Origin of the sequence: Psittacicella hinzii, assembly GCF_003585885.1 — a bacterium.
Taxonomy (GTDB): Bacteria; Pseudomonadota; Gammaproteobacteria; order Enterobacterales; family Psittacicellaceae; genus Psittacicella.
The window spans coordinates 1-51,001 of sequence record NZ_NRHC01000073.1; the positions used below are offsets into that span (position 1 = coordinate 1).

Here is a 51,001-nt window from a genome sequence, read left to right on the forward strand (position 1 = left end):
GGTGTCTGATATCTAAGTTACCCCTTTGTTTCTGGTATCCAATGGGGTGTCTAATGGATCTAGTAATAAGTATTGGACCTCATGACAAAAAATATCAGATTTAATGACAAATTTGAGATCTCCTCACAAGTTTTAATCTAACTCTAAAATAACTCCAAGTAAGAGTTGCTCTTCTAACCGTTAAACCTAGTTAGATTAAGCTTGATCTAGTAGCAACAAGCTGTAGACCTTGCTACCTGCAGATCTAACTACAAGCTTGAACCTTTGCTACTAACTCTCATATATTAGTTTCTCAAGCAATCCTTTTCCCTTATCTAAGTTGCTTTAATCTCAAGTTATACTAAGCAACTACTTTAGTTAATCTTAAAAATTTTATGTCTAATCGCAAACGTATTATTGCCATTATTATCTTTTTGATTTTTGGTTTAACTGTCAAAAATCTCTTCTTTAGTGAAAGTAAACAAACAAGCACTTCTAACTTACAACAAACTAGTGCTAATAGTGAAAACACTAACTACCAAATGACTGGTAATGTTTTTGGGACTTCGTACCATATTACTTTTAGAGGTAGTGAGTTAGATGTTACTCCAGAACAAGTAGAAGCTGACTTAACTAAGTTCTTTGCACAATTTAATAGCGAGTTCTCTACTTACGATCAAGATTCTTTAATCTCTCGTTTTAACCGCTTTGACAAAGTAGACACTCCTTTCCCAGTGAGTGCAGACTTTGCAACAGTTATTGCTAGTGCTGATAAACTACGTACTTTAACTAACGGTTATGAAGAAATTACCGTTTACTCTCTAGTAAAAGCTTGGGGTTTTGGTCCAGGTAAAGCTGATGACAACATGACCCCAGAAAAAGTACAAGAGATGTTACAACATGTTGGTCCTAACAAATACAGCCTAATCGAAGAAGATGGCAAGTATGCTTTAGTAAAACATGACCCTAAAGTAGAAATTGACCTATCATCAATTGCTAAAGGTTACGCTGTTGATCTTGTTGCCCAATACTTTGCTAAACATGGTGGACAAAACTACCTAGTAGAAATTGGTGGGGAAATTGTTGCTCATGGAGTAAATCCAAATGGTAAAGTATGGCAAGTTGCAATTGAACAACCAAGAGAAGATGCGGTTAACTCTGTTAACACTATCATCGCTTTAAAAGACAAAGCTCTTGCAACTTCAGGTCACTACCGTAACTTTAGATACGTGGATGGTAAACGTATTACCCACGAGATTGATCCATTTACAGGTTACTCAATTACCCACAACACTGTAAGCTTAACTGTAATTGCAGATGACTGTATGACAGCTGACGGCTTATCTACCGGTCTTTATACTATGGGGGCTGACAAGGCTTTAGCTCTAGCTGAAGAACATAACCTTGCGATCTTTGTTATTCAGTACGAAGACGGTAAATTTATTACTCGTGAATCAAGTGCGTACCGCAAACTAGTTAGTGGTGAGTAATTTACTTCGAAAGTAGTAGAGTTTAGTGCTTCTCCAAAAGAAGTTTTTATACAATAAAACGACCAGGAAAACCTGGTCGTTTTATCGTATCTATTCCGCTTCTAAGCACCTAAGAAAATTAGGCACATTAACAAAGCATTTGCTGTACTAATCCTTTTCTTAAAGTACGAGTTAAGTCTAACTGATCTTTAAGTAAGTCTAGCATTCTATCCACTTTCGAAGTGAGCTCAGTAATTTTCTCTTGCTCTTCTGGAGTGGTTAAAGGAACCTCGAAGTTTTTAACTTGAGCTTTGATAACAGCATTAAAAGTCGTTCCTCGCCCTTCTCGTAATGCCTGTTCCCTAATAACAGGTATAAGGGTATAGATGTAGTAAGTGCTTACTTTATCTTCTTTAGGAATAAAGTTTTCGAAACTTTGAGTAGTTGTTGAGGCATTTGCAAGAATTGCAACCTTACCAACACTTGCTCTACTTGAGAAGAGAATGGTTCCTGCTGGAAGCATTTTTGCGGCACATGATTTGTATCCTGCTTCAGTTAACTTACGTTTACTTGAGTATACGTAAGTTCTATCTCCAATTTCGGTTGGTGTGAACCAATTTATATTCCCACCATAGTATTCTGCTACTTTCGTATTTGGAGTTCCTCCTGACACGACTTCTACTAGATCACTCAATTTATGCCAAGTCCATTCGTGAGTAAAACCTTTAAAGCGCATTAGAGGGAACTTCTCATGAACGCTTAGGTAATTAAATTTAGGAATAAGTCGCTGAAAAAGACCTAGTTTGATTTTTTCATAAAGTCGGATACGTTCTTCTAAAGCTCTAATTTGTTTATCTACATCTTCAAAAAGTTTGCTGATTTTTTGTTGTTCTTCAAATTCTTCAGGATAAGAGAACATTACTTTTGCCATACGATGTGCCATTAACTTAGGTTGAACGCCTACAGTTACATAAAGCTTTGTCATCTTATTAATAGATTCTGCTACACATGTATTACAATAGCCTTTGTCTGATAGTAACACTCCACATGTAGACATTGCGAAGAATTTATCTGGAATAAATTTTGTTACCCCAGCATATCCGGTATTAGTCCAAACAACGGCATTTTCAAATAGATGTTGGTTATAATACCCAACTATTCCGTAATTTTTAGTTTGAGATGAATAAGTAGGATAGCAATATTCATTGTCTGGTTTAGACTTAGTATCAGCGACAAGGATGTGTTTACCAGCAGTAATTTTATCAAACACATCTTCAACACGTGCAGTACACCAAGGTTTAGTAAATTCTGGAAATCTTACAGGTGGTCTTAACTCAGTTCTTTGTCTTAGCTCTTCTTTTTCTTTTAAAGTTAAACCTGTGTAATCTGGGAGAGTCATATATTTCTAAGTGCTCCTAATAGTTTTGATTTTAATTTAAACCGTTTCTCATTAATTTACATAACGCTACTATTATATAACGACTTACAGCAATCTTTACACAAAAACATATCTCAAAGCTCCCCTTATATGCTTTAAGCTTTGGTTTTTGAGTAAAAAGGAGAAAGCTAAGGTATAATATTATGATAGATATCAAAAATACTTTTCTGGATATCTAATTCTTTATCCTAACAATAAATTAAAGAGGTTCTCCCCATGCTTTTGACTTTTGCTTTAACTGTGGCTATCTTAGCCCTTGTTGTTCTTGGCGCCTCGATTGGAGTTTTATTTAAACGTAAACCTATTCAAGGTTCTTGTGGTGGTTTAGATGCTTTAGGTATTACTAAAGCTTGTTCATGCAAAACTCCATGTTCAGAAGCTTTAGAAGCTCAAGCTGCAAAAAACTTAGAAGCTGCTAAAGCTAAACAGCATCAAGACTATAGCGCAACACAAAGCGATTATGTGGCTGACCGTACAGGTGAGGGCACTTATTCGTCTAAGTAATTGGGTATTTTTAAGGGCAACTATCTAGTTGCCCTTAAACCTCTAAGAAAATTATACAAACTACATGACAGAAATTAATCAATTAATTGCTCATCTAAAATCCCAAGCTAAACCAGAAAATGCGCAAACCAAAGTTATCGTTGGTATGTCAGGTGGGGTAGACTCTTCAGTGTCTGCTTATATCCTGCAACTCCAAGGTTACCAAGTTGAAGGCGTTTTTATGAAAAACTGGGAAGAAGATGACGGTACTGAATACTGTACAGCAGCTGTCGATCTTGCTGACGCTCAAGCTGTAGCTGATCAACTTGGTATTAAGTTACACAAAATCAACTTTGCCGCTGAATACTGGGATAATGTTTTTGAAAACTTCCTAAGTGAGTACAAAGCTGGTCGTACACCAAACCCAGATATTCTTTGTAATAAAGAAATTAAATTCAAAGCATTTCTTGATTATGCACTAGAAGATTTAGACGCTGATTTAATTGCAACGGGTCACTATTGTCGTCGTGGTGCTAACCGTGACGGTAAAGCAACTTTATTACGTGGTTTAGATAGCAACAAGGATCAAAGCTACTTCCTTTACACTCTTTCGCAAGATGTATTAGCTAAAGTTCTTTTCCCTGTTGGTGAACTAGAAAAACCACAAGTACGTTTAATTGCCGAGCATTTAAATCTGCAAACAGCTAAGAAAAAAGATTCAACTGGGATTTGCTTTATCGGTGAACGTAAGTTTACTGATTTCCTTTCTACTTACCTTCCTGCTAAAAAAGGGGAAATTCGCAACCTTGCTAATGACCAAGTAATTGGTACTCATAGCGGAGCTATGTACTACACTATCGGTCAACGTAAAGGTCTAGGAATTGGTGGTATCAAAGGGCATCAAGACGCTGGTTGGTTTGTTGCTAAAAAAGACGTAAACCAAAACATTCTGTATGCTGTAGACTCTGATAAAGATCCAGCTCTTTATTCAGCAGGTTGTACAGTTACACAACTACACAGTACAAGTTTAACCTTCATGGATTTTATTGACCAAGAAACGGGTCGAGTAAAAGAGGGGATTACTTGTAAGGTGAGATATCGTTCACAAGACGTTATCTGTCACTTAGATTATCTTGATGACAATACTCTCAAGGTAACTTTTAATGAGCCACAATGGGCTATAACTCCAGGACAATCAGCAGTATTCTATTACGGCGAAAGATGTCTGGGAGGCGGAATCATTGATCAAATCATTGCTTAGGAACTTTCATTATGGAATTAATTATTATAAGCGGACGCTCTGGGGCAGGTAAATCAGTTGTACTTTCTGTCCTTGAAGACCAAGGTTACTATTGTATTGATAACATTCCGGTTAAACTGCTTACTGAAGTTGTAGATGCTTTAGACACTACTACCCAAAAAGTAGCGATTAGTCTCGACATCCGTAATTTAAGTAGTATTATCTCTACCGGAGATATTGAAGCGGAAATAATGACTTTACGTACTAAGTACAATACGAATGTAATCTTCTTAGATTGCTCAACTAATGTAATCGTTAGTCGTTACGCGGATACCCGTCGTAGTCACCCGCTCATGCAACTAGAAAACCTAAGTCTAGACGAAGCGATTGAACAAGAGTATAAACTGCTTGAAGTTGTTAAAGACAATGCTGATTTTCAGATTGACACTTCAACGCTAAATGTTCATGGTCTAGCTTCGCGTATAATTAAATTCCTTGAAATAACTAGTCAATCAAGTGAGTTCAAAATTATTTTTAATAGTTTTGGCTTTAAGAAAGGTCCTCCTCCAGCAAGTAACTTTGTCTTTGATGTGCGTCACTTACCAAATCCTTACTGGGACAAAAAACTAGCAGTACAAACTGGAGAAGATAAAGAAGTACAAGAGTTCTTTGCCCAATACCCAGAACCAGCTTTAGAGTTAAATCGTATTAAAGCTTACTTAGATGGTTGGTTAGAACTGGTGGATAAAAGCACTTCTCGTCGCTTTGTTACTATCTCTATTGGCTGTACTGGTGGGCAACACCGCAGTGTTTACATTGCTGATCAACTAGCACGCCACTATGCACAAATTGGTTTCCCAACGCAAGTGCACCACATTTCGCTCAATGTAACTCATACGCTCAAGCAAAGTAAAACAGTTATCTCTGATTTAGCTTTAGCAGAGCTTGAAGTAGAACAAGAGTAACAAAGTTAAGCAATTGAAACAAACATTAAATGCCTCGGAAAATCTTCCGAGGCATTTAACTTATTCTAATTACTTTTATTACGCTTCTTTACGTAACTCTTGTTTACGCGTTTACGTAATTTTAGTTTACACATTTACGCAATTCTTATTTACGGCTACGCAATTCCTATTTACGCACCACTTGTGCACTTGACGGATAGTCAATTTTAAAATCTTTTGCACTTAAAGGAGTAGCTTTGTAGTTAGTAAAAGTGTAAGTTGCTTTATTACCGTTAATTTCAGTATAACTGAACTCGGTTAAAGCTCCATTAACCACACAAGCCTGGATATTTTTGTAATAAGCTTGGAGTTTACTGTCACTTACTAAAAAGCAATTACCTTTTTTACTTACTTGAGCATTTGCCCATGCTTTACCTGTGTCGTTTAATAAGTAGATAAACGGCATAGGTTGGCTTTGATCTAACTGACTAATCGTTACTTGTTCCACAAATGGATCATAATAAACTACTTCATTGTTATACACAGAAACATAGTTTTCTGTAGGTGCAGTAGTGTGTAAGGCTAAGTTACTTGGTCTTTGACCTTTTAATGAACCACTTTGTTGGTTAATAACTTTACCTTTAGGATCTTTTGCTACTAAAGTAAAGTTAGCGGTAAAAGAAGTATTGTTTTGTAAATAAGATAGAAGTTCTTGTTTAGCATCAGCTAATGCTAAAGAAGAAAATAGCGTCGCTAAACTAACAACTGTTACTAATTTTTTTAACATTAGCTTAATCCTTAATTATTCTAATAGTAATTTGTAATTCTGGTAATAACTACTTTATCACTACTTAAGTACTTGATCACTTAAACGCTTAATTTCCTAATCGTTTACTTGATCACTTAAGCGCTTAAACGCTTAATTGCTAATTAATTGCTTGCTTTTAAGAAATCAGGTGCATAGCTAGGTAGTGATGGAGCTTTAGTCACTAGTGGACGAGGAGTTACACCATCAATACGTGCTTTAATTGCATCATATTCTGCTTGATATTCTAAGCCCATAACTTTGCTCGCTTTGTGCATAATTTCTAACGCAGGTTTTGCGTAATAAGAATCAGCAAAGTTAATTAGTACTACGTTTGCACGTTTGTACGCTGCTAGAGGGTTATCATATTTTAAGTAGAAAGCAGCAATGTCGTAGTTAGACTCAGCAATTTTATCTGCGTAGTAGTTAAATAACTCTTGCGCAAATTCACGATATTGTGAGTTAGGGTAGTAATCTAATAATGTACGTAAATCCGTTAAACCTGTTTGCATATCAGCTGTATCGTTATCAGCTTGGTTCATGTTAAACAGATTTTGGAAGAAACCACGGTTTGCGTTAAATGAAGAGATAGCATGCACTAATAGCATGTAGTCACCGTAAGGTACTCCTGCTTTTGACGGAGTAGTTTGGAAGTACTTGTCTACTTGAGCAATTGCTAGATCATAGTTTTTACGCACTAGATCATTGTATGCTTGTAATACTTGTACTTGAGTACGGTATTGACCAAATGGGTATTGGAGAGAAAGTTGAGTTAGAACTTGCTCTGCGGCAGTATTCTTGTTGTTCTGTAAGTCACTTACAGCTTTATCGTAAAGCATTTGCTCATTACCAGCAATATACACTACAGTTTGCTCTTTAGATGAACATGCTACTAGAGCAACAGCTAAACCTATAGCTGAGACTAATTTTAGTTTCTTCAAATCCATATTTTTTTGTGATCCACAAATTTAAGTTTATTCTGATGCTCTAAGAGCACTTTAATGTTTTACTTTTACTTAAATGACATTATAACATAAGCAAATTCTTCTTATAGAGTTATAAGCTTAACTCTGTAAAAATCAAGTTTTGCAACAAAAAATAAATCTCTCTTTGAGAGAGCTCCTTGAGTAACAAAAAAACCTCTCTAAGAGAACTTTTTGAGCAATACAAAATAAATCCTCTTTAGGGCAACCCCAAAGAGGATTTTATTAGTAACCTGTTATCTGTTCATAGACTAATCTAGTCTCTAAACGTTTAAGCTCTTGACTAAAACCGTCAGGCGATAAAGTTAAAATACGATATCCTGGAGCAATAGTGTCTAAAGTAAAATCTTCCTGTCTTGGTTTAAACTGTACACTTGTTGACGGAACTGAGAGTATTGCTGTCTTACCAGTGTTTAAAGTTAAATCCTGATGAATATGTCCATGCAGAACTAGCTCTAAATTCGGATAAGAAGCAACCTCTTGCCAAAACTCTTCAATCCCCGTAAACCTATGACTATCTAACCAAGCACTTGACGCAGGTAAAGGATTATGGTGCATTACTAAAGCAACCTTGGCTCTGGAATTTTGCTCAAGATAATGCGCTATGTATTTACTTTGCTCTGGGCTAATACTCCCACCTACGCGTTTGCAGGCTTTACTATTGACAAGAAGTAAATGCCAAGTTTGGTTTAGTACCACCGGAACCACTTCTTTCTCACTCACAATAACCTGCGGAGCGTTAAAGCGCATTTGCGCAAATAACTCTAGGTTATCATGATTTCCCGGTACGAGGTAAATAGGTGTATCTGGGAAATACTTGTTGATTAGCTCAACAAAGATTTGATAAGCTTTATCAAGAAATTGTGGATTGACATCGTGAACTATATCACCAGAACAGATTACTCCGTCAAATTTGTTTTCTAAGCTAGCCTTGTATGGCATCCTCCAAAACCGCAACCAAGTAGTCTTGAGGGAAGATCCCCGCAAAACGGTCGCGATCATCACCAAGTAAATGGTGATCTGAAAGATGTAATAGGCGTAGCTGTTTATCAGTATCCATAGGCATACCTAATAGATTAGATTTGGGCTAATAGTAAAATTCTAACCTAAACATATGTTTACTAACAAAGAGCTAGTTACGCTTCAACACTTGCATGCTTAAGGTTAGAATTTATGTGTGTTACCTTTGAGTTTCATCTCTAGTTAAAACTCAAAGAATTACAGGTAATCCTGATTTATTTCCACTATAACATAGGAAAAAAGCAACTAACTAAGTAAATCTCTAGATTTGTGGCAAGCCTCACACTTTTGTTTTCATTTTCTGCAAAATAATCACAAATTTTAACGTAAAAGGTAAAATCTAGAAAAAATTGAAGAAAAAGGGAAAACAAAAATTGATAAGCGAGAAGCTACACGAGAACTTTTGAAGTTAACTCTGCGGTTGCTCAGAAGTTACCTCTGAAGTTAAGCCTAAAGTTACCTTGTAGCCTCACCACATCCTCACCACAAATGCTAGAACCCCGAAAAATAAAAAAAGAACCAAAGTTGTTGCCTTGGTTCTTTTTTCGTTTTTTATTGAATAGTTTTAGCTCTTAGCAAAAGTTCTCTTAACTTCTTATAATCGATTACAACCAGTACAAGACGCTAATCTAGTATGAGAAAATACTAGCCAAGCTAAGCGAGTACAAGTAAGTACAAGCATGTACAGACTAGGACAAGCTACTAGTTGCTTTCTTTTTCTTTTAAGAAAACTTCTGGTGAAGCTTTGCGATTATGTTGCTCATAAGCAAGTTGTACCTGACGATAGTCACTTCTATGTTGATCTGAAGGACCATATTGGAACAAGAGTTTTACGTGCTCTTGAGTTACATAACCTTTATGTTTTTCAATGTTATAAACTGAGTATTCTGGGATTTTCGCCATAGACTTCATTAGTTCGTCACGATAGTTTTTTGCTAGAACAGAAGCTACGGAGATTTCTCGCACAAGAATATCACCTTTTATAACAGCCATTTGGGTAATTCCGTTTAGATTAGGAATTATTTGATTTCCATCTACTAGAACTACGATGTTAGATTTGATTTGTTCAAAATCTATTGCGTACATTTCACATCTTTGTGCAAGAAGTTGCAGTACTTTATGAACAGCTCTTGACATAGCCGCTAAAGAAGCGTGCAGGATATTCTTTTCTTGAATTTCCTTTACATCACCCTCTTCAATGGCAAACATTATGTTCCCATTATTACCTTGGGTAATAAAATCTTGGTACAGCGATTGGCGACGACGTTCTGATAAACGCTTTGAATCTTGAGCTTTAGAGAGATATGCAAGCATATCTTTTGAAGAAGTTATATCTAACTGTAATTGTAAAGCTCGATAAAAAACATTAGGAGGTGGTTGAAGCTTACCTTTTGCATTCAGGTTCCAACCTAATACAGAATCACTGCCTTCATTTTCAAAAGCTTTATTTACTAAAAGTTCGTGTTTTTGTTGGGTTGTTAGATCACCAAGCTCTTTTGCTTCACGTGCAAGTAAATCTTGGGAGTAACGTTGTTGACGTAATATCGCTGAAGCAATTCTCTTGGAAGAAGGTTCATTACGAACTTCATCTATCGCATTGTAATCGACAAAGCCAATTAACGCAGCTGAAGCCACTACAGGTCCAAACATACACCCACGTCCTGCTTCGTCAACTCCAATTAAAATTAGTCCGCGCTGTTCGTTCGTATATGCTGTGAGACTATCATCTAAAGAATTAGTTTCTGATCCCTTCTTACTAGCCTTAGTTTGTTTTCCAGGTTGTTTATCATATAACCCAGACTCTTCCCCTTGAGCTGTTCCTGCAGAATCTCTAGTTATTAATCTATGTAACTCTGCTTGAAACTTAGACTGATCTCTTTCCTCAACCATAAACTTACTTTGCGACGCCTTTCGTGATTTTTCTAGTAATTTTATATTAATATCAATATTGCGAGAAATCATCATAATAAGTTATAACTGGCGCTTCTAACTTTTATGCGATCGATCAATGATAACCTAAAATTTGAGAAAACTCAAATTTAAAAATTACATTTTTCGGGTACGGCTATGCAGTTTTAACCTATTACTAGGTTAAAACACATAGCTTGCATAAAAGCAATTTATTATAAATATGATTAAGAAAGTATTAATTACTCAAAGTACCTAAGATTACTCTCTAAAATCCTTACGCAAACCTTAGGGGAAACTCAAGTAAAAACTTGACTAAAGTTTTTATAAAGAAGGTACTTTAAGTAATTAAAAATACTTTTTTTCTCAATGAGCGTAGTAGTTGTTCAATAGACAAAGAAAAGTATCAATATGAAACATAACTAAGTTAGTTATATTATCTAAATTAAAAATTAACCAAAGCGAAAAAAAGAAACTTAACTTTGTTAATTATTAAACAAAAATAGCAACCCTAAAGGCTTCTACACTACCTTACTCTTTCATTTTGGCGAAAAAAGTCATTTATTGCAAATAATAATTTGATTATTTTAAAAAAGTGTCACCCCCTAACGACATTTTTCTAAAAAAGAATATTACGGAAAAAGTTGCAAAAATAACCTTTTCAAAGTAAAGAACTTTAACTTTTACCCATTCTGTCTGAATGTAGCCTAATAACAAAATAAGAAAATTAAAATTCAATAACTTATATAATGATATTATATTACTTTTTAGAAAAAATTACTTAGGTTTATCAAAAAAATCACTAATTTTGTTTTTGTAAGAAACTAAAATTTTTTATAACTTTTTTATTCATTTTTTGCAAACAAAAACACCTACATAAAGGTAAGGAAATAAAAATTGAGTTAACCTTGAAAAATGAGCGTAAATTTCTTATTTTTTGTGGAAAATTTTTGGTAATTACTTCTAATCTACAAATGCCATAACAAGGAAATTGTTAGAGTTCAAGTTTAGCTTCTAGTTAAAGTTTAGCTTCTAGTTAAAGTTTAGCTTCTAGTTAAAGTTTAGCTTCTAGTTAAAGTTTCGTGCTGTTTATCGTGAAAGCTAAATTGCTGTACCTGTTCAAGTTCAACTAAAACCAAGTTGCTGTTTCTGGTTAATTCACAGTTGCTAATTCTGGTGAAAGCACAGTTGCAGTTTCTGGTTAAAGTCTAGTTGCTAATTTTAGTTCAAGCACAGTAACTATTCTTGGTTCAAACAACTAGCTGACTGATAGGTATTGTTAGCCTTTACTATGCCCAGTTTACTCCGCGTATCTTTGACGCTAACTATTTTTAGGAAAATTATTAATTTAACCGAACTAAAACGATCTTCACTTGTCTAAGTTTTTAGCTAGATTTTACTTAGTTAATTTTAGAGTAACTGGAGTTTGAGTAAACTTACCTAAGTAAACTCTAATATAATATTAGTCCCATATTTATCTCCAATTAATCCCCTATATCCTTGCAATTTCTTGGTAAGAAAAATATCAACGCATTTTTCTTACCTAATTGACTTGTCTTATGAAAAGTTTAAATATCGCATATCTATGCAATCCCCAAGAATTTAGTCAATTATGCGCTTCTCTCATGTCATTACTTGACAATCGTAAAGAGACAACTTACAAAATTTACATTCTCAACCATGGCTTATCCCTTGAACATCAAGCTTGGCTAAAAAATCTTGTAAGCAATAAAAGTGATTTCACTTGTTCACTGCGCTTTATTGACCTTTCTTCTTACTTTAGTAAGTACCCTACAGTAGGCTATGCTGAGGCTATCTTACTTTTACCGCAAATTGTTGCAGACTTTAGAATTGAAGCGCAACGTTTAGTTTTTATCCACAATCATAGCTATGTGCTTGATGACCTTGCTTACTTAGCCCAAGTAGACTTACAAGACCGCTACTTTGGTGCAGTGTCAGATTTCTTTGTCCGTCAAAAGTATCTTTACCGTCTATGCGAAATTGAAGATCCAAGCATTGCTAACTTTATTAGCTCTATTGCTCAAGTAAAAAGCTTACCGTTACAAAGTGTGCTAGATTACTTTAGCACTACTATGGTGGTTTTTGCTTTTGATAAATTAATGGCTGATAAAGTTGATCCTGAAATCTTCATTAAGCTACTACCAACTTACCAAGAGTACACTCACCCTGCACAAGTAGTATTAAATGTCGCTGCTTACCAATTAGGTGGAGTTTATTTCTTACCTGGAAGCTACAACTTTATCTCTGATAGCACAGCACAAGTTAGACATTTCAACCCAAGCAGATACTCGCTGTATATTAAGGTAGATCAAAAGGCGGTACGTCAGGCTTGTGAAGAGGTTCCTCCTTACTTACAGTTTGTGCCTGAGGCACAAACTAAACAAGCATTTACTAAGGTAAATGAAGTTAGTGAAATTAGTGAAGTTAGCGAAATTAGTGAAGTTAGCGAAATTAGTGAAGTTAATCCAACTGTAAACAAAGATGATAAAGATAGTTCACAAGACCTTGAGCAGAACAACAAGGGATCATCTCTAACTGCAGAAGCTTCACCAACTTCAGAATCTGCTACTTTTGTAAGTAACCCAGAAGTAAATGCAAATGACGAACAGTGTTTACTCTCGCGTAAAACCATAGACACTGACTTCTTCTTAGCTGAATATAAATTTGTCGCTAGCAAGGAAGAGCAAAGTAATATTTCCGAAGTAAATAACCGCATTAAAGAGCAGATCAAAGAAAAACAACAAGCGCAAGCGCAAAAAGAGCGTAAACAAGCTTTACTAGCGCAAGCTGAAGTAACTAAAGAAGAACACGCTTCGCATTACTGGGATATCTTCCCATATGCGCATGCAAGCTGTTACTATCGTGCTCTTGCGGTTGACGACAAATTAGTAAAATACTTACTAACCGATAAAATTGAAACTGTAAAAATCCTCAATACTTGGGATAGTCACCATAACCTCGTGACTAAAGCTTTAAAGGATTTTTACCTTAAACAAGCAAACATTCCACTTGCTTTTATTCTATGAAAAAATTAGCTGTAGTTTTTACTTGTAACAACGAGTTCTTTCAACACCTCGCGGTAGTTGTTTACTCTTTGTTACATCATCGTAAAGATACTCATTATGAAATTATTGTCCTCGGACGTAACTTTAGTCGTGAACAAGTCCTCTGGTTAAAAAACTTTGTACGCGAAAAAAGTAATGGTACTTGCTTTATCAATATCTACGAAATGGGACATGAGCTCGCTGACTATAACTTAAAAAACGTCGTGCTTTCTGGCGTTTTCTCGGTAGACTGTTTCTCACGTCTCTTTATCCCACGTATTATTGATATGAACGCTTTACAAAATGACCGCGTTCTTTATCTTGATACCGATATGCTCGTACTTGACGATCTAGGGCACATGAACGATATTGACTTTGAAGGTAAGTTCTTTGCGGTATCTGCTGACTACGATATCCGTGAGCGTTACCTCCGCCTCTTACTCAACTGGTCAAACCAAGCTGTTGATGTTTTTAAAATGCACTTCCTGCATATTAAAAATCTAGGGTTAAACTCAATGCTTGATTACTTTAACTCGGGCATGATCCTCTTTAACTTAAAAGCAATCGACGAGTCTGGTGTAAGTAAAGAATTCCTTTACCAACAAATGCGTAAGCGTCAGTATTTAGTTTTTCCAGACCAAGATATTATGAACATCGAAGCGCAGCGTCATGGTGGAGTACAATATCTTGGTTATCACTACAATTGTCCGCAAGCAAAAACTTACGGTATTACTGATAGCTTTGACCCAGAAAATGATCGTCTTTACTTGCCGTTAAATCCTCTAGCTTATCGTCAAGGAACAGCACCAACTCCTCCTTACTTACAGTTCTTACGTCCCGAAGAACGTTCTCTAACTAGCGAAGAGTTATCTGATCTCAAACTTGCCGATATTGCTCGTAAAGAAAGCGAAGCTAATTTCTCTTTTACCCAAGCTGCAAGTTACTTTGAAGCTGACTATGAGCATAAAGATGAAATTAATGAGGATAAAGTTGACGTTAAGGATACTTACGAGGTAAGACTTACTAAAGAAGACTATCATCCACACCTCGATGAGCTTGCTGACATTTGTCGTAAAACCATTGAAAACTATTGTGTGGTAGTCAATAAAGACCTCGAAGAATTTGTTGACCAATCTCAAATTTCACGTGTAAAAGTACTTCACTTTATTGGGACTAAACCTTGGAAAGAAACCTATAACACTATTCCAAAACTGCTCTACAATCACTACCTCGAAGCTTGTGATATTCCAGCAGAGTTAATCCCATAAAAAATTACAATAACGAATTACAAAGCACAACTACAATTACTACAAAATCATCTTCACCAATTAGCGAAATTAACTAAACTATTAGTGAATTGTTGCCATGGGTCAGTTGTTGCCATGAGCCATTTGTAGCCATTGGTGAGTTAAAACCATTGATGAGTTGTAACCCTTAATGAGTTGTAAACTGCAATTGCAAGCTGTAGTTCAAACTGCAATTGTAAAAATAAGTTATAAAAAATTCTCTCTACTAGGTAAATCCCTTAACTCTCTAGCACGGGGATTTACCTTTTTCTTTTGTAAATTAGTCAAAATTATTCCTGCCTTTACCCTAAGCCCTGTCTTATTTTTTCCCTAAAAAAATTCTATTTTTATCTTCAACCCAACTCTCTGTAAGCAAAATTTTACTTAATAACCTACTAGTGTTTAAGGTTATATATTTATTTCTCTCCTAATATTCTCATCTTTTAAAAATTTGCCGGTGATACTTGAGAAGATACCGCGCTTATTTTGCTATAATGTTACAGGTATTCAAGATAGTTAAATATCTAAAACTTCTAAATATAAACTCTTTAAACTAACAGCTATATTGCGACGTAAAAGTTTGAGTTCTCTTCGTAAAAAACATAGGTTCTCTTCATAAAAAGTTGAGATATCTTCCTAAAAAAGTTGAGTTCTCTTAAAATTCATAGGTGTTTTTAGTACTTTAGTATGAACTTTTACTCTCAATATACTAAGCTAAGTATTAGAAAGGCCTGCGCCTTCCTAATACTTAGCTTTAAAGGTCAAGCAAAACCTTGTTAAGATACAGTAAAAAAGCACAGGTAAATTTTACTCTGAAGTTGAAGCTTTCGAGCTTTGTAACTTTGTCAATAAACCTACTTTTTCTCTTGTTCTCTTGCAAGGATTTAGCTGACTATACGCTTAGTTTAAAAGTAATATCACAACCAGGAAACTTCCATGTTAAATATTAGCGAAAATGATGTTTTATTAAATCAAACAGCAGCTAACAAAGAAGATGCAATCCGCATTGTTGCTAAGTTACTTGCTGACAATGGTCGTGTTGATCCAGGTTATGTTGATGGCATGTTAGAGCGTGAACAACAAACCTCAACTTACTTAGACAACGGTGTTGCTATTCCACACGGAACAACAAAAACGCGTGATTTAGTAAAAACTACCGGTGTGGCTGTAGTACAATTCCCACAAGGTGTGGTTTGGAATGAAGATGGCGACAAAACTTATGTAGCTTTCGGTATTGCTGCTAGCTCAAATGAACACTTACCAATTTTAAAAGCTATTACAAACATTATCGGTGAAGAAGAGGAAGCTCAAGCTTTAGCACAAGCTACTTCTAAAGCACAAATGTTAAAGCTAATTAAAGGTGAAGCTTCTACGGTTGAATTACCTTTCACGTCAACAAGTCTTTTTGACTTAAGTGCAAAAGCTACAGACTTAAATGGTTTACAAGCTTTAAACCTAGCTAGCTTACTAGCTCAAGGTTACATTGACCCTGAATATTTAAACAAATCTTTCAAAACTGCTCCAGTACACTTAGGTGCAGGTTTATGGTTAGCAAGTACTAACGCTAATGCAAAAACTACAGGTTTAGCTTTAGTTCGTCCAGCTACTCCATTTGCAGCTCAAGGTAAAGAAGTAAAAGCTTTAGTTAACCTAGCTCTTAAAGATCAAGATGAAGTAAAAGTTTTAGCAACTTTAGTTGAGCAAGCTGCAACTTTAGCAACTGGTGATTTAGCGCAAGTAGCTGCAGTATTTGGTTTAGAAGCTCCAGCAACAAGTGCTCCGCAAGCAACTGTTGCGATGGAAAAAGCTCCAGCTCAAGCTGCTCAAGCAACTCCTGCGCCAACAGCTTCTGCTGAAAAAGCAGCTCCAGCTGGTGATTCTTTAAGCGCTACTTTTGTAATCCACAATGAAAATGGTTTACACGCTCGTCCTTCAACAGAGTTAGTACGCGTATGTAAACAATTTAAATCAGAAATTACAGTAGAAAACCTAACTACAGGTTCAGCACCAGTTAAAGCTAAATCTATGGTGCGCGTAACTGGTTTAGGCGCAACTAAAGGTAGTGAATTACGCTTTGTAGCAACTGGTGAAGATGCACAACAAGCTCTTGACGCTATCGGTAAAGCAATCGCTGACGGTTTAGGTGAGTAATCTGGAGAGGAAAATGACAAAAGTAGCAACTATTACTTTAAACCCTGCACTTGATCTTGTAGGTTTAGTAAAAGAAATTGAAGTTGGTGAAGTAAACTCAGTAGAAACTTTAGGTTTATACCCAGCTGGTAAAGGAATTAACGTCGCTAAAGTATTAGCTGACTTAGGGGTAAAATCTACTGTTACTGGTTTTTTAGGGCAAGATAACAAAGGTGACTTTGAAGCAGATTTTGCTAAATACCAACTTGATGACCAATTTGCACGTGTAGAAGGTAAAACTCGTGTAAATATCAAAGTAACTCAAGAAGATGGTGAAGTTACTGACTTAAACTTCCAAGGTTTTGCCGTAGACCAAGCTAACTGGCAAGCATTTGTTGCAAAAACTTTAGAAGTATTAAAAGGTTACGACTATGTAGCTGTATGTGGTTCATTACCACGTGGCGTTGAACTAGAAGCTTTCAAAGCTTGGTTAGAACAACTTAGAGACCTTGGTTGTAAAGTAATTTTTGATAGTTCAAATAAAGCACTTGAAGTAGGTTTACAAGCTAACCCTTGGTTAATTAAACCTAACTGGCGTGAACTTGAAGTTCTTACCCAACAAAAATTTGAATCAATCGATCAAGTTCTTGTAGCTGCACGTAAATTAAATGAGCAAGGTATTGCAAACGTAGTAGTATCTATGGGCTCTAAAGGTTCTCTTTGGGTAACTAAAGACTTTGTTTACCAAGCACAACCTCCAAAAATTACTAATGTAGTTTCAACTGTAGGTGCTGGTGACTCTATGGTAGCAGGTTTTATTTACAGCTTAGTAAACGGTTTAAACCCAGAAGAAACTTTACGTTTTGCTTCAGCTATCTCAGCTTACGCAGTTACTCAAGGTAACGTAGGTGTTGATCACATTTCAACTTTAGATCCATATAAAGCTCAAGTTAAAGTAACTAAAGTTGCTTAATTCATTTTGTAAAGTTACTTAAACAACTGCCAATTACGAGAAAGCCCAGTCAATTGCTAGAAAAACCTATCAATTACCAAACAAAAGACTCCGTAATTGGCAGCACAAAAAACTCTGGTTACTTAAAACTGAAGGATAAATTATGAATATTTACTTAACTAAGTCTACTACTTTACCAGTAGCTTATGTTTTACTAGCGCAAGCAGTGCTAGAAAAAGCGGGACACAAATTAGTTGACCAAGCCGCTAACGCTGACTTACGTCTTAGCTTAGAAAAACAAGTAAGCGACCAAGCTACTCAAGGTCTTGAAGTTGCAGTTGTTAACTTACAAGAACTTGTTGATAACCCAAACCAAGCTTTAGCTAACGCTAAACCTACTTTAGTAGAAAAAGTTGAAGCACAAAGCAACAAAGCGAAAAACATCGTTGCAGTAACAGCTTGTCCTACAGGGGTAGCACATACTTTCATGTCTGCAGAAGCTATCGAAACTTATGCTAAAGCTCAAGGCTGGAACGTAAAAGTTGAAACTCGTGGTCAACAAGGTGTTGGTAACCCATTATCAGCTGAAGAAGTGGCTGCTGCTGATCTAGTTTTTGCAGCAACAGATATCGAAGTTGACTTATCTAAATTCGAAGGTCGTCCTTTCTACCACACTTCAACTAAAGCAGCTTTAAAAAATACTGCTCAAGAGTTTGAAAAAGCATTTGCGCAAGCAAAACCTTATCAACCAAAAACTTCAGCTGCTCCTGTAGCTGAACAAGCAAAAAGCGAAAGCGGTTGGCAAAGCGTATACCGTCACTTAATGACAGGTGTGTCGCACATGTTACCGATTACTGTAGCAGGTGGTTTATTAATCGCTATTAGCTTCTTATTTGGTCCAAATGCTTTCAAAGAAGCAGGCACTTTACCAGCGGCATTAATGCAAATTGGTGGTAACTCAGCATTTGCAATCATGTTAGCAGTATTCTCTGGTTACGTGTCTTACTCAATTGCTGACCGTCCAGGTCTTGCTTCTGGTTTAATTACTGGTTTCTTAGTTAACTCTTTAGGTGCAGGTTTCTTAGGGGCAATCATTACAGGTTTCCTATCTGGTTATGTAACTCTATACCTAAGCCGTGCGATTAAGTTACCTCAATCAGTATCTTCATTAAAACCTGTTTTAATCCTACCATTACTATCTACTTTAATCGTAGGTTTACTAAGCGTTTACTTAATCGGTCCATACGTAAGTGTTGCTTCAGATTCATTATCTAAATGGTTAACATCATTACAAGGTGGTTCTGCATTAGTACTAGGTTTAGTATTAGGTGCAATGATGTGTATTGACATGGGTGGTCCAATCAACAAAGCTGCTTATGTGGTATCTGTTGGTTTAATCTCTCAAGGCGTTACAACTCCTATGGCTGCAGTTATGGCTGCTGGTATGGTTCCACCTATCGGTATGGCAATTGCTACTTGGATTGCACGTAAGAAATTTAACGCACAACAACGTGACTCTGGTAACGTTGCGTTTGTATTAGGTCTATGCTTCATCTCTGAAGGTGCTATCCCATTTGCGGCTGCAGATCCATTACGCGTAATTGCTTCTTCAGCAATCGGTGGTGCTGTAGCTGGTGCTATTTCAATGGTAGCTGGTATTACTCTAAACGCTCCACACGGTGGTTTACTAGTTGCGTTTACAGTTAATAAAGTAGTTCTTTACTTAGCAGCTATCGCAATTGGTTCTGTGGTTACAGGTGTACTTTACTCTATCCTGAAAAAACCTGCACAAAACTAATTCATAGTTAAAAACTTACAAATAGAAAGAGAGAAGAGGAAAATCCTCTTCTCTCTTTCTTATTTTTTATTCCATTTATTTACTTCACCTGGAAACTTTTTAAGCATTTCTTTTACTATGTTTATACGCTCTTTAGCTTTTTCATTTTCACATTTAACCTCTGAAAGATTTTCTAAATCAAAGTCTCTAAAAGTTTCTTTACCTAACTCTCTACCCATTTTATAAATAAAGCTTCTAGAACTAACTCTATGAACTTTATTAACAAAATGATTAAATTCACTATCTTCCATTTTATTAATAATATGCTCCAACACCTCAGTAGAAACTAGATTTTCATAAAAAAGTATATAAGGGATAACTTTCTTATAATCGTTAAAACTAATTGAAGTAATATTATATAAATGTAGTTCTGATGTGGAGAAGTAAGCTATTGTAAATAGATCAAAGATTTTTCTATAATTTTGACTTTCAACTCGTATAACACTGTGCACTTCTATATCATCACTAATGTAGTCCTCAAAAACCTCTAGTAACGCGTACATTAAATAATGCATCTCATTCTTACATACAGAGGTAAGAATAGTTAACCACTCATTGTCTGTTAAAGATAATTTTAAAAAGTACTTAACCATATTGTTGATTTTGTGATAAAACTCAGAGTTATCGGTAAACCTTGCTTTCAATGCTAAAGCACCATTTATCCCCTGTATAAAAAGATCACTATGCTCAGCTCCTCTTTTTATCATAAACTTTATCAGTTGATTATTCAAAATCCCAATTTGAGAAAAATCCTGCCCCACTGTTAAGTACGAATAAACAAGATCTGGATTTTCTAAAAGTAAATTTAATCTAGGAAGCTGATCCTCTTTCAAGATTTTTAAAAAAGCCATATCTCTCTTACCTAATATTTTCTCGCTGGAATTAGTAGAGCCTCTTCCAAAGTAGAACCAAAAATCAGGATCAAAAGATTGCTCTTTTAAAATCATGTGAAACGCTTTATATTTTCTATTAATAGTAGCCGAAGTATCGGTTGATTTTAAAACAGAAAAATCATATTTTGATAACTTATCATTAAGCAAGTCAGAGTACTGGATACTTTGAAAATTTCTACAATACAATACTCTAATATAGTTTAGAGGATCAGGACAATTTCTGTCTATATCTCTATACTTATATATATTATTAATATCACTCAATACTTTCTCATATTCAGTAATCTTAGCTTCTACAAAATCCTTAGCTTCTCCGAAACTTTCACATAACTTTATTAATTTACTTTTGAAAGATAGAAAACCTCCCAGATCTACTTTATACACGTTACCATCAAATAACTTAATTTTATAAGTTTTACTCGGATCTTCAATCCAATTTTTTAAAAATTCCAGATCAACAACTTCATCTTTACTTACTTCCTTCATTGTAAAATAATTTTCATATCCATCTATCTTATCCCAATGAAGGTCAACTTCTTCTAATTTGTGGATATTTTCAATTATTGTACTTTCACTCTTATCTGTTCCATAAAGTAAGCCGTAGTCTTTATGTAAAAGGTATAACTTCTTGACATAGGAATTTAATTTCCAAAAGAGTTCTATCTTTAGTAAGTACTCACATTCACTAAGATCTTTAAATAAATTCTCACTTAACTCTTCTAACTGATTAAAGATCTCATAAAAAAATCCCTCTCCTCGAGTTGCTTGATAAAATTCTGTGGCAAATAAATTTTTAATTATCACAGTACCTAAAATTTTTCTTTTATACCTCTTGGCATTTATGTTCAGTAAAGAATCCTCTACATTGCCAAAATTCCTATATCTAGATGGATTATCCAAATACTTTCCTCTTTCTTCTTCATGCACCTGAGCAAATCCACCATCTACAAAAGTGTTTTTATCTCTACTTTCAAAAATATCTAAAGTAAGTTTGTACTCATTAGCTATATTTGCAATCACCCTAGGGTCATTAAGGTATAAAGAACACTTTCGTAAAAATGAATCCTCAATATCACTATCATTTAAGCATTGTTTAAAATAAATAAACGAGAGGTTCAAATCAATAATAGGATAGATTGGAATAATTAAATCAAAAAACTTAGCTCTATCTTCAGCTGATGTAAATAAATCATCTTTCAAAAAGTATATAAACTTAACCGTCTTACGATCTTCTTCGTTGTCATTTACAGAAACGATTTGATTGATAAGATTATTGATTCCTCTTAGCTTTTCAAATATCGAAATATCATTAAAACGATCTAAATCTTCAAATGCTAAAGCTCTAACTTTTGCACTACGTAAAAGGTAAATAATTTCTCTGATATCTCTATCTAGTACAGTATCGTCACTTAACTCATCTCCACTTTTAAAACTAGCTTCATTACTTTGAATATTTAACTTTAACTCAGAGAGCTCAAATTTTAAATAAAGCAACCTACTCACACAAAAGAAAGCTCCTATTACAAGAGATACCACCTTGACTATAATAGCAATATTCGTTATAACCTCTGGAGAGTAAAAGGCAAAACTAATATTAGATACCACTGAAAGAGCTAAAAATATATCCCAATAGGTAGCTAAAAATATAGCCAAAAGTATAGCTATATAAGCAACTGAGTATTTGATAGATTTGTTATTCTTCGTATACCAAAGACTATATACAAAAAGAGAACTGTTTACTAAGAATAAAAAAATCGCTATAAAAGCATAGATTTGATTTACAGGATCAAATAGAAATTGCAAACCTAAAAATAGTAGCAAATACATAGCTATCGAAGTACCAAACATAACATTGAAGAAGTTTACGTTCTCTTTATTCTTGTACTTACTATAGGGTATATCTTTAGGATCTATCTGCGCTACTATTTGATTATTATTTGTCTTTCAACTCTATTTATAGTCCTTAAATAAGACTCTGACCCATTGCCACCATTTCCCTCATTACCATAATGACGATTATCTTCGTCAAATAGAGCAAAGGAAATAGTTATTACCTTTCCTAACTCATTTTTATCCACTTCGTTTTTCTTCGCACTTTGTTTAGTTCCAGCTGATTTATTCTTTAAGTAACTTAGCCAAATGCTACTTTTACCAGAGCCATATGGACCTGTTACTGCAATATTTTTAATAGTTGGATCTCTGAAAGCTTCATCAAGCATGTGCGAGTAAGGTTCCATCTTTTCTGGTTCGATACTGTCTATCGGAGCTAGAGAATGATACTTAACTCGAGTAACCTCTTTCTCTGGCGCCATCTCTGCGTCACTACCTGTTGTAGCAGCCTTTTGATCTTCTGTATCAGATTTTTGCTTACTACCTTCTGGGTTATCTTGAGTTGTGCCATCTTTTTTTGTTTCTTGAGCAGAGGCATCTTTTTCTTCAGCACCCTCTTTAGCTGCAGTATCTTTTTCTGCGGTCCCCTCTTGTGTCTTTGCTCCCTTTTCTTCTGTTCCTTCTTGATCTTTAGCTTCTTTTTCTTCAGAATGTTCTTGAGTACTAGCTCCTTTTTCTTCCGTTCCTTCTTGAGTACTAGCTCCTTTTACTTCAGGCACCTCTTGAGTTGTAACTTCTTTTTCTACAGCTCCATCTTGAACATCAGCTTCTTTTTCTACCCCCTCATTTTGAGCTGTAGTACTTTTTTCTTCCGTAACCTTATCTTGAGCAGAATTATCTTTATGATCTTCTGCCTGCTTATTTATTTCATCTTTTGCAGAAGTCTCATCTGCGACCGATTCATTATTAGGTCTATCTGTTTTCATACATATTTACTCTTAGCTCATATCTCTAGTTACATGACATTGGAGAATATAAAAATCTTTTTTCTTACTAGAGATCATAAAAATATCGAATTTAATTAAACTTTATAAGTTTACTATTTATAAGTAAAAAAGTGTAAGAAAATTACAGCTTATGTAACCTCCTCACACTTTTAAAATTAATTGCAAAATAGCTTAAGTTTGAATTGTTTTGCGTTCACAATTGTACGCTTTAGTTTTTCAGTACTGACTAGAATAGCGTAAAACCAATAAATGCAATTGCAAAACCAACGAGACCGATTAGTGTCTCTAACACTGTCCAAGTTTTTAACGTGGTTTTAGTGTCCATTTCTAGTAAGCGACTCATTAACCAGAAGCCAGAGTCATTTACATGTGATAACACCGTTGCTCCTGAAGCGATAGCAATCACGATAAAGCAAAGGTCTAGCTCGGTTAATCCTGTAGTTGCTTGCACCATTGGCGCCACTAAAGCAGCTGCTGTAGTTAAAGATACAGTTGCAGAACCCTGCGCTACTCGGATTACAGTAGCAATAATAAACGCTGCCAAGATAATTGGCATACCTGTATGCGCAAAGAGATTGGATAACTCTTGACCTATACCTGAAGCACGTAAAACGCCCCCGAACATGCCACCAGCACCTGTAACAACTACTACCGAACAAATAGGTCCTAGAGCTTTTTCACAAATAGCTTCGAGTTCTTTTAAGCTACGATTTTGACGTAGAAGTGCTAAGGCAAAGAGTAACGTTATTAGTAGGGCTACTGGTGTTTTCCCAATAAAACGTAGGGTTTGCACAAAAGTATTATCTTCGATAACTTTTGCCACTAGTAACGTATGGCAAAGGGTATCTAACATAATTAATAAAATCGGGAGTACCAGAATAAAGATCACTTTACCAAAAGACGGCGGAGTGCCTCCAGTATGTTCTTTACCAATCACCACATTCATAAATGCCTGCGGTAGTGGAACAAATACTCTTTTACCAATCCATAAACTATACAGGTATGAAGCAATGAACCACGTTGGAATTGCACAGAGAATACCTACTAACACCAGTAAACCTATATTAGCGCCAAGTAAATCAGCAGAAACTACAGGACCAGGATGCGGAGGTAAAAATGCGTGCATTACCGCAAATGCCCCTACCGACGGGAATACATAGTAAAGAATTGATCCACCTAAACGACGCGCTAGACTAAAGATAATTGGTAACATTACCACTACCCCAGCGTCAAAAAAGATTGGAAAACCAAAGAGTAATGACGCCACACCTATTGCAAAGCCTGCTCTCTTTTCTCCAAAAGTATCAACCAGCGTGTCAGATAATACTCTTGCGCCCCCTGACACTTCAAGCAGACGACCAATCATTGCTCCTAAACCAACTAGCAAGGTTACCGAAGCTAAGGTTGAACCAAACCCACTTAATAAAGTTGGAACTATTTTGTCAACCGCAATCCCTGCAGATAAAGCTGTAAGTAAACTTACAATCGTTAAAGCAACAAAGGGATGAAGTTTTAAGCCAATGATTAGTACAAGGAGAACTATAATGGCGACAATCATAATGGTAATGAGCATATACTGACCTTCTTATGTACTTTACAAAATTAAGGAAAAAACTATGAGTGTCTGTCTAGGATCATAAATAGATAACTAATTGCTCCTAAAGACCTTTCTATTTTGAAATAAAAGTTCGCACAATGTAAATAAAAATTTCAAAACTATGATCTAGATCACAGAACTGAAAACTATTTGCAAAAAACTAAACATTTTTTTCAAAAATGATCTTAAAGCAAAATATAATAGACAACGTCTAAACTAAATTTAAATATTTCGCAGTTTAGGTAAAAATAATTTTCTCAAGCAAACTTTTTTCTCAGGCAATATTATCCTTATGAAACAAACTCAGGTTGTTATCTTAATGGGAGTTTCTAGTACGGGTAAAAGTTCAGTTGGTAAAGCTGTCGCAGATATGCTAGAAATGAAATTTATTGATGGTGATGATCTGCACCCTCGTGCCAATATTTTAAAAATGGCATCAGGCAAACCACTAGATGACCAAGATAGATTACCTTGGTTGGAAAGAATTAATGATGCAGCTTTTGCCTTACGTAGTAAGCATGAAAGTGGCATTATTATTTGTTCAGCCTTAAAACGTAAATATCGTGATCTCATTCGTCAAGGTAATTCAGGGATTATCTTCTTGCACCTCCATGCAAATTATGATGTAATCCTCCAACGCCTCTTAGCGAGAAAAGGTCACTTTATGAAAGCTAACATGTTGCAAAGTCAGTACGAAACTCTAGAAGAACCTCAAGCTGACGAAACTGATGTTTACGCTGTAAATGTTGACGCAAGCTTCGAAGAAGTTTGCCAACAAGCCAAAGCTGTACTTGAGCAAATCTTGCAAGCAAATGCTCATAACGTACAGTAATATGCAGTGACTACAGTAACGTAAATTAACATATAGTAACGTAAAGTAAGTTACTGGAGCTTAAAATACAGTTAGTAAACATGGTAAAGGTTTATTTAAACTGCAATGCATGCAAATAAAAGCGTACAAGCTCGTAGCGTGCAAACTAGATGTTTGGAATCGAAGAATGCAAAAGCATACAAACTTAAAGCATTCACCCCCAAATACCTAAACAAAAAGTACCTAAACAAAATATGTCAGCTTATTAAATTTACACTATTTTGTTCTATTTTCACGCAAGTTAAACTTGTTCTTATCAAGTGATTATAAAAAGTTTTACTTTTACCTACCTCCAGTTAAATCAATATGTTATAATAATTTTATTCTATAGTGAATTAATATTTATTTTTCGTTGAAAAATAATATTCAACCTAGTTGATTCACTAAAGAAATATTTGCATAACTAGCTATATTTACTAGATTAAATCTAGAAAAAAGGCAATTTCTCCATTCTTCTCAAGCAAAGACTGAGATCTTCTTTGAGAAAAATATCTTTTTTATTATTAATTTTTTGTTCACAAATCGAGAACAATATTTTTAATTTAATTCTGTCACTTATAACAAGTTCTTAACAATATCCTCATGACTCTACCGGATATCTTAGTAGATCTGCCGTTAAGTAGAATATCTATTAAAAAAATTGGTAACCATAGATATGTTTACTATAAACATGAAACCTACCGTAATGAAAGAAACGTAGCCACTTTTAAAGGGATACTAATCGGTAGATTTGACGAGGAAACGGGCAGACTATTTCCGAACAAAAACTATTACGAATTTATTGAAAAACCTGGACTTGTCGATTACTTAGCGTTACCAAGAGGTCCATCGCAAAGAAAAGACAATGTCGTAAATTTAAAAGTTAAAGAGTACTTAAAAGAATTTGCTCTTCGACCTAAGCCTGAAGGCGAATCTCCAAGAATACCTACCAAGTTACCAATTTATAGAAGATCCCCTAAAAAAGATAAAGATGCTGCTAAAGATGCTACTAAGGCAACTAAAGCAACTTCAAAAGGATCTAATAGCACTACTTCTAAAGCCTCTAGCAAAAGCAAAGCTAGCTCTAAAAAAGCTGACTTAGCAAAAACTAAAGCTAGCAAAACAACTAAAAAAGCTAGCCCAAGTAAAGCACAGGCAAAAAGTAAAGCAAAATCTTCTAAAAAGGTACTTGCAAGTAATTCTACTGCACCAACTACTAATACAGCAACTGCTAAAAAGTCTAGCACCGTTAAAAGTAGTAAAACTACAGTAAACGCTAATAACGTAAACAATACTGTAGCTCCAACTGCAAATAACAGTCAAACTTCTCCAACAGCAAATGCTCAAGTATTAATTGGTACAAGAAAAGATAATCGCAAACCTAACAAGTTCAACAAAGGCTTTAAATTTAAAAAATCAAATAAATTCAGAAAAAGCAAAAGTCGAACTTTTGAAAAAAGAACAGAGCCAAGCTAAAAATTAGCTTGGCTCTATTCTTTTTGTTAATAAAATTGTTAAAGCAACTTATGAGAAACTCATGAACAACTCATGAGTTACTTAGAGCAACTTACGCAGGCTTACGCGCTAACATAGTTGCAAATTGTAATTTAATACGGTTACCAAAGACATCTGTTTTGTGGAGATGACCTGGGTTTTCGTTATACTCAATAAATTCCCAACCTTGGTAATAATCTTTGAGTTCGTTAGGAGCAAAGGTAAATGGGAAAGGCATAGGGCAAGGATACTCATAGGTATTCATGGCAGCCACGATTAAGTTATAGCCACCTGGTTTGGTATGCTCTTGCATATTAGCAATAATTGCAGGGATAGCTTCACGCTCACAGAACATTAGCACAACTGTTGAGAGAATAAAGTCATAGTCATCTGTTAAACTTGCCGTATTGATGTCATACTGACGAGCTTTAACATCTAAACCGTCTTTATCACGTAAACTATCAAGGAAGTTCACTCCCTCAAGATTACGATCAACTCCCTCAACACTAAAACCAAGTTTTGCTAAGTAAATTGAGTTACGTCCATGTCCACAACCTAGATCTAAAACTTTACCAAGTTTTACATACTCTAGGGCTTTAACTACTTCAGAGTGCGCTGGGTTTAAGTTATATTTTTTTGCAGGATAGAATTCAGGTTTACACTGAAATTCTAATTGACACTCTAAATCCGAAGTTACAGCTTCAACCTTATGCCAAGCTTGTGGTTCGATTAAGTAATCTTGTCCCGCTTCTAAGTCCTTCGTACTTAAAATATTACCCTCTTCATCTAAATGATAAAAACGTAAAGTTCCTTGCAATACCGAAAGATGACCATAGGTATTTTCCTTGGTATTATGTTTCTCTTGGAACATTTGTGGTAATGTTTGCGCAGTCCAAACTGGCATAGTTTTGTAAGTTAGTAAATTAGACATAGTAAGTTAACCCCAATGAGTAAGTAGTGCTAGTTAGCTTAGCTAACTAGTACCTAAGAAAAGATTCAGAGCAAATTATTGCTTTTACTTGCATAAGCGTTAGTTTTGCTTAAATAAGTATTTGGTCTTGCTGAATAAGGATTAGTTTTGCTTGTTGCCCTATTTGCCTCTAAACTTTGCTTGAGATTTTTATTACTTAGTTGCCTTTGAGTTTTTGTTTTTGCGGGTATGCTTTACTTCTGTCTCATGCTCTTGTGCTTGAGCTTGTAAAGCTTCTTCGAGTTCTTGGCGTTGCGCTAATTGCTCATTTTGCACAGCAAAGTACATAAACTTCATTAAGGCACTGGCAATGATAAAGTAAGCAAAGCCCGCTAGAACTCCAGCATAACCATACAGAGAGACTGTATAGCGCGCTGTTGGTGCATTCCCTAAAAGAGATAGTTGCATCTCTTGCTGGATTGAGAGCGCTAAACCTAAAGTTAAGCCACTCGCAACTAAGCCAACAAGGTAGTAAGCTAATCTCTGTTTGGTATTTAGTTGTTGCTCATTATAAAGCGGAGCTAAATAGAAGGCTGACCAAGCTAAACTAATTACACTGATTAAAGCATAGCTATAGGAAAAATAGCTCTTTAAATCACCTTGAAGCGTAAACACCTCTAAACTTCCTTGGGTGAGCATAAAGATTAACCAACCTGAAAGTGCAAGCACTAAAAGGTTAATTACCACAAAGAAAAAGCGAGGCTTTAACGTATGGCGACGAAAATAAAGCGAAGTTAAAGCAATGCCAAAAGGAATAAAACCCGTCATAAAGCCCAGTAACACTATAGGCCAAAGACTAGTATAATCTGCATTTTGCAAAGAAAGAGAAAATAGGTGCCAACTTTGGTTTGTAAAAGCGTGTAAGCTTTGTGACCAAAATCCTAGACCTAAAACGCCAGCAAGCAAAGTTAAGCCGGCAAATAGAAAAAATGGTTTGTTTGTTGTTTGCATAATATTGTTGTTTTTTAGTATAGCAAAAGAAGAAAATATCTTTCTTTTTACCCTGCAAGTCTGACTTATCCCCACTTAGGTATCACCGAAAAATCCGTTAATTAGCAAGTAAGAATTGTTACAACTTTTATAAGGGTATTTTTATTTTTTTCTTGTTTCTAAAAGTTGCTTAATACGCTCTTCAAGTTTACTACGATTGGTAGCTTTCCCTGATTTTACTTTAAAACGCCCTGCGTTAATTTTTATATTTGTAAAATCTGCACTATTAGGACGATGATCAGCTAGTTGGGCAAGGTTTGCAGAGGTATTAGCTAAGCCTTTTTGGGTACGCTTGTCAAAAATTTGTAGTTGATCTTGTTGTTTTTGCACAAGACGACGCGCGTTTAAGGTATGCGCATGGGAAATAGCCAGCGCAAGGGCATCAGAGGCGTCCAACTTAGGTTTTTCAGTCAGATTTAATAAACGGCAAACCATGTTGTTCACTTGCTCTTTTTTAGCGTTACCTATCCCGGTGACAAACTTTTTAGCTTGACGCGCAGAGAGCTCAAAGATTTCAGCTTTACCTAAAGAGCCAGCTAAAATAGCTATGCCTCTTGCCATCCCAAGTTTAATCGCGGCTTGTGGGTTTTCGGCAATAAACACTTGTTCAACTACCATATGCTGGGGTTGATAAGTGGCAATTATCTCTTGTAATTGCAAATAAATTAAGGGTAAACGACTATTAATTTCACTTCCTTTTACACTAATCACTCCCGAAGTAATATACTCCAAGCGCGAACCTTTTTTAGCGATAATGCCATACCCGGTATGTCTAGAACCTGGGTCAAGCCCTAAAATAATAGTCATAACAGATAATCTCTATTAGCAAAAAGAAGACGCATAAAGCGTCTTCTTTAAATGCGTTTACAAAACTATTTTTATTCTAAAGAAGCAGCTACTTCATCAGAGATTTCACCATTGTGGAATACTTCTTGCACATCGTCAAGATCTTCTAATGAATCAATTAGCTTCATGAAAGTAGTTGCAGCTTCAACATCTAAATCAACTTTATTAGCTGGGATTTGCGCGATCTCTGCATTAGCAGGTTTTAATCCTGCAGCTTCTAAAGCATCACGTACTTCGTTGAAGTTTTCCCATGGACAGTAAACGTCTACGTTACCATCACCGTAATCTAGGATATCTTCACAACCAGCTTCTAACGCTGCTTCCATTACATCTTCTTCAGAAGAGTTTTCAAAAGTAAATACGCCACGTTTAGTAAATAAATAAGAAACTGAACCATCAGTACCTAAGTTACCACCTAAACGCGTGAAAGCGTGACGTACTTCAGATACAGTACGATTACGGTTATCAGTTAAACACTCAACCATGATCGCTGTACCGCCTGGACCGTAACCTTCATAGATAATTGTATCCATGTTAGTACCTTCACCGCCACCAGTACCACGTTCAACCGCACGGTTGATAGTATCACGTGTCATGTTGTTTGATAAAGCTTTATCTACTGCTGTACGTAAACGAGGATTCGAACCTACATCGCCACCACCTAATTTAGCAGCAACGGTAATTTCACGAATTAATTTGGTAAAGATTTTTCCACGTTTAGCATCTTGGGCTGCTTTTTTATGCTTAATATTTGCCCACTTACTATGACCTGCCATAAAAAGACCTTTTATTGTTTGTTTGTGTGTAAATAAAAATTTGAAACTGTAAGCTTACTTAGTGGGCATTGCCCACTAAGTAAGTCTAGTAACAAGACTAGTTAAATTAGTATGACTAGTTAAATTTAAATTAGTATGACTAGTTAAATTAGTACGACTAGTTAAATTAGTACGACTAGTTAAAGTTATCGCGTAGCTGTTTTACGAGATTATTTCTCACGATGAACTTTGTACTCTGGTACTACATCAATTGCTACTTCAGCTAAAGATTTATCAGCAATATATGAAGGAGCATTTGTCATTAAACATGTAGCAGAGTTAGTTTTCGGGAATGCAACCACGTCACGAATGTTTTCTGTACCAGAAAGTAACATTGCAATACGGTCAAAACCAAAAGCACAACCAGCGTGTGGTGGCGCACCGTATTTAAATGCGTCTAGTAAGAAACCAAATTTGTCTTCTTGTTCTTCCTTATCAATGCCAATTAAATCAAAGATTTTTGATTGTAGTTTTTGGTCATAGATACGTACTGAACCAGATGAACATTCGTAACCGTTGATTACCATATCACATGCGTCTGCACGGATATCTAACACCGGAGTGTTCTCTAAGTATTCTACAGTACCAACAATTGGTGAAGTAAATGGGTGGTGCGCTGCAATTAACGCGCCTGATTCTTCATCAATTTCGTACATAGGGAAGTTAACTACCCATAGAGGCGCAAATGCGTTTAAGTCTACTAAACCTAAATCACGACCTAAACGAATACGTAAGCCACCAGCTGCTTTAGTTGCTACGTCTTTAGTGTCAGCCATAACAAACACTTGGTCGTTATTTGCTAACTCAAGTACTTGGTGTAAACTTGCGTAAATTTCTGGAGTAATAAATTTAGCAATTGAACCTTTTACTTGTGCTTGTTCATGATCAACCACGCTAAAGTGTGCTAGACCACCAAGACCTAATGAGTTTACATATTTAGTATACTCATCAATTTTCTTACGACTAAATTGTTCAGCAGCCCCTGGAACTTTAATTGCAATTACGCGCGATTTTGGATCATTAGCAGCTTTAGCTAAGAATTCTAAACCAACATTTGTAAATGCTGTGTTTACATCTTTTAATAAAAGAGGGTTACGTAAATCTGGTTTATCTGAACCGTAATCACGCATAGCTTCATCGTAGCTCATACGTGGGAATTTTGCTGGTAGATCGTAATCTAACACTTCTTTCCATAAATTACGGATTAGATTTTCTCCGATTTCACGTACTTCTTCACCACTTAAGAAAGTAGTTTCTAAGTCAATTTGCGTAAACTCTGGTTGACGATCCGCACGTAAATCTTCATCACGGAAACATTTAACAATTTGGAAATAACGGTCAAAACCAGACACCATTAATAATTGTTTAAATAATTGTGGTGATTGTGGTAAAGCGTAGAACTTACCTTTATTCACACGTGAAGGTACTAAGTAGTCTCTTGCACCCTCTGGAGTAGCTTTAGCTAATACTGGAGTTTCAACTTCAATAAAGCCATTTTTATCTAAGAAAGAACGTACTACTTGATAAGCCTTGTGACGAATAAAGAAACGTTTTTGCATTTCCGGACGACGTAAGTCTAAGTAACGGTATTTTAAACGTAACTCTTCAGGAACTTCAGTGTTATAGTCCACAGGTAAAACATCAGCTTTTGAATAAACGTGTACGTTTACAGCTTCGATTTCAATTTCACCTGTTTTCATTTTTGGGTTTACTTGATCTTCAGGACGAGCAAGTACAACACCCTCTACACGAATACAAGATTCTGGACGTAGGTTTGAAACTTCTTCAAAGAATTCTGCTTCAGGTTTAATAAATACCTGTACTACCCCTTCACGGTCACGTAAGTTTAAAAAGCATAGACCACCGAAGTTACGGTTACGATCTACCCAACCATTTAAAGTTACCGTTTGTCCTACATGTTCTTTAGTAACTGCACCACAATATAAACGCATTTTTATGTTACCTTTTAAATAAAAGTTGTTAAAAAAATTATTAATCCTTTACTAGCTAAATCGGCTGTAAAAATATCGGCATTATTATATCATAAGTCTGACTTTTTCTCAGAGGGTGGTATAATAGAAGAATTTGCAATAACCAAGCTTATTTCCCTGTTTTCAAGCTAATTTACTTATGACAAAAGATAATATTTATGCTGATCAAGATATCCCTGGAGATTTTCAGTTTAATGATGTAGTTGCTGAAGTCTTTCCGGACATGATCCAAAGATCAGTACCTATCTATCAAGCTATTCTTGATAATATTCAGCTACTTGGGCATAGATATATCCAAGAGCAAAGTAATGTTTATGATTTAGGTTGTTCTCTCGGAGCTATGACTTTTGCTTTACGTCAAAGCCTCCCGTTAAAACCAGAACGCCTCGGAGCAGTTCCGCAAAAAGTTAACTTCTACGCTGTCGATAACAGTGCGCCAATGATCCAACGTGCTCAGTTAAAACTAGCTGGTTACCAAAGTAATTACCCTACTACTTTTGTACTTGATAACATTGAGAATGTTCAAATTACCAACGCAAGTATGGTAATTATGAACTTTGTGCTACAGTTTTTTAAACCTCAAGATAGATATGCGCAACTCGAACGCATCTACGCAGGTTTAAACCCAGGTGGCGTTTTAGTGTTATCGGAAAAATTCACGAATCCAAATGCTTATGCTGAAGAGCAAATTAAGCAACTGCACTGGGACTTCAAAGCAAAAAACGGTTACTCCCAACTCGAGATTGAGCGTAAACGTAACGCTATTGAAAATGTAATGATTTTAGATAGCTTACCTGAACATTTAGCCCGTTTAGAGCAAATCGGTTTTGAAGTAGTTATTTGGCAACTAGGATTTAACTTCTGCTCTATCCTTGCTTTTAAACCTCAAAAGTAAAACTGCATGTAAGTAAAACTTCACCTAAGTAAAACTGCACCTAAGTAAAACTGCACCTAACTAAAAACAGACACGAAAATAAAAACTGACCCACTTTGTGCAAGATTTCAGTTTTGTGAAAATTCTTTTCACCTAGAAAATGGTCAACTTTACGAGCAAAATACTACTAGCGAGAAAAAACAAAAGTCTCGAAGTTTGTTAGCTTCACCACTCTTTTTGATAAGTTTTACCTATTATTTAACTCTAAATATTTTTACAAAATTTTAGTTGGTAAATAATTTTTTCTCTTGATTTTTAAAAATCTGCAGGAGTATAATCTGGTTTCGAATCTACTCGGTTAGATTCTTAATCTATAAAAACAACTATCAAATTGAGACATTATTGTGAATTTATTTCAAACTACACATGCAAACCAACGTCGCGTGTTCTTAATGATCATTATCGCGATCGTTGCAGGTATCCTTTCTGCTTTTGTTAAAGATGGTTGGGAATCAACTTTCCCTCCTCGTGCTGTTAACGACGTTCCACCTCCTGTACTTTTCTTAGAAGTATTTGGCGTTAACGTAGCAGAAAAAACTTATACAATTTTAGGTGTTACAGGTAACTGGGCGGCAACTTTAACTCACTTAGTATTCTCTATTGTGATGGCGCTTATTTACTGTGTACTAGCTGAGTTCTTACCTAAAGTAAGAATGTTAAAAGGTGCGGTATATGGTTATATCGCTGCATTTAGTGCGCACTATGTAGTGTTACCTATGTTAGGTATTCCTCGTGAATTCTCAATCCCAGGTTTCTTATCAGAAATCGGTGGTACTTTCTTATGGATCTGGGCTATTGAAGTATTCCGTGCTTACATGCGTGAAGGTGCAACTGGCTACAAAAACGCAGAAGATATGCCTTTATAATTAGCCAAGCTAATTTAAAAGCAAAAAGATTTTTTTAGGACACGTTTAACAACGTGTCCTATTCTTTTTTTCCTGAAACGACATATAGCTTTTGTCCTGAAATGACATATAGCTTTCTCCTTAATTCCCTTAGGTAATTCCTTCAGGTAATTCCCTAAGGTGAGTTTAAGGGAATTATACCCACCAAAAAACTACTTTCTAGCTTTCAACCTTACTTTTTCTTTAGATAAGTTTCATTAGCCCAAAGAATGCAAAATAATAACCTCTACAAAGTAGTAGCTAATTATGAAAAAGTTGCTTTATATTTTTAAAATGCTACAATATCCACACTTTACTCTAATTAAAATTACTCTCCTTAAGAGTAACTTTTTCAAAGCAAATTAGATTTACTGCAAACAGCAAGTAAAAGAAGCAGGCAAAGATCTAAAGGTACAAATCTAACTGTTATCTTTTAATTACTATTTAAATTAAAACTATCTTTAATTAATCAACTCGAAGTTTCTTTATGTCAACCTCAAACAATATAGAAGCGGCTTCTACATTTAAAGGTGTTGACTACACAAGTCCACATCAACAAAGCTTACAAAGCCGTATAAAAAGTAAATTAATCTTACTCCTAATTCTAGGGATTATCTCGGTTTCGGCACCTGTAAGTAATGATGCCTTAATTCCAGCTATTTTAAACCTACAAGACTTTTTTAAGGTAAGTCTTGAGCAAATCCAAGCGATTATTCCTTACTTTGTTATCGGTCTAGGAATTGGACAAATTCTCTGGGGACCAGTTATTGATCGCTTTGGACGCAAAAGCGTAATGGTTGGTCTCATTGTTGCAGCTATTGTTAGTAACTTTATCATTACTTATGTTACTGACTACCATAGTTTTTTAGTAATGCGTGTGATCCAAGGTATTATCTATGTCGGTCTCGGCGTAATTCCGTCAGTGGTATTAAAAGACATTTACTCACCACGTGAGTTTATTGTTTACAATGCCTACCTCTCGACTATTTTTATGTTCGGTCCAGCTTTAGCTCCATTAATTGGGAGCGTTATGATGACCGTGATGCCATGGCAAGGGATTTACCACTCTTTATCAGTTTTACTTTTTGTTATTCTCTTAGCTTTCTTAAAGAGTATTCCAGAAACTATTGATCCTGAGAAAAAACAACCTTTACATACTTGGCGTATTCTACGTAACTATGGCAGTATCTTACGTACTCCGCCATCAGTAGCGCTAATTATTAGTATTACCGCACTAGAAATTGCAGGGATTGCTATTCCAACCTTACTTCCAGCAACTTTAATTGTTGATTTTGGCGTAACGCCAACGCAAAGTTCAATGTTACTTGGGGTAAGTATCCTTGCAATTATTTCAGGGATGCTAACTAACCAATACTTTGTAAATCGTGGGGCACGTATCAATAATGTATGGCGTGTTTTCTCAAGTTTACTCTTAGCTAGTATTGTCTTTAACATTAGTTTATTCTTTATCCCGCACCATATTAGTTTAATCATCCTTGGTATTGCTTTAAATGGTTTCTTTATTGGCGCCTTAAACGGGACTATGTACTCAGTTTACTTAATGCGTTATGAGAATATCACTGGTACAGCCTTATCGTTATTACTGGCGTTAATGCTAATTCTTTCTGGTTTTATTCTCGCTCCAATTACCCATTTACCACGTTACCATGGTTTAACTTTAATTTCGGTAATGGGAGCTTCAGCTTTAACCGTTGGTTTAATTAACCTCATTTACCAAAAAGTATGGGGCATTGCTGAAGACACTCCTCTAACTGGGCACTAAGTAGCACTAAGTTAAATTAGTTGCTAAATTAGTTGCTTTAGTTAAATTAGTTAACGAACTAACTACAACTAAATAGAATTTTACATATGAAAAGAGCTAGGCATTTGCCTAGCTCTTTTCTTTACCGATAAATTTACATTTTACCTATTAAACTTTACTGATAAACTTCAATGTTAACGATAAAGTTAAACTTTGCGTTTACTTACGCTTGCGCTTTAAAGTAACCGACACCGTCATTAGATTTACTGCCACAACCACCTACTTGCTGTCCAGCAAAATAAGCTGGGTGCTCATGCTCTGCAGTTTGTTCGCTTGACAGTTCACCATTAGCATGAGCTTGTAAGAGTTCTTCTTCCTGCTGTTGCAGAATAGTTTCGAAATCTAACTCAGAACCCTCTGGTTTCATATCTAACTTGTGTAATAGCTGTGCGTCAAAGTTATTATCAGGGTTTGAAGTAGTTAATAGTTTTTCGCCGTAGAAAATACTATTAGCTCCAGCCATAAAGCACATTGCCTGCATAGCTTCAGGCATTTGTTGACGACCTGCTGAAAGACGTACATGTGAAGTTGGCATTAATATACGCGCAATGGCAATAGTACGCACAAACTCTGTCCAATCTAACTCTTCCGCTTCAAATAGAGGCGTACCCTCTACTTTTACTAGTTGGTTAATTGGTACAGACTCTGGTTGTGGATCAAGGTTAGCTAGGCTTGCTAATAAACCAGCACGTTCTTTACGACTTTCATTTAAACCTATAATCCCGCCACAACATACTTTTAAACCTGCGTTACGAACTTTACCTAAAGTATTGATACGATCATCAAACTTACGCGTGGTAATAATTTTCTCATAATGCTCTGGAGAGGTATCAAGGTTGTGGTTATAGTAGTCTAAGCCAGCATCTTTTAATTGCTCTGCTTGTCCTTCTTCAAGAACACCAAAGGTTCCGCATACTTCCATACCTAAAGCTTTTACTTCTGCAATCGCTTCGCGAAGCATTTTCATATGCTTTTCTTTAGGACCACGCCATGCTGCTCCCATACAAAAACGGGTAGCACCTTTAGCTTTGGCAATTTTAGCTTTGCTAATAATCTCTTCTTTGGCTAGAAGTTCTTCGTTTTCTACCCCGGTGTTGTAACGAGCAGATTGTGGACAATAAGTACAGTCTTCTGGACAGCCACCGGTTTTAATTGAAAGAAGAGTTGAAAGTTGGACTTCACGCGGATCGAAGTTTTCACGATGGATACGCGCTGCTTCATAAACTAATTCAAGAAATGGCGTCTCGAATAATTTCTCTACCTCACAAACTGTCCAATAGTCAGTTTGCTTGTGTGGTGTTAAGGTAGTTAATCTGAGTTTTTGCATAATAGTAAAAAATAGTTTAGCTTAAGGCAAGGTTAGCGATAGAAATCACTTCTAAGCTGTCTTACCTCAAATAAAAAAGAATTCGGTTTCTAAATATTCGTTTGTAAATATTCAGTTTCTAAACTAGAATTATATCACATATTCGCAAAATTAAAATTTTCTTAGAAAAAGTTTAAATCTCTTTTTCTCTACACTAAATCCACGAAAATCCGCCACTTAAATAAAATTATACCTCTAAATCATAAGAGCAAATAAATTTTATATTTATCTAAAATATATCTTATTAACACAAAATAAGAGGCTAACCTAGGTTTTACCTAGACTAGCCTCTTATTTAGGTATAGGTTAAGCACAAATATTTGTAACTTTAATTGCTAACCCACCAGTAGAAGTCTCGCGATACTTCGCGTGCATGTCTTTACCTGTTTCATACATAGCTTCAATTACTTTATCAAGAGAAACACTTGGATCATTTACACGACGTAACGCCATACGTGCCGAGTTTACTGCTTTAGTTGAAGCAATTGCATTACGCTCAATACAAGGAACTTGTACTTGTCCAGCTACTGGATCGCAAGTTAAACCAAGATTGTGCTCCATCGCAATTTCAGCGGCAATAAATACTTGTTTTGGTGAGCCACCCATAATTTCTGCAAAGCCAGCAGCAGCCATAGAACAAGCTACCCCTACTTCACCTTGACAACCCACTTCAGCTCCAGAAATCGAAGCGTTCATTTTGTACAATGAACCTACTAAAGAACACACAAGCAAGTAACGCTCAACAATATCCGGAGTTAAATGCCCGTAAAACTTACCATAGTAAGCTAAGACAGCAGGCACTATGCCACAAGCTCCATTGGTTGGTGCTGTAACTACACGACCACCGGCAGCATTTTCTTCATTAACCGCAAAGGCATAGAGGTTTAACCAATCCATAGCATAGAGGGGATCTGAATGCTCTTTAAGGATATCTGCTTCTAGGAGTTTACGTAAACCTGGAGCACGACGACGTACTTTTAACGGACCAGGAAGTAAACCTTCAGTTAACATCCCGCGTTGCATACATTCTTGCATGGTTTGCCAAATACGTTCACAGTAAGCTTTTAGCTCTTCTTCACTTCTTAAAGCTAACTCGTTTTTACGAGTTAGGTAAGATAGAGAGTAACCTGTGCTTTCTGTATGTTTTAACAAGTCTTCAGCTGATTTATAGCTATAAGGAACTTGAACAGGGTTCTCTTCTTCTTTCCCAAAATCAGCGTCACTTACCACAAAACCGCCACCTATTGAGTAATAGGTTTCTTGCAGAAGAACCGCTCCTTTGCTGTAAGCAGTTACCGTTAAACCATTTTCATGTTTTTCCAAAAACTCTTTACGAAAATGTAAATCTGTTTGGTAACAAAAGTCGATTTCTTTTGCACCTAAAGCTAAACTTAGTTTTTTGCTAGATTTAACTAGGTTCATATACTCAGTAATACGTTCCACTTCAACGTTTTCTGGTAAATAACCCATTAAACCCATAATTACCGCGACATCAGTTAAGTGTCCAATTCCGGTTAGCGATAGTGATCCATAGATATCTATTTCTATTTTATCTACTTGCTCAAGCTTATCTTGCTTAATTAGATTTTGCACAAACTTGTAGGTTGCGACCATAGGTCCTACTGTATGTGAGGATGAAGGACCTACCCCTACTTTAAACATATCAAAGATACTTATCATATTCACTCTATTATTTTGGCAATAATTTCTCCATATTATAACAAAGCGGTAAGTAATTATTTTCACAAACTTAGCTAACTTCGGCTATAATAGCCAGGAAAATCATATAATCAATAATAGAGAAAGAAACATGTCTGAACCAGTTATTCACTGTCCAAAATGTAACTCAGAATTTACTTACTTTGATGGCGTAACCCATATTTGCTCTATGTGTGCAACTGAGTTTGATCCAAACCAAGCTGCTGCTGAAAGTGCAGAAAAAGTATGGAAAGATGCTTTTGGTAATATCCTAGAAAATGGTGATACTGTTACTTTAGTTAAACCTTTAAAAGTTAAAGGTACTAACATCACTTTAAAACAAGGTACTAAAGTAAAAAACATCCGTTTAGTGGATGGTGACCACGATGTTGATTGTAAAATTGACGGTCAATCTTTTAGTTTAAAATCAGAATTCTTAAAGAAAGCTAACTAAGTTTCACTCGGTTAAACGAGATTAAGCTAGTTACTTCCCCGAAAAAGTCTAGAATAACATTCTAGACTTTTTTCTTGCAAAGACAATTTCGATATGATAAAATAAAATCCCACCCCAAAAAATGGGTGGCTGAATTTACGTTTCTTCTTTGAACTAAAGAGTTCATAGTTGATTCCTTGTTAATTTAAATTAAAATGTGTATGTATATATTAGGAGTAAGTATGACTTACTCCTTTTTTTCGTGCTAAAATAAGAGAAAAGAAAATAAACAAAAAATTATACAAAAAGCATTTTATTAACAAGAATTTTACAGAAAAGACTTGTTTACTAAACGACCTTAACAACCTCTATGGGTAACTCGTCTCAGCTTACAAGCTCTAGGGGTAATTCGTCTCAGATTACAAGCTCTACAAGTTTTTAAATCCTTAACTTCTTTCCTCATTTTTAAGAGAGGCAATATGACAGCACATTTATTAAATCAAGTTAATCTCGAGGAATTAACACCAGAATACAAAACTCTGGTTAAACAAGTAGCCTCAACTATTGAACCAGACAATAATCTCGTTAGTCTTTTAAGTAATGTTTCAGCATTACTTAACGAGCACTTAAAAGACATTAACTGGGTTGGTTTTTATCTATTACAACAAGAAGAACAAGTGTTATACCTTGGACCATTCCAAGGTAAAGCAGCTTGCACTCGTATCCCTTTAGGCAAAGGTGTTTGTGGTACAGTTGCTAAAGAAAATAAAACACAACGCGTAGCTGATGTTCATCAATTCCCAGGACACATTGCTTGTGACAGCGCTTCTAATTCAGAAATTGTTATTCCAATTAAAGTAGGTCGCGATGTTGTTGGTGTCCTTGATATTGATAGCCCAAGCCTAGATCGCTTTAGTGCTGAAGACCAAAAAGGTCTAGAAGCAGTAGTTAAAGTGTTAAATGCTCAACTAGCACGTCTTGATGCAGATAACTTTGCAGTTTACTACGATACGCCAAATAACCTTAGCTATAAAAGCTCTAAGTACTTAAGCTTTGGTGTAGGTATTGGTGTGATCTTAGGCTTAGTATTTGCTGGTCTGTTCTTGCTTTTCTAAAGTAAAGCATAAGCACAAGCAAAAAAACACAAGCGCATGCACAATAGCGCAAGCGCAAAACACAATTGCATAAAATGAAAATAGACCTCTAGGATTCACCTAGAGGTCTACTTTTATTCTATTCGTCTTTATTTACGTCTAAAGAACTTTCTAATTGATTTAGTTTGCTAACGTCGTTTTTTACAATAAGGCTTTTACCTGTTAGGTAAAACTGTCCACCAGCTGTGTAGTGAAGTGGACGTAAAGCATCAGAAGCACCTTCAAGCTCCCAATGTCCATCACGGAATACCTTATCGTCAGCCCATGCACCAATAATTTTTCCAAAAAACAGATCGTACTTGGCTAACATATCTGGTTCAGGAATTACTTCGCATAGAATCCATGCAGCTGAATTAGCTACATATGGCATGCCTAAGCCATTGCTAATCTCAACAAACTCGATTTTACTACGAGCGATTTTATCTTTTTCTACATGTTTTGTCATAGTCCCTAGAGCTAGAGCTTTTGAAGCTTGTTGTGCTGTAGGGATTTGTAAAACGAAATAGCCTGATTTTTCAACTAACTTTCGAGTATATGAACTCGAATCTAAAACTAAGGTTACTTTATCAAAGTCTAGTAAACTTGACCAAGCAGCACTCATAACATCTACATCACCCTCATGTTGGGCTGATACTAATGTTAAAGGACCATGGTTAAGTAAACGGTAAGCCTTTTCTAAAGGTACTGATTTTATTGTCATATTAATTATTAGCTATTTCCTATTCTTGTAATAATAGGTTTCATATTATACCACCCCTTGAGCTTTTTACAAAATCACCTATAAATCATCAAACTATAAGGTAAAAATGTAAAAAACATATAGGTAGTAAAGGTAAAAATGCTAAGTATTAGCTAACAGTTAAGTGACAGCTATAAACTGTCCAAAGTGCTATAAGTAGCTAATGCTACTTACAGCAACTTAACTGTTGCTTACTGCTACTTTAAGGGGATCAAGTAAACTACTTAATGCTACTTTTATATAGCAAAGCTCAAGCAGTTTCAAGTTATCCAGCCTTAAGTAAAAGTATGAGCTTTACATTTTTACCTCCCTCCTGTAAAAACAACACTCAAAGGGACAATGTTGTATTCTTATTTCGGAGGTAGCAAATGGTATAACAAAAAGGGGAATTTAATCAAAGATAAGGCTCGAGCCTACTTTTTTATAAACTTAGTCTAGATTCGCTACTTCGATTTTCTTACCTACAGTGTAGAATTTACCACCTGCAACATAGTGTAAAGGTGATTTTTCTGGAGGGCAGTTATCTAAATCCCAATAACCATTATCAAATACTTCTTCAGCAACCCAAGCTTGCTCTACACGAGCAATTAGCATGTTAGAGTGCTCATTTAAGTATTGGTCTGGAATTAAGCTACATAATAGCCAGGCAACTGCTCCTTGCATCATAGGTAAACCGCGTGCCTCTTCAACGGTAAAAAGCTCTAATCCAGATTCTGCTAATTTATTTGGATTATCAGCTAATGACTGTGTACCTAGACTAATAATTGTATCCAGTTGATCTGCTACTGGAATTTGTACCATGAAATGACCGCTTTTTTCTACTAAAACACGAGTGTAAGCACCACGGTTCATTACTAGAGAGATAGTTGCGGGATTGTAACCCATTGGACAAATCCATGCTAATGGCATAGCGTTTGTAATACCTTGATAGGTAGTTGAAACAATCACTAATGGACCGATGTTTAGTAGACGAGCAGCACGATCAGGATCTATAGAAAGAATAGCCATAAATTTTCCTAAAATATTTGAAATTTGAATTTAGCAAGCATTACTTCAATAAATTCAAAAGCTCAGAGAAATCCTTGTAACAAAGAAGTTGGATTTTTACTTAGCAGCAGTTTACAAATAGATAATTTTCTTGAGCAAGTCAACTTTTACAAAATCTAGAGTTGTAAGTTTTATTTTACTCTTTATTCCAAAAAATTACTTAAAATTAATAAAGTTAGATATGACTTTGATTAAACTAATTTCCTCTTTCCTACGAACTTTTTTCGAAGTTACCTTAAAAATTACTATTTTATAGTAACTTAGAGGTAGGATTAAAAATCATATCTAGCAAAAATAACTTAGTGGATTAGTTGATTTTTATCAAAAAAGAGCTTAATGGATTAGTTAATTTTTAGCAAAAAATAACTCTCCTCTTCCAATAAATTCTTTGCTTATTTTGCTTACTTTGTAGCTATATTTTTGTAGCTTGCTCTAGCTATATTTTTGTAGTTTTTTTACTACATTCTTGTAGCTTTTTGTAACTACATTCTTGTAGCTTGTTTAACCACATTCTTGTAGCTTTTTAACCACGTTCTTGTAGCTTTTGTAACTATATCTTTGTAACTACTTAATTTACCTTTAGCTACAGCTAAAGAAAATAGACTGCTAAGATATGTAATATCGAGATAAAAATCCATGAGAAAAATATTTTTACCACTTTCACGCTCTTGGGAAAATCTATTTGCACTTTAAGAGGTTAAATTTTTTCCTCTTGATCTGCTTCAAATTAGAAAAACTCCTGATTTCTTCTAGGTAAATTACCCAAGAAAAAAGCAAATACCTAACAGATCAAAAGCCAAATTATTTAAACCCTAGAGATAATGGTAAAATTTGGGAATGCTTTCTCATCGTACAATTATAGAGAATTTTTTCCTAAAAAACCTAACTTAAAATCAAAAAAGTTTAATTTTTATTTTCTTACCCTCTTAATTAAAATAATTCTTATCTAGTCCAAGCAAAAGCAAAACGATATTTATCAACTTTCTCGATTAAAAGTTTTACATTTAAAAAAATATGTAGTAAAATAATGGTATAGTTTTTATTCATTCTGTTATTCAAGCCTTAGGTTATATCCCTTGGGCTTTTTTTATGCCCGTTTTTCGGGCAAAAAAAAAGAGTGACATTGTTTCATGCCACTCCTAAGTTGAAAATGTTATTTGACAAAACCTTTGCAAAAAAGCTTACAGTCTCCCCTATAAAAAAACTTAACCTTTTTGTTGTCTTTCATGGATTTCTGATTTAGATTTACAGTTGATACATAGTTCAGCAGTTGGTCTTGCTTCAAGACGACGCATACCAATCTCATCACCACATTTATCACAGTAACCAAAATCAGGATCGTTTTCGATACGGGTTAATGTTTTATCTAGTTTTAGGATTAGACGACGTTCACGGTCACGGTTACGTAAAGTAATCGCGAAGTCTGATTCGTGATCTGCTTGGTCAACTTCATCTGCGTAGTTGCCATTTTCTTCACGCCAAGCTTCTTTTGTTTCGTCTAATTGTTTAAGTAAACTTTCTTTGGTTGCAAGAATAATATCTTTAATGTGTTTTAATTGACGACTATTCATGTAGTCTTCACCATCTTCAAACACATAAGGTTTTATATTTAAAGATTCTAATGATTTAGCTGTAGAAGCGTAAGACTTCTGGTCGATGTTTGATTCAACCCTAACAATTTCGCGTTCAGTATAAGGAACAATTTCCTTTTCAATTACAACGTCAACTAAATTGTTGTTACGGTTGTCATCGTATAAATCGAAGTTATCGTCAAATGACACATCATCGTCATCATCGCTATAGCTACTTGAAGACTTCTTACCTTTTGTTGTTGTGATTTCTTCATCTTCAACAAAGTCATCATCAAAGTCCACTTCATCGTCTTCGATAGCTTCATCTAGTAATTCTAAATCTTCTAAATCGGTTAAATCAGCTAAGTCCTCATCTAAAACTGGTGCAGCTTCTACTTTACCAGCCTCTTCTTTACGAGGGCGACCACGACCACGTTTTTTTGGTTCTGTTGCTAAAACTTCAGTTTCCGCTTTAGCTTCTTTTGGTTTACGGCCTCGTTTTTTCTGAACTTCAGCTTTTGGGGTAAGAGAAATTTTTACTGGGGTTGCTTCTTGAGCTGTAGCAGTCTGGTCTTTTCTTGGACGACCGCGACCTCTTTTAGGTTGTTGTTCAAGTGTCATTGTCATATCAACTTTAATAGTTTCTAGATAGTTTCTCTATCTAAAATGTTATGCGAATTAATAAAAAAGAAATAATTAAATTTAAAATTATTACCCTAAATTTATATCGAGGTAATTATACAAGGATTAAATCCTTGTCGCTTACTTTTTTATAAAAAAATCCATTTTTTAATTCACAAAATTGTAAAAATGTGTCAAATTACAAGTTTTTATCTCATAAATACAAATAAAAATACCCATATCTTGACTATAAAGTATTAGTATCAAAATAACAAAAATCTTAACTTCCTAGAGTTTTTCTAACAAAAAAGACTCTGCCCCATCTCAATTCTTGCAAATTTTACTCTTGGCGGTCTCTATTCTTGCAAAATTCATTCTTGCCAATAGCAATTACAGCAAAATACCCATGCAACTAATAAGCTTACTCAGCTTTATTGCCTCTCTGCTTCTTCTACTTCCTCTTTCTATTTCTCTTTAAGATTCTTTTTTAACCCTGGCTTTATGGTTATAGCTTTTACTCTCTAGCCTCTAGAGGCGCAACCTCAAGTAGTCTAATTAACCTCGTACCAACATTTGAGGCAAAGAGTTTACTTGAATTTACCGTTGAAGCTTCCTTTGTAACCACTTCTCTTGTTACAGCTTCTCTTGTTACAGCTTCCCTTGCTGTTGTAGCTTGGTTATTATTTGTCTTACCCACAGGTTGAGTTTCCTGCTTTTCTGGAGTAGCTAGAAGATCCTGCTGTTCTTGCCAACGAATGTTGAGCCCTGCAAACTCCATGCCATATTCAGCCGTTACTGTTTGCATGTTTTTATAAGCAGGTTTAGGATTAAGAATTAGAAGCTTAGCTAGGAGTTTACTTAGGTAAACAACTTTTACTCGTTCTTCTGGAGTTAGAGTTGCAAAACTTTGTAAAGCTAAAGAGAAAGTTGCTCTCTGATCTGCAACTTGCTTTTGTTCTTCAGCTTGTGAGAGATCAGCTAAAACTCTTGCAAAAATCTCTAGAAGTTCATTTTGCTCTTGTTCATTGAGTAAACTATCTACAGCAAAAGGACTTAGCTTAAGTTGACTAATTAACTCTAGATCAAGATGCCAACTTACTCCCTCTAAAGAAGCAAACAATAAATCTAGCCCCTTAACTTCTTTTTCTTTGCTATCAATAATTTGCTCAATGACTGAAGAAGACTCTTGGGGCTCAGCATTTGCCCCAACCTCTACCTCTGATGTTAAAAGAAAATCAGGAGCTTGTACGTAACCAGCTCTTACTTCTTGCCCCGCTAGAGGTTGATCAGCAAAAGGAATATAAGGTTTGATATCAAGAATTGGCGTACCATTAACTAAATCACATCCCTGTAAGATCAAACTAACCTTACCCTGCGCATTAACCCTTACTTCTTTTAAACGCACTAAAGATAAACTTAAGTTATTTGGACGAAAAGAACTTCTACTTGCAAATACTCCAACTTTTTGGTTACCGCCTAAACGAGGAGGGCGAACCATGAGGCGCTCTTGGTTATTAGCTTCAACATTTTCGTGAAAAATTCCAATTAACCAAAGATGGGTAAAGCCCTCTAGTCCCATAGTTGCTTGAGGATTATCATAAGGAGGAAAAAGTTCAAGTTGGCATACCATTTCATTAACTAGGTTACTTTGACGAGGTACGCTAAACTTACTTGTTAGGAGGGAACGAATTTGACCAATGTGCTTCATTGTGACTAGTTTATTCTTTATTAGTTTTTATTAGTTTTTATAGTTGCTAAATACGCGAAATTGCCTAGCTTTTGCTAGGCAATTTCTGCTAATTATTATTCGTCTTGAAATTCTTGGAATTTACTTAGATCTGGAGTTACCACTAAATTGGCATGAGCATTTAAAGTGTTTAAAGCTTTAATTGCAGGTTCATAACCAACATCAGCAGCTTGTTGATAGTATTCTTTTGCAGTTACAACATCACGTTTTAAGTCACCTAGACCAAACTCATAGATACGACCTAATGCTGTTAATGCTGGGGCAGAGATAATATCTCCACGTTTTGCAGAAATACTATACCAACGAATAGCTTGTTGCATATCTTGGTTAACTCCTGTACCTGTTTCGTACAAGTGACCTAACCAATACTGACCAGTAATATCGCCTCGCTGTGCAGCTAAGACAAAGTATTTAAACGCATTACTCGCGTTGTACTTAACCCCTAGACCATTTAAATACATTAACCCCAAATAGCGAGGAGCTTTCATATTCCCCATACGCGTCGCTTGAACAAACAGCGGAAGCGCGTTCTGATAATCTTCTGCTTGATAAAGGGCAACGGCTTGATCGAAGTAAGGGTTACTTATTTTCTTATCTAACACGTTGTTGTTATTTTCTCTTTCTGGGCTTAAGCTTTTATTAAGATTAGTGATATATTGATTTGGAACCGTAGTATTGTTAGGGTTATTGTCATTTGCCCAGCTTAGATTTGTAAATAAAAACAAGCAGAGCAAAGCTTTTGCTAAATTACTTACGTGTTGTACCATACCTTACCTCTTAATTATTGCCTTCGTTATTTTGTTATTGAACGGTATATTTAACTTTAATTAACTATGGTTATACCGCTCTATCTCTTAAATTCAAGTAAGTCCATTAATAGAAAATCTTGCTTCTTTTCAAGTTTAAGACTTCAACTTTATTTTGGGTTGATTACTGGTTAGATTGTTGGTGAATTATTAATTTATTCTTTAGGTTCTAACTTGATCTTTTCTTCAATATACTGATATAAAGCGTCTGAACCTGGGTACTCTCTAGCAGCAGCTTGGGAAGCATACTTACGAGCTTTGGCTAAATCAACTTCTACTCCGCCTCGACCGTGCGCATAGATATCAGCTAAACGGTACTGCGCAGCTGGATAGTTTTTCTCGGCAGCCAGTTCATAGAACTCAATTGCTTTATCCATAGATTTTAAGCCAGTGTAACCAGTTTCATAGTTATAAGCACGATTGTAAAGATCAACTACGTCTGGTGGAAAAGCAAAAGCATCTTCTTGTTCTTGAGCTTTACCTTTGCCATCCTGCAGGTTCTTCATCTTTTTATAAGTATTGTACATATTGTAAAGTACACCTGCGATTAAGCAAAGAACAAAGACAACAATAATATTCATACTTACCAACCTAGTCTATTGTAATCGCTTCTTTTTTTAAGCTAAGGATCACTAAAGCACTTTTAGCTTTTTGATGTCCTTGCTTCATGGCTTTTTTATACCAATAAGTTGCTTTCTCACGATTAATACCATCACGACGACGAGGATTAGAGTAATACTTACCTAAACGGTATTGCGCTTGAATATGCCCTAATTGCGCAGCTTTTTGGTAATAGTAACCAGCACGCTCAAGATCTAACTCTTCTTCAGGAGCATTAAATTCATAGTAGAAAGCATAGTCAAAGATCGCTTGTGGATCTTTGCTATCTGGCAGTTCAGTTGGGGCTACCACTGCTCTTTGTAAACTTTTTAAACCAGCTAAAGTTGTTGGTTTCTTTTGGTTTTCAGTAGAGTTATCACTACTTAAAAAACTCTTAATTTTATTCAGCATCAGATATATCCTCTGATTATCTTGATTAACTTTTTGTCTTGTTAATCTTTATTATACAATTTTCTCCTAAGCTATTCTTATTCTTTTTTCGAGAGAAAACCTAAGAAAAATCCAAGCATTTAATTTTCTTTTGTTTATAATAAGAACGATTTTCATCTTGCAAATTTAACTTAAGTAAGACTTAAGTTAAATTATCCTTTACTTAATCACTAACAATCACTCTTAATTTAAAAATGTTACGTAAACTTTTCATCCCTGTTTTTACATTGCTGGTACTAGCATATAGCTCTTTAGTGCAAGCAGTTACTGTGCAAGACGCACGTGGTACTTTTACCTATGAAGGACAAGCTAAACGCATCGTAGTGCTTGAGTTATCTTTTGCTGACATTCTTGCACGTTTAAATTTACAAGCTGTTGGTTTAGCTGATGATGGTGCTCCTGAACGTTTTTACCCTGAAGTTTTAGCAAAGCTTGGGAACTACACTAGCGTAGGTAAACGCTTACAACCATCTTTAGAAGTTATTGCTTCTTTAAAACCAGATTTAATTATTGCTGATTTAAATCGTCATAGCCAAATTTACCCACAACTTGTGCAAATTGCGCCAACCTTAATGCTTAACACAAGTGATAACACTTACACTGATGAACTGCAAAATGCGCAAATTATTGCAGAAGTTACAGGGACAACCCAAACTTGGGAACAAGCTTTAGCTGAACACCAAAGTAAAATGGCTAATTACCAAAAAGAAATTCAAGCTAATGATCGTTTTGTTCTGCTAATCTCTTCAAAACCAACAGCAATCGGTGTTTCTAGCGATACTTCTTTCCCTGGTTCAGTACTAAAATTCTTAGGCTTCAAAACTGCAACTAAAGAAATGGCTGGTACTTCACAAAACCGTTTTGATGTTAATATCGAAACGTTAAACATGTGGCAACCTGATGTGATTTTTGTTGGTTTATACGCTCCAAACACTATTGTGGATAAATGGCGTAATGATAAAAATCCATTATGGTTAAACTTAAATGCAGTTAAAAATAACTTAGCTTGTGATGTAAATAATAATGACTGGGTAAGATCACGTGGTCTTACAGCAGCAGAAGCTATTTCGCAACAAGTATATAACTGCTTAAATGGTGTAGCTAATAAGCTACCTTATGAACCTAAGTAAACTGAATTAATTTCTACAATTAATACTAACTCGTTGTTTAAATTAACAACAAGAGAATCACAGAACCTTGAGGTAGCCCTCAAGGTTCTTTGTTTTTGTTAGAGTTTGGATTGAGAGTTTGTGGTGAAAGATTTGGTAAGGATTACCATTAGTAGTTGGAGGTTGCTGTGAGTGGTTGCTGTGGGGGATTGTGCGTAGGTGCTTGTAACTCCTATTGCTTATTTGTCATTTTTACTTAGGTAAAAGCTCTAAAATGAACTTAACAAACTCCAGACAAAATAAAAAACCTTTCCTTGTAAAAAGGAAAGGCTAAAAAGAATATCTATATCTTTATCATCTGCTCAAGTCGTTACTCTTGGCATTTATTGATAATAAATTGACTCGAAAGTCCCTTTCTTCTAAACACTAAAGATGTTTAAGAAGATCTTTCATTATATCATAGCTCGCTTTTAAAAACAAAAACCTGCCATAAAGTTAAAAAAAGATAACCCTTGGCGCTAGCCAAAGGTTACCAACAAAGATTATTTCCCAATAAAAAATTAGTGTAATGTACTTAATGCAAATACTAAGTTACCTTGCGCATCAGTGTTTGCTACATTAGCAAAGTCTTTTGATAAACCAGTTTTAGGTTCATAACCTAATACGTAAGATTGTACTGCTAATTTAGCTGTAACTTGCGCACCAACTTTAGTTAATAAGTTAGTAGTTTCAGGAACTACATAGAAAGCACCTGATGGAGAGTAACCAACTACTACAACTTTTTTACCAGCCCACTCTGTAGATAATAAATCTACTGCGTGTTTGAATACGCCAGGGTAAGAAGAGTTGTACTCTGGTACTACTACCACAACAGCGTCAGCTGAACTTACTTCTTTAGACCAAGCTTTTACTTCTTCACTTACGTATTCACCTGGAGCTGCAGCTGGAACGTATGGTTCTGCATTCCAAGGTAAGCTGTAAGTTGCTAAATCAACTACAGTCACTTGATCATCTGCATAGTTAGCTTTTAATGTATCAACAACCCATTTAGTTGCTAATTCACCAGTTGATTGTTTACGTGGAGAAGCTTTTAATACTAAAACTTTTTTACTCATGATATTTAGGGATTCCCGAACATAGAATAAGCTAATGATTAAATATCTCTAAATTTCTTACCCTTACATTAAGTCAACAATCT

General features: G+C 35.5%; 40 protein-coding genes and 1 pseudogene. 17 read left to right on the plus strand and 24 right to left on the minus strand.

What is annotated here, in order from left to right:
* Positions 1-374 precede the first annotated feature (374 nt).
* Positions 375-1,469 carry an FAD:protein FMN transferase gene (locus CKF54_RS05710; protein ID WP_119525403.1) on the plus strand — a complete coding sequence of 365 codons (1,095 nt, stop codon included), beginning with the start codon at positions 375-377 and terminating at the stop codon, positions 1,467-1,469.
* Between the two features lie 127 nt (positions 1,470-1,596).
* Here CKF54_RS05710 and CKF54_RS05715 read toward each other — a convergent pair whose 3' ends face one another.
* Positions 1,597-2,847 carry a restriction endonuclease subunit S gene (locus CKF54_RS05715; protein ID WP_119525404.1) on the minus strand — a complete coding sequence of 417 codons (1,251 nt, stop codon included), beginning with the start codon at positions 2,845-2,847 and terminating at the stop codon, positions 1,597-1,599.
* A 255-nt stretch (positions 2,848-3,102) separates the two neighbouring features.
* On the opposite strand from CKF54_RS05715, the gene nqrM reads away from it, so the two are divergent.
* The 3 genes from nqrM to rapZ all read left to right on the plus strand — a co-directional run bounded on the left by nqrM (position 3,103) and on the right by rapZ (position 5,574).
* Entirely contained in the window at positions 3,103-3,390 is a 288-nt protein-coding gene (gene nqrM, locus CKF54_RS05720) for a (Na+)-NQR maturation NqrM (protein ID WP_119525405.1), read from the plus strand.
* 64 nt (positions 3,391-3,454) lie between these two features.
* Positions 3,455-4,630: a tRNA 2-thiouridine(34) synthase MnmA gene (gene mnmA / locus CKF54_RS05725; protein WP_119525406.1), complete on the plus strand. Its 1,176-nt coding sequence runs from the start codon at positions 3,455-3,457 to the stop codon at positions 4,628-4,630.
* A gap of 11 nt (positions 4,631-4,641) precedes the next feature.
* The gene (gene rapZ, locus CKF54_RS05730) at positions 4,642-5,574 is read left to right on the plus strand and encodes an RNase adapter RapZ (protein ID WP_119525407.1); all 933 of its coding nucleotides are present in this window, start codon (positions 4,642-4,644) and stop codon (positions 5,572-5,574) included.
* Between the two features lie 166 nt (positions 5,575-5,740).
* On the opposite strand, the gene lolA is transcribed toward rapZ, so the two are convergent.
* The 5 genes from lolA to CKF54_RS05750 form a co-directional block, all read right to left on the minus strand.
* Positions 5,741-6,340: an outer membrane lipoprotein chaperone LolA gene (lolA, locus tag CKF54_RS05735; RefSeq protein ID WP_119525408.1), complete on the minus strand. Its 600-nt coding sequence runs from the start codon at positions 6,338-6,340 to the stop codon at positions 5,741-5,743.
* Positions 6,341-6,483: 143 nt separating this feature from the next.
* Positions 6,484-7,305, minus strand: a complete 822-nt coding sequence (gene bamD, locus CKF54_RS05740) for an outer membrane protein assembly factor BamD (protein ID WP_119525409.1) — start codon at positions 7,303-7,305, stop codon at positions 6,484-6,486.
* Positions 7,306-7,566: 261 nt separating this feature from the next.
* Entirely contained in the window at positions 7,567-8,283 is a 717-nt protein-coding gene (locus tag CKF54_RS05745; RefSeq protein WP_222987537.1) for a metallophosphoesterase, read from the minus strand.
* Entirely contained in the window at positions 8,267-8,401 is a 135-nt protein-coding gene (locus tag CKF54_RS08270; RefSeq protein ID WP_262407821.1) for a hypothetical protein, read from the minus strand. Before CKF54_RS08270 ends, CKF54_RS05745 begins: the two co-directional genes overlap by 17 nt.
* A gap of 662 nt (positions 8,402-9,063) precedes the next feature.
* Entirely contained in the window at positions 9,064-10,326 is a 1,263-nt protein-coding gene (locus CKF54_RS05750; protein WP_119525411.1) for a ribonuclease HII, read from the minus strand.
* Positions 10,327-11,828: 1,502 nt separating this feature from the next.
* On the opposite strand from CKF54_RS05750, the gene CKF54_RS05755 reads away from it, so the two are divergent.
* From CKF54_RS05755 to CKF54_RS05775, 5 genes are all read left to right on the plus strand, one after another.
* Positions 11,829-13,316 (plus strand): glycosyltransferase, encoded by a 1,488-nt coding sequence (locus CKF54_RS05755; RefSeq protein ID WP_119525412.1) that lies wholly within the window; start codon positions 11,829-11,831, stop codon positions 13,314-13,316.
* Positions 13,313-14,602 (plus strand): glycosyltransferase family 8 protein, encoded by a 1,290-nt coding sequence (locus tag CKF54_RS05760; protein WP_119525413.1) that lies wholly within the window; start codon positions 13,313-13,315, stop codon positions 14,600-14,602. The genes CKF54_RS05755 and CKF54_RS05760 overlap by 4 nt, the downstream gene beginning before the upstream one ends.
* A 954-nt stretch (positions 14,603-15,556) precedes the next feature.
* Complete coding sequence (gene fruB / locus CKF54_RS05765) at positions 15,557-16,771, plus strand: fused PTS fructose transporter subunit IIA/HPr protein (RefSeq protein WP_119525414.1); 1,215 nt, start codon at positions 15,557-15,559, stop codon at positions 16,769-16,771.
* Between the two features lie 13 nt (positions 16,772-16,784).
* The gene (gene fruK, locus CKF54_RS05770) at positions 16,785-17,723 is read left to right on the plus strand and encodes a 1-phosphofructokinase (protein ID WP_119525415.1); all 939 of its coding nucleotides are present in this window, start codon (positions 16,785-16,787) and stop codon (positions 17,721-17,723) included.
* A 142-nt stretch (positions 17,724-17,865) separates the two neighbouring features.
* Positions 17,866-19,500 carry a fructose-specific PTS transporter subunit EIIC gene (locus CKF54_RS05775; protein ID WP_119525416.1) on the plus strand — a complete coding sequence of 545 codons (1,635 nt, stop codon included), beginning with the start codon at positions 17,866-17,868 and terminating at the stop codon, positions 19,498-19,500.
* A 59-nt stretch (positions 19,501-19,559) separates the two neighbouring features.
* Here CKF54_RS05775 and CKF54_RS05780 read toward each other — a convergent pair whose 3' ends face one another.
* From CKF54_RS05780 to CKF54_RS05790, 3 genes are all read right to left on the minus strand, one after another.
* Positions 19,560-22,280: a hypothetical protein gene (locus CKF54_RS05780; protein ID WP_119525417.1), complete on the minus strand. Its 2,721-nt coding sequence runs from the start codon at positions 22,278-22,280 to the stop codon at positions 19,560-19,562.
* A gap of 74 nt (positions 22,281-22,354) precedes the next feature.
* Positions 22,355-23,248, minus strand: coding sequence for a hypothetical protein (locus CKF54_RS05785; RefSeq protein WP_119525418.1), 894 nt, complete (start codon positions 23,246-23,248; stop codon positions 22,355-22,357).
* A gap of 247 nt (positions 23,249-23,495) precedes the next feature.
* Positions 23,496-24,842: a GntP family permease gene (locus tag CKF54_RS05790; RefSeq protein ID WP_119525419.1), complete on the minus strand. Its 1,347-nt coding sequence runs from the start codon at positions 24,840-24,842 to the stop codon at positions 23,496-23,498.
* Positions 24,843-25,158: 316 nt separating this feature from the next.
* Between CKF54_RS05790 and CKF54_RS05795 the strand changes: the two genes are divergently transcribed.
* Positions 25,159-25,698 carry a gluconokinase gene (locus CKF54_RS05795; RefSeq protein WP_119525420.1) on the plus strand — a complete coding sequence of 180 codons (540 nt, stop codon included), beginning with the start codon at positions 25,159-25,161 and terminating at the stop codon, positions 25,696-25,698.
* Between the two features lie 621 nt (positions 25,699-26,319).
* Positions 26,320-27,192 (plus strand): hypothetical protein, encoded by an 873-nt coding sequence (locus CKF54_RS05805; protein ID WP_119525422.1) that lies wholly within the window; start codon positions 26,320-26,322, stop codon positions 27,190-27,192.
* Positions 27,193-27,283: 91 nt separating this feature from the next.
* Here the strand turns inward: CKF54_RS05805 and tehB are convergent, their stop codons facing one another.
* The 5 genes from tehB to aspS all read right to left on the minus strand — a co-directional run bounded on the left by tehB (position 27,284) and on the right by aspS (position 32,783).
* Positions 27,284-28,141 (minus strand): SAM-dependent methyltransferase TehB, encoded by an 858-nt coding sequence (gene tehB / locus CKF54_RS05810; RefSeq protein ID WP_119525423.1) that lies wholly within the window; start codon positions 28,139-28,141, stop codon positions 27,284-27,286.
* A 192-nt stretch (positions 28,142-28,333) separates the two neighbouring features.
* Positions 28,334-29,131 carry a hypothetical protein gene (locus tag CKF54_RS05815; protein ID WP_119525424.1) on the minus strand — a complete coding sequence of 266 codons (798 nt, stop codon included), beginning with the start codon at positions 29,129-29,131 and terminating at the stop codon, positions 28,334-28,336.
* 141 nt (positions 29,132-29,272) lie between these two features.
* A complete protein-coding gene (ruvC, locus tag CKF54_RS05820; RefSeq protein WP_119525425.1) occupies positions 29,273-29,977 on the minus strand; it encodes a crossover junction endodeoxyribonuclease RuvC in 705 nt (234 codons plus the stop codon).
* Between the two features lie 71 nt (positions 29,978-30,048).
* On the minus strand, positions 30,049-30,792 hold the full coding sequence (locus CKF54_RS05825) for a YebC/PmpR family DNA-binding transcriptional regulator (protein WP_119525426.1): 744 nt from the start codon (positions 30,790-30,792) through the stop codon (positions 30,049-30,051).
* A 209-nt stretch (positions 30,793-31,001) separates the two neighbouring features.
* Positions 31,002-32,783: an aspartate--tRNA ligase gene (aspS, locus tag CKF54_RS05830; RefSeq protein ID WP_119525427.1), complete on the minus strand. Its 1,782-nt coding sequence runs from the start codon at positions 32,781-32,783 to the stop codon at positions 31,002-31,004.
* 178 nt (positions 32,784-32,961) lie between these two features.
* Between aspS and cmoA the strand changes: the two genes are divergently transcribed.
* From cmoA to CKF54_RS05845, 3 genes are all read left to right on the plus strand, one after another.
* The gene (cmoA, locus tag CKF54_RS05835) at positions 32,962-33,717 is read left to right on the plus strand and encodes a carboxy-S-adenosyl-L-methionine synthase CmoA (RefSeq protein ID WP_119525428.1); all 756 of its coding nucleotides are present in this window, start codon (positions 32,962-32,964) and stop codon (positions 33,715-33,717) included.
* Positions 33,718-34,100: 383 nt separating this feature from the next.
* Positions 34,101-34,622: a DUF1440 domain-containing protein gene (locus CKF54_RS05840; protein ID WP_119525429.1), complete on the plus strand. Its 522-nt coding sequence runs from the start codon at positions 34,101-34,103 to the stop codon at positions 34,620-34,622.
* Positions 34,623-35,127: 505 nt separating this feature from the next.
* Positions 35,128-36,423, plus strand: coding sequence for an MFS transporter (locus CKF54_RS05845; protein WP_119525430.1), 1,296 nt, complete (start codon positions 35,128-35,130; stop codon positions 36,421-36,423).
* A 385-nt stretch (positions 36,424-36,808) separates the two neighbouring features.
* On the opposite strand, the pseudogene bioB reads toward CKF54_RS05845, so the two are convergent.
* Positions 36,809-37,789 (minus strand): annotated as a pseudogene (bioB, locus tag CKF54_RS05850) (biotin synthase BioB); the annotation flags it as partial.
* Positions 37,790-38,134: 345 nt separating this feature from the next.
* Entirely contained in the window at positions 38,135-39,508 is a 1,374-nt protein-coding gene (locus tag CKF54_RS05855) for an L-serine ammonia-lyase (protein ID WP_119525432.1), read from the minus strand.
* Between the two features lie 130 nt (positions 39,509-39,638).
* On the opposite strand from CKF54_RS05855, the gene CKF54_RS05860 reads away from it, so the two are divergent.
* Positions 39,639-39,980, plus strand: coding sequence for a zinc ribbon domain-containing protein YjdM (locus tag CKF54_RS05860; RefSeq protein WP_119525433.1), 342 nt, complete (start codon positions 39,639-39,641; stop codon positions 39,978-39,980).
* A gap of 458 nt (positions 39,981-40,438) precedes the next feature.
* Positions 40,439-41,074, plus strand: a complete 636-nt coding sequence (locus CKF54_RS05865) for a GAF domain-containing protein (protein WP_119525434.1) — start codon at positions 40,439-40,441, stop codon at positions 41,072-41,074.
* 118 nt (positions 41,075-41,192) lie between these two features.
* Here CKF54_RS05865 and CKF54_RS05870 read toward each other — a convergent pair whose 3' ends face one another.
* From CKF54_RS05870 to CKF54_RS05900, 7 genes are all read right to left on the minus strand, one after another.
* Positions 41,193-41,813, minus strand: a complete 621-nt coding sequence (locus CKF54_RS05870; protein ID WP_119525435.1) for a flavin reductase family protein — start codon at positions 41,811-41,813, stop codon at positions 41,193-41,195.
* Positions 41,814-42,281: 468 nt separating this feature from the next.
* Positions 42,282-42,860 carry a flavin reductase family protein gene (locus CKF54_RS05875; RefSeq protein WP_119525436.1) on the minus strand — a complete coding sequence of 193 codons (579 nt, stop codon included), beginning with the start codon at positions 42,858-42,860 and terminating at the stop codon, positions 42,282-42,284.
* A gap of 1,244 nt (positions 42,861-44,104) precedes the next feature.
* Positions 44,105-45,097: an RNA polymerase-binding protein DksA gene (gene dksA / locus CKF54_RS08320; protein WP_410454510.1), complete on the minus strand. Its 993-nt coding sequence runs from the start codon at positions 45,095-45,097 to the stop codon at positions 44,105-44,107.
* Between the two features lie 508 nt (positions 45,098-45,605).
* The gene (gene tsaA, locus CKF54_RS05885) at positions 45,606-46,799 is read right to left on the minus strand and encodes a tRNA (N6-threonylcarbamoyladenosine(37)-N6)-methyltransferase TrmO (protein WP_119525437.1); all 1,194 of its coding nucleotides are present in this window, start codon (positions 46,797-46,799) and stop codon (positions 45,606-45,608) included.
* Between the two features lie 95 nt (positions 46,800-46,894).
* Entirely contained in the window at positions 46,895-47,605 is a 711-nt protein-coding gene (locus CKF54_RS05890; RefSeq protein WP_119525438.1) for a tetratricopeptide repeat protein, read from the minus strand.
* Positions 47,606-47,799: 194 nt separating this feature from the next.
* Positions 47,800-48,225, minus strand: coding sequence for a tetratricopeptide repeat protein (locus CKF54_RS05895; protein WP_119525439.1), 426 nt, complete (start codon positions 48,223-48,225; stop codon positions 47,800-47,802).
* 10 nt (positions 48,226-48,235) lie between these two features.
* Positions 48,236-48,655 carry a tetratricopeptide repeat protein gene (locus CKF54_RS05900; RefSeq protein WP_119525440.1) on the minus strand — a complete coding sequence of 140 codons (420 nt, stop codon included), beginning with the start codon at positions 48,653-48,655 and terminating at the stop codon, positions 48,236-48,238.
* A gap of 233 nt (positions 48,656-48,888) precedes the next feature.
* Between CKF54_RS05900 and CKF54_RS05905 the strand changes: the two genes are divergently transcribed.
* Positions 48,889-49,824, plus strand: a complete 936-nt coding sequence (locus CKF54_RS05905; RefSeq protein ID WP_119525441.1) for an ABC transporter substrate-binding protein — start codon at positions 48,889-48,891, stop codon at positions 49,822-49,824.
* A gap of 539 nt (positions 49,825-50,363) precedes the next feature.
* Here CKF54_RS05905 and CKF54_RS05910 read toward each other — a convergent pair.
* On the minus strand, positions 50,364-50,918 hold the full coding sequence (locus CKF54_RS05910; RefSeq protein WP_119525442.1) for an NADPH-dependent FMN reductase: 555 nt from the start codon (positions 50,916-50,918) through the stop codon (positions 50,364-50,366).
* Positions 50,919-51,001: the final 83 nt, after the last annotated feature.

What these genes read in the sequence shown, in the direction of transcription:
- CKF54_RS05710 (WP_119525403.1), top strand. Translation starts at nt 375, where the DNA reads ATGTCTAATCGCAAACGTATTATTGCCATTATTATCTTTTTGATTTTT.
- CKF54_RS05715 (WP_119525404.1), bottom strand. Translation starts at nt 2,847, where the DNA reads ATGACTCTCCCAGATTACACAGGTTTAACTTTAAAAGAAAAAGAAGAG.
- nqrM (WP_119525405.1), top strand. Translation starts at nt 3,103, where the DNA reads ATGCTTTTGACTTTTGCTTTAACTGTGGCTATCTTAGCCCTTGTTGTT.
- mnmA (WP_119525406.1), top strand. Translation starts at nt 3,455, where the DNA reads ATGACAGAAATTAATCAATTAATTGCTCATCTAAAATCCCAAGCTAAA.
- rapZ (WP_119525407.1), top strand. Translation starts at nt 4,642, where the DNA reads ATGGAATTAATTATTATAAGCGGACGCTCTGGGGCAGGTAAATCAGTT.
- lolA (WP_119525408.1), bottom strand. Translation starts at nt 6,340, where the DNA reads ATGTTAAAAAAATTAGTAACAGTTGTTAGTTTAGCGACGCTATTTTCT.
- bamD (WP_119525409.1), bottom strand. Translation starts at nt 7,305, where the DNA reads ATGGATTTGAAGAAACTAAAATTAGTCTCAGCTATAGGTTTAGCTGTT.
- CKF54_RS05745 (WP_222987537.1), bottom strand. Translation starts at nt 8,283, where the DNA reads ATGCCATACAAGGCTAGCTTAGAAAACAAATTTGACGGAGTAATCTGT.
- CKF54_RS08270 (WP_262407821.1), bottom strand. Translation starts at nt 8,401, where the DNA reads ATGGATACTGATAAACAGCTACGCCTATTACATCTTTCAGATCACCAT.
- CKF54_RS05750 (WP_119525411.1), bottom strand. Translation starts at nt 10,326, where the DNA reads ATGATGATTTCTCGCAATATTGATATTAATATAAAATTACTAGAAAAA.
- CKF54_RS05755 (WP_119525412.1), top strand. Translation starts at nt 11,829, where the DNA reads ATGAAAAGTTTAAATATCGCATATCTATGCAATCCCCAAGAATTTAGT.
- CKF54_RS05760 (WP_119525413.1), top strand. Translation starts at nt 13,313, where the DNA reads ATGAAAAAATTAGCTGTAGTTTTTACTTGTAACAACGAGTTCTTTCAA.
- fruB (WP_119525414.1), top strand. Translation starts at nt 15,557, where the DNA reads ATGTTAAATATTAGCGAAAATGATGTTTTATTAAATCAAACAGCAGCT.
- fruK (WP_119525415.1), top strand. Translation starts at nt 16,785, where the DNA reads ATGACAAAAGTAGCAACTATTACTTTAAACCCTGCACTTGATCTTGTA.
- CKF54_RS05775 (WP_119525416.1), top strand. Translation starts at nt 17,866, where the DNA reads ATGAATATTTACTTAACTAAGTCTACTACTTTACCAGTAGCTTATGTT.
- CKF54_RS05780 (WP_119525417.1), bottom strand. Translation starts at nt 22,280, where the DNA reads ATGTTTGGTACTTCGATAGCTATGTATTTGCTACTATTTTTAGGTTTG.
- CKF54_RS05785 (WP_119525418.1), bottom strand. Translation starts at nt 23,248, where the DNA reads ATGAAAACAGATAGACCTAATAATGAATCGGTCGCAGATGAGACTTCT.
- CKF54_RS05790 (WP_119525419.1), bottom strand. Translation starts at nt 24,842, where the DNA reads ATGCTCATTACCATTATGATTGTCGCCATTATAGTTCTCCTTGTACTA.
- CKF54_RS05795 (WP_119525420.1), top strand. Translation starts at nt 25,159, where the DNA reads ATGAAACAAACTCAGGTTGTTATCTTAATGGGAGTTTCTAGTACGGGT.
- CKF54_RS05805 (WP_119525422.1), top strand. Translation starts at nt 26,320, where the DNA reads ATGACTCTACCGGATATCTTAGTAGATCTGCCGTTAAGTAGAATATCT.
- tehB (WP_119525423.1), bottom strand. Translation starts at nt 28,141, where the DNA reads ATGTCTAATTTACTAACTTACAAAACTATGCCAGTTTGGACTGCGCAA.
- CKF54_RS05815 (WP_119525424.1), bottom strand. Translation starts at nt 29,131, where the DNA reads ATGCAAACAACAAACAAACCATTTTTTCTATTTGCCGGCTTAACTTTG.
- ruvC (WP_119525425.1), bottom strand. Translation starts at nt 29,977, where the DNA reads ATGACTATTATTTTAGGGCTTGACCCAGGTTCTAGACATACCGGGTAT.
- CKF54_RS05825 (WP_119525426.1), bottom strand. Translation starts at nt 30,792, where the DNA reads ATGGCAGGTCATAGTAAGTGGGCAAATATTAAGCATAAAAAAGCAGCC.
- aspS (WP_119525427.1), bottom strand. Translation starts at nt 32,783, where the DNA reads ATGCGTTTATATTGTGGTGCAGTTACTAAAGAACATGTAGGACAAACG.
- cmoA (WP_119525428.1), top strand. Translation starts at nt 32,962, where the DNA reads ATGACAAAAGATAATATTTATGCTGATCAAGATATCCCTGGAGATTTT.
- CKF54_RS05845 (WP_119525430.1), top strand. Translation starts at nt 35,128, where the DNA reads ATGTCAACCTCAAACAATATAGAAGCGGCTTCTACATTTAAAGGTGTT.
- CKF54_RS05855 (WP_119525432.1), bottom strand. Translation starts at nt 39,508, where the DNA reads ATGATAAGTATCTTTGATATGTTTAAAGTAGGGGTAGGTCCTTCATCC.
- CKF54_RS05860 (WP_119525433.1), top strand. Translation starts at nt 39,639, where the DNA reads ATGTCTGAACCAGTTATTCACTGTCCAAAATGTAACTCAGAATTTACT.
- CKF54_RS05865 (WP_119525434.1), top strand. Translation starts at nt 40,439, where the DNA reads ATGACAGCACATTTATTAAATCAAGTTAATCTCGAGGAATTAACACCA.
- CKF54_RS05870 (WP_119525435.1), bottom strand. Translation starts at nt 41,813, where the DNA reads ATGACAATAAAATCAGTACCTTTAGAAAAGGCTTACCGTTTACTTAAC.
- CKF54_RS05875 (WP_119525436.1), bottom strand. Translation starts at nt 42,860, where the DNA reads ATGGCTATTCTTTCTATAGATCCTGATCGTGCTGCTCGTCTACTAAAC.
- dksA (WP_410454510.1), bottom strand. Translation starts at nt 45,097, where the DNA reads ATGACAATGACACTTGAACAACAACCTAAAAGAGGTCGCGGTCGTCCA.
- tsaA (WP_119525437.1), bottom strand. Translation starts at nt 46,799, where the DNA reads ATGAAGCACATTGGTCAAATTCGTTCCCTCCTAACAAGTAAGTTTAGC.
- CKF54_RS05890 (WP_119525438.1), bottom strand. Translation starts at nt 47,605, where the DNA reads ATGGTACAACACGTAAGTAATTTAGCAAAAGCTTTGCTCTGCTTGTTT.
- CKF54_RS05895 (WP_119525439.1), bottom strand. Translation starts at nt 48,225, where the DNA reads ATGAATATTATTGTTGTCTTTGTTCTTTGCTTAATCGCAGGTGTACTT.
- CKF54_RS05900 (WP_119525440.1), bottom strand. Translation starts at nt 48,655, where the DNA reads ATGCTGAATAAAATTAAGAGTTTTTTAAGTAGTGATAACTCTACTGAA.
- CKF54_RS05905 (WP_119525441.1), top strand. Translation starts at nt 48,889, where the DNA reads ATGTTACGTAAACTTTTCATCCCTGTTTTTACATTGCTGGTACTAGCA.
- CKF54_RS05910 (WP_119525442.1), bottom strand. Translation starts at nt 50,918, where the DNA reads ATGAGTAAAAAAGTTTTAGTATTAAAAGCTTCTCCACGTAAACAATCA.